57 protein-coding genes and 1 pseudogene (1 of these 58 running past the window's edge) are annotated in these 55,622 nt (G+C 56.4%); 29 read left to right on the top strand and 29 right to left on the bottom strand.

What is annotated here, in order from left to right:
* Positions 1 to 1,077, bottom strand: partial view of a hypothetical protein gene (locus ABJF76_RS15265; RefSeq protein WP_413821616.1) — the 5' portion only. The gene continues 471 nt to the left of window position 1, outside the view; the window shows 1,077 of its 1,548 coding nt (coding positions 1–1,077); its start codon is at positions 1,075 to 1,077; its stop codon lies beyond the left edge, outside the window.
* Between the two features lie 232 nt (positions 1,078 to 1,309).
* Here ABJF76_RS15265 and ABJF76_RS15260 point away from each other — a divergent pair, with 232 nt between their 5' ends.
* Entirely contained in the window at positions 1,310 to 1,897 is a 588-nt protein-coding gene (locus tag ABJF76_RS15260) for a shikimate kinase (protein WP_413821617.1), read from the top strand.
* Positions 1,890 to 3,002 carry a 3-dehydroquinate synthase gene (gene aroB / locus ABJF76_RS15255; protein WP_413821618.1) on the top strand — a complete coding sequence of 371 codons (1,113 nt, stop codon included), beginning with the start codon at positions 1,890 to 1,892 and terminating at the stop codon, positions 3,000 to 3,002. The genes ABJF76_RS15260 and aroB overlap by 8 nt, the downstream gene beginning before the upstream one ends.
* Here aroB and ABJF76_RS15250 read toward each other — a convergent pair.
* Both ABJF76_RS15250 and ABJF76_RS15245 read right to left on the bottom strand, forming a co-directional pair.
* Complete coding sequence (locus tag ABJF76_RS15250; RefSeq protein WP_413821619.1) at positions 2,999 to 3,397, bottom strand: MAPEG family protein; 399 nt, start codon at positions 3,395 to 3,397, stop codon at positions 2,999 to 3,001. The two genes, aroB and ABJF76_RS15250, sit on opposite strands and share 4 nt — an antisense overlap.
* A gap of 30 nt (positions 3,398 to 3,427) precedes the next feature.
* Positions 3,428 to 3,931: a single-stranded DNA-binding protein gene (locus ABJF76_RS15245; RefSeq protein WP_413821620.1), complete on the bottom strand. Its 504-nt coding sequence runs from the start codon at positions 3,929 to 3,931 to the stop codon at positions 3,428 to 3,430.
* Between the two features lie 183 nt (positions 3,932 to 4,114).
* Between ABJF76_RS15245 and ABJF76_RS15240 the strand changes: the two genes are divergently transcribed.
* Complete coding sequence (locus tag ABJF76_RS15240) at positions 4,115 to 4,711, top strand: lytic transglycosylase domain-containing protein (RefSeq protein WP_413821621.1); 597 nt, start codon at positions 4,115 to 4,117, stop codon at positions 4,709 to 4,711.
* Positions 4,712 to 4,844: 133 nt separating this feature from the next.
* Positions 4,845 to 5,360 carry a hypothetical protein gene (locus tag ABJF76_RS15235; protein WP_413821622.1) on the top strand — a complete coding sequence of 172 codons (516 nt, stop codon included), beginning with the start codon at positions 4,845 to 4,847 and terminating at the stop codon, positions 5,358 to 5,360.
* Here ABJF76_RS15235 and ABJF76_RS15230 read toward each other — a convergent pair.
* From ABJF76_RS15230 to miaA, 5 genes are all read right to left on the bottom strand, one after another.
* Positions 5,341 to 7,431 (bottom strand): dipeptide ABC transporter ATP-binding protein, encoded by a 2,091-nt coding sequence (locus tag ABJF76_RS15230; protein ID WP_413821623.1) that lies wholly within the window; start codon positions 7,429 to 7,431, stop codon positions 5,341 to 5,343. The two genes, ABJF76_RS15235 and ABJF76_RS15230, sit on opposite strands and share 20 nt — an antisense overlap.
* Positions 7,432 to 7,533: 102 nt before the next feature.
* Entirely contained in the window at positions 7,534 to 9,006 is a 1,473-nt protein-coding gene (locus ABJF76_RS15225) for an ABC transporter permease (RefSeq protein WP_413821624.1), read from the bottom strand.
* A 14-nt stretch (positions 9,007 to 9,020) separates the two neighbouring features.
* A complete protein-coding gene (locus tag ABJF76_RS15220) occupies positions 9,021 to 10,106 on the bottom strand; it encodes an ABC transporter permease (RefSeq protein ID WP_413821625.1) in 1,086 nt (361 codons plus the stop codon).
* A 369-nt stretch (positions 10,107 to 10,475) separates the two neighbouring features.
* Complete coding sequence (locus ABJF76_RS15215; protein WP_413821626.1) at positions 10,476 to 11,138, bottom strand: helix-turn-helix transcriptional regulator; 663 nt, start codon at positions 11,136 to 11,138, stop codon at positions 10,476 to 10,478.
* 204 nt (positions 11,139 to 11,342) lie between these two features.
* Positions 11,343 to 12,239: a tRNA (adenosine(37)-N6)-dimethylallyltransferase MiaA gene (gene miaA / locus ABJF76_RS15210; protein ID WP_413821627.1), complete on the bottom strand. Its 897-nt coding sequence runs from the start codon at positions 12,237 to 12,239 to the stop codon at positions 11,343 to 11,345.
* Positions 12,240 to 12,297: 58 nt separating this feature from the next.
* Between miaA and pyrH the strand changes: the two genes are divergently transcribed.
* The 13 genes from pyrH to lpxB all read left to right on the top strand — a co-directional run bounded on the left by pyrH (position 12,298) and on the right by lpxB (position 24,445).
* Positions 12,298 to 13,029: a UMP kinase gene (gene pyrH / locus ABJF76_RS15205; RefSeq protein ID WP_413821628.1), complete on the top strand. Its 732-nt coding sequence runs from the start codon at positions 12,298 to 12,300 to the stop codon at positions 13,027 to 13,029.
* Positions 13,030 to 13,122: 93 nt separating this feature from the next.
* The gene (gene frr / locus ABJF76_RS15200; RefSeq protein WP_413821629.1) at positions 13,123 to 13,689 is read left to right on the top strand and encodes a ribosome recycling factor; all 567 of its coding nucleotides are present in this window, start codon (positions 13,123 to 13,125) and stop codon (positions 13,687 to 13,689) included.
* Between the two features lie 96 nt (positions 13,690 to 13,785).
* On the top strand, positions 13,786 to 14,511 hold the full coding sequence (uppS, locus tag ABJF76_RS15195) for a polyprenyl diphosphate synthase (protein ID WP_413821711.1): 726 nt from the start codon (positions 13,786 to 13,788) through the stop codon (positions 14,509 to 14,511).
* Entirely contained in the window at positions 14,508 to 15,293 is a 786-nt protein-coding gene (locus tag ABJF76_RS15190) for a phosphatidate cytidylyltransferase (protein ID WP_413821630.1), read from the top strand. Before uppS ends, ABJF76_RS15190 begins: the two co-directional genes overlap by 4 nt.
* Complete coding sequence (gene dxr / locus ABJF76_RS15185; protein WP_413821631.1) at positions 15,290 to 16,456, top strand: 1-deoxy-D-xylulose-5-phosphate reductoisomerase; 1,167 nt, start codon at positions 15,290 to 15,292, stop codon at positions 16,454 to 16,456. The genes ABJF76_RS15190 and dxr overlap by 4 nt, the downstream gene beginning before the upstream one ends.
* 4 nt (positions 16,457 to 16,460) lie before the next feature.
* Complete coding sequence (rseP, locus tag ABJF76_RS15180; protein ID WP_413821632.1) at positions 16,461 to 17,810, top strand: RIP metalloprotease RseP; 1,350 nt, start codon at positions 16,461 to 16,463, stop codon at positions 17,808 to 17,810.
* 96 nt (positions 17,811 to 17,906) lie between these two features.
* On the top strand, positions 17,907 to 18,032 hold the full coding sequence (locus ABJF76_RS15175; protein ID WP_413821633.1) for a hypothetical protein: 126 nt from the start codon (positions 17,907 to 17,909) through the stop codon (positions 18,030 to 18,032).
* Positions 18,033 to 18,159: 127 nt separating this feature from the next.
* Positions 18,160 to 20,514 carry an outer membrane protein assembly factor BamA gene (bamA, locus tag ABJF76_RS15170; RefSeq protein ID WP_413821634.1) on the top strand — a complete coding sequence of 785 codons (2,355 nt, stop codon included), beginning with the start codon at positions 18,160 to 18,162 and terminating at the stop codon, positions 20,512 to 20,514.
* Between the two features lie 3 nt (positions 20,515 to 20,517).
* Complete coding sequence (locus ABJF76_RS15165) at positions 20,518 to 21,060, top strand: OmpH family outer membrane protein (protein ID WP_413821635.1); 543 nt, start codon at positions 20,518 to 20,520, stop codon at positions 21,058 to 21,060.
* 88 nt (positions 21,061 to 21,148) lie between these two features.
* On the top strand, positions 21,149 to 21,613 hold the full coding sequence (fabZ, locus tag ABJF76_RS15160; protein WP_413821636.1) for a 3-hydroxyacyl-ACP dehydratase FabZ: 465 nt from the start codon (positions 21,149 to 21,151) through the stop codon (positions 21,611 to 21,613).
* Complete coding sequence (lpxA, locus tag ABJF76_RS15155; protein WP_413821637.1) at positions 21,610 to 22,398, top strand: acyl-ACP--UDP-N-acetylglucosamine O-acyltransferase; 789 nt, start codon at positions 21,610 to 21,612, stop codon at positions 22,396 to 22,398. The genes fabZ and lpxA overlap by 4 nt, the downstream gene beginning before the upstream one ends.
* Complete coding sequence (locus ABJF76_RS15150; protein WP_413821638.1) at positions 22,398 to 23,294, top strand: LpxI family protein; 897 nt, start codon at positions 22,398 to 22,400, stop codon at positions 23,292 to 23,294. Before lpxA ends, ABJF76_RS15150 begins: the two co-directional genes overlap by 1 nt.
* Positions 23,282 to 24,445 carry a lipid-A-disaccharide synthase gene (lpxB, locus tag ABJF76_RS15145; protein WP_413822605.1) on the top strand — a complete coding sequence of 388 codons (1,164 nt, stop codon included), beginning with the start codon at positions 23,282 to 23,284 and terminating at the stop codon, positions 24,443 to 24,445. The genes ABJF76_RS15150 and lpxB overlap by 13 nt, the downstream gene beginning before the upstream one ends.
* Before the next feature lie 73 nt (positions 24,446 to 24,518).
* On the opposite strand, the gene tyrS is transcribed toward lpxB, so the two are convergent.
* Positions 24,519 to 25,763: a tyrosine--tRNA ligase gene (gene tyrS / locus ABJF76_RS15140; RefSeq protein ID WP_413821640.1), complete on the bottom strand. Its 1,245-nt coding sequence runs from the start codon at positions 25,761 to 25,763 to the stop codon at positions 24,519 to 24,521.
* Between the two features lie 65 nt (positions 25,764 to 25,828).
* On the opposite strand from tyrS, the gene ABJF76_RS15135 reads away from it, so the two are divergent.
* Entirely contained in the window at positions 25,829 to 26,935 is a 1,107-nt protein-coding gene (locus ABJF76_RS15135; RefSeq protein ID WP_413821641.1) for an anhydro-N-acetylmuramic acid kinase, read from the top strand.
* Here the strand turns inward: ABJF76_RS15135 and ABJF76_RS15130 are convergent.
* Positions 26,932 to 27,348 (bottom strand): cupin domain-containing protein, encoded by a 417-nt coding sequence (locus ABJF76_RS15130; RefSeq protein WP_413821712.1) that lies wholly within the window; start codon positions 27,346 to 27,348, stop codon positions 26,932 to 26,934. The two genes, ABJF76_RS15135 and ABJF76_RS15130, sit on opposite strands and share 4 nt — an antisense overlap.
* 40 nt (positions 27,349 to 27,388) lie before the next feature.
* Here ABJF76_RS15130 and ABJF76_RS15125 point away from each other — a divergent pair, with 40 nt between their 5' ends.
* Positions 27,389 to 28,432 carry an NAD(P)/FAD-dependent oxidoreductase gene (locus tag ABJF76_RS15125; RefSeq protein ID WP_413821642.1) on the top strand — a complete coding sequence of 348 codons (1,044 nt, stop codon included), beginning with the start codon at positions 27,389 to 27,391 and terminating at the stop codon, positions 28,430 to 28,432.
* On the opposite strand, the gene ABJF76_RS15120 is transcribed toward ABJF76_RS15125, so the two are convergent.
* The 5 genes from ABJF76_RS15120 to ABJF76_RS15100 form a co-directional block, all read right to left on the bottom strand.
* The gene (locus tag ABJF76_RS15120) at positions 28,420 to 28,929 is read right to left on the bottom strand and encodes an N-acetyltransferase family protein (RefSeq protein ID WP_413821643.1); all 510 of its coding nucleotides are present in this window, start codon (positions 28,927 to 28,929) and stop codon (positions 28,420 to 28,422) included. The two genes, ABJF76_RS15125 and ABJF76_RS15120, sit on opposite strands and share 13 nt — an antisense overlap.
* Positions 28,926 to 29,237, bottom strand: a complete 312-nt coding sequence (locus tag ABJF76_RS15115; protein WP_413821644.1) for a hypothetical protein — start codon at positions 29,235 to 29,237, stop codon at positions 28,926 to 28,928. The genes ABJF76_RS15120 and ABJF76_RS15115 overlap by 4 nt, the downstream gene beginning before the upstream one ends.
* Positions 29,237 to 30,511 carry a phosphopyruvate hydratase gene (eno, locus tag ABJF76_RS15110; protein WP_413821645.1) on the bottom strand — a complete coding sequence of 425 codons (1,275 nt, stop codon included), beginning with the start codon at positions 30,509 to 30,511 and terminating at the stop codon, positions 29,237 to 29,239. The genes ABJF76_RS15115 and eno overlap by 1 nt, the downstream gene beginning before the upstream one ends.
* Positions 30,512 to 30,582: 71 nt before the next feature.
* Complete coding sequence (locus ABJF76_RS15105) at positions 30,583 to 31,458, bottom strand: DMT family transporter (protein ID WP_413821646.1); 876 nt, start codon at positions 31,456 to 31,458, stop codon at positions 30,583 to 30,585.
* 148 nt (positions 31,459 to 31,606) lie between these two features.
* Positions 31,607 to 31,972 (bottom strand): Fur family transcriptional regulator, encoded by a 366-nt coding sequence (locus ABJF76_RS15100; protein ID WP_413821647.1) that lies wholly within the window; start codon positions 31,970 to 31,972, stop codon positions 31,607 to 31,609.
* 145 nt (positions 31,973 to 32,117) lie between these two features.
* Here ABJF76_RS15100 and ABJF76_RS15095 point away from each other — a divergent pair, with 145 nt between their 5' ends.
* Positions 32,118 to 33,413, top strand: coding sequence for a DEAD/DEAH box helicase (locus ABJF76_RS15095; RefSeq protein ID WP_413821648.1), 1,296 nt, complete (start codon positions 32,118 to 32,120; stop codon positions 33,411 to 33,413).
* Between the two features lie 275 nt (positions 33,414 to 33,688).
* Here the strand turns inward: ABJF76_RS15095 and ABJF76_RS15090 are convergent, their stop codons facing one another.
* From ABJF76_RS15090 to ABJF76_RS15065, 6 genes are all read right to left on the bottom strand, one after another.
* On the bottom strand, positions 33,689 to 34,210 hold the full coding sequence (locus ABJF76_RS15090; RefSeq protein WP_413821649.1) for a hypothetical protein: 522 nt from the start codon (positions 34,208 to 34,210) through the stop codon (positions 33,689 to 33,691).
* Between the two features lie 257 nt (positions 34,211 to 34,467).
* Positions 34,468 to 35,334, bottom strand: a complete 867-nt coding sequence (locus tag ABJF76_RS15085; RefSeq protein ID WP_413821650.1) for a tellurite resistance TerB family protein — start codon at positions 35,332 to 35,334, stop codon at positions 34,468 to 34,470.
* A 678-nt stretch (positions 35,335 to 36,012) separates the two neighbouring features.
* The gene (locus tag ABJF76_RS15080) at positions 36,013 to 37,395 is read right to left on the bottom strand and encodes a protein adenylyltransferase SelO (protein ID WP_413821651.1); all 1,383 of its coding nucleotides are present in this window, start codon (positions 37,393 to 37,395) and stop codon (positions 36,013 to 36,015) included.
* Between the two features lie 17 nt (positions 37,396 to 37,412).
* Positions 37,413 to 37,862 carry a GNAT family N-acetyltransferase gene (locus ABJF76_RS15075; RefSeq protein WP_413821652.1) on the bottom strand — a complete coding sequence of 150 codons (450 nt, stop codon included), beginning with the start codon at positions 37,860 to 37,862 and terminating at the stop codon, positions 37,413 to 37,415.
* Entirely contained in the window at positions 37,859 to 38,368 is a 510-nt protein-coding gene (locus ABJF76_RS15070) for a GrpB family protein (RefSeq protein ID WP_413821653.1), read from the bottom strand. Before ABJF76_RS15070 ends, ABJF76_RS15075 begins: the two co-directional genes overlap by 4 nt.
* The gene (locus tag ABJF76_RS15065) at positions 38,365 to 39,306 is read right to left on the bottom strand and encodes a nucleoside hydrolase (protein ID WP_413821654.1); all 942 of its coding nucleotides are present in this window, start codon (positions 39,304 to 39,306) and stop codon (positions 38,365 to 38,367) included. Before ABJF76_RS15065 ends, ABJF76_RS15070 begins: the two co-directional genes overlap by 4 nt.
* Before the next feature lie 118 nt (positions 39,307 to 39,424).
* Here ABJF76_RS15065 and ABJF76_RS15060 point away from each other — a divergent pair, with 118 nt between their 5' ends.
* Positions 39,425 to 40,297, top strand: a complete 873-nt coding sequence (locus ABJF76_RS15060; protein ID WP_413821655.1) for a hypothetical protein — start codon at positions 39,425 to 39,427, stop codon at positions 40,295 to 40,297.
* Here ABJF76_RS15060 and mazG read toward each other — a convergent pair.
* The gene (gene mazG / locus ABJF76_RS15055; RefSeq protein ID WP_413821656.1) at positions 40,284 to 41,105 is read right to left on the bottom strand and encodes a nucleoside triphosphate pyrophosphohydrolase; all 822 of its coding nucleotides are present in this window, start codon (positions 41,103 to 41,105) and stop codon (positions 40,284 to 40,286) included. The genes ABJF76_RS15060 and mazG overlap by 14 nt on opposite strands.
* 62 nt (positions 41,106 to 41,167) lie before the next feature.
* Here mazG and ABJF76_RS15050 point away from each other — a divergent pair, with 62 nt between their 5' ends.
* The 4 genes from ABJF76_RS15050 to ABJF76_RS15035 all read left to right on the top strand — a co-directional run bounded on the left by ABJF76_RS15050 (position 41,168) and on the right by ABJF76_RS15035 (position 44,828).
* Entirely contained in the window at positions 41,168 to 42,331 is a 1,164-nt protein-coding gene (locus ABJF76_RS15050) for a M20 aminoacylase family protein (protein ID WP_413821657.1), read from the top strand.
* 114 nt (positions 42,332 to 42,445) lie between these two features.
* Complete coding sequence (gene speB, locus ABJF76_RS15045) at positions 42,446 to 43,414, top strand: agmatinase (protein WP_413821658.1); 969 nt, start codon at positions 42,446 to 42,448, stop codon at positions 43,412 to 43,414.
* Positions 43,404 to 44,351 carry an agmatinase gene (gene speB, locus ABJF76_RS15040; RefSeq protein ID WP_413821659.1) on the top strand — a complete coding sequence of 316 codons (948 nt, stop codon included), beginning with the start codon at positions 43,404 to 43,406 and terminating at the stop codon, positions 44,349 to 44,351. Before speB (ABJF76_RS15045) ends, speB (ABJF76_RS15040) begins: the two co-directional genes overlap by 11 nt.
* A 42-nt stretch (positions 44,352 to 44,393) precedes the next feature.
* Positions 44,394 to 44,828, top strand: a complete 435-nt coding sequence (locus ABJF76_RS15035) for a DUF1499 domain-containing protein (protein ID WP_413821660.1) — start codon at positions 44,394 to 44,396, stop codon at positions 44,826 to 44,828.
* Here ABJF76_RS15035 and ABJF76_RS15030 read toward each other — a convergent pair.
* Positions 44,766 to 45,065, bottom strand: a complete 300-nt coding sequence (locus tag ABJF76_RS15030; RefSeq protein ID WP_413821661.1) for a hypothetical protein — start codon at positions 45,063 to 45,065, stop codon at positions 44,766 to 44,768. The genes ABJF76_RS15035 and ABJF76_RS15030 overlap by 63 nt on opposite strands.
* A 50-nt stretch (positions 45,066 to 45,115) precedes the next feature.
* Between ABJF76_RS15030 and prfA the strand changes: the two genes are divergently transcribed.
* From prfA to ABJF76_RS15015, 3 genes are all read left to right on the top strand, one after another.
* Positions 45,116 to 46,165: a peptide chain release factor 1 gene (gene prfA, locus ABJF76_RS15025; RefSeq protein ID WP_413821713.1), complete on the top strand. Its 1,050-nt coding sequence runs from the start codon at positions 45,116 to 45,118 to the stop codon at positions 46,163 to 46,165.
* Between the two features lie 14 nt (positions 46,166 to 46,179).
* Complete coding sequence (gene prmC, locus ABJF76_RS15020; RefSeq protein ID WP_413821714.1) at positions 46,180 to 46,995, top strand: peptide chain release factor N(5)-glutamine methyltransferase; 816 nt, start codon at positions 46,180 to 46,182, stop codon at positions 46,993 to 46,995.
* A 201-nt stretch (positions 46,996 to 47,196) separates the two neighbouring features.
* A complete protein-coding gene (locus tag ABJF76_RS15015; RefSeq protein WP_413821662.1) occupies positions 47,197 to 47,775 on the top strand; it encodes a DUF4167 domain-containing protein in 579 nt (192 codons plus the stop codon).
* Between the two features lie 16 nt (positions 47,776 to 47,791).
* Here the strand turns inward: ABJF76_RS15015 and rsmA are convergent, their stop codons facing one another.
* From rsmA to lptF, 6 genes are read right to left on the bottom strand one after another with little or no spacing between them, the layout of a single operon-like run.
* Complete coding sequence (gene rsmA / locus ABJF76_RS15010; RefSeq protein WP_413821663.1) at positions 47,792 to 48,634, bottom strand: 16S rRNA (adenine(1518)-N(6)/adenine(1519)-N(6))-dimethyltransferase RsmA; 843 nt, start codon at positions 48,632 to 48,634, stop codon at positions 47,792 to 47,794.
* Positions 48,635 to 48,670: 36 nt separating this feature from the next.
* Positions 48,671 to 49,636: a 4-hydroxythreonine-4-phosphate dehydrogenase PdxA gene (gene pdxA / locus ABJF76_RS15005; RefSeq protein ID WP_413821664.1), complete on the bottom strand. Its 966-nt coding sequence runs from the start codon at positions 49,634 to 49,636 to the stop codon at positions 48,671 to 48,673.
* Positions 49,633 to 50,877 carry a peptidylprolyl isomerase gene (locus ABJF76_RS15000; RefSeq protein WP_413821665.1) on the bottom strand — a complete coding sequence of 415 codons (1,245 nt, stop codon included), beginning with the start codon at positions 50,875 to 50,877 and terminating at the stop codon, positions 49,633 to 49,635. The genes pdxA and ABJF76_RS15000 overlap by 4 nt, the downstream gene beginning before the upstream one ends.
* Positions 50,874 to 52,985 (bottom strand): LPS-assembly protein LptD, encoded by a 2,112-nt coding sequence (locus ABJF76_RS14995; RefSeq protein WP_413821666.1) that lies wholly within the window; start codon positions 52,983 to 52,985, stop codon positions 50,874 to 50,876. Before ABJF76_RS14995 ends, ABJF76_RS15000 begins: the two co-directional genes overlap by 4 nt.
* A gap of 58 nt (positions 52,986 to 53,043) precedes the next feature.
* Positions 53,044 to 54,141 carry an LPS export ABC transporter permease LptG gene (lptG, locus tag ABJF76_RS14990; protein ID WP_413821667.1) on the bottom strand — a complete coding sequence of 366 codons (1,098 nt, stop codon included), beginning with the start codon at positions 54,139 to 54,141 and terminating at the stop codon, positions 53,044 to 53,046.
* Entirely contained in the window at positions 54,138 to 55,262 is a 1,125-nt protein-coding gene (gene lptF, locus ABJF76_RS14985; protein ID WP_413821668.1) for an LPS export ABC transporter permease LptF, read from the bottom strand. The genes lptG and lptF overlap by 4 nt, the downstream gene beginning before the upstream one ends.
* A 166-nt stretch (positions 55,263 to 55,428) precedes the next feature.
* Between lptF and ABJF76_RS14980 the strand changes: the two are divergent.
* A pseudogene (locus ABJF76_RS14980) lies at positions 55,429 to 55,622 on the top strand (leucyl aminopeptidase); the annotation flags it as partial.

Raw genomic sequence — 55,622 nt, 5'->3', positions numbered from 1 at the left:
CGCCGTTGGCAACGTTTTGGACACCGCCGAGGCACTACCGGTGCGCAACGCCGTTTCAAAACGTTGAAGTGCCGCCACCCGGTCCCAAACCCCGCCAGAGGCCGCAGGACGACGTTGCGAATATAGACCCAGCAGGCGGTTGTCTGACACAGCGCCTGTGCGCGCAAGCCGTTCAGCGGCCTCAATCTGCGCTTTCCATCCGGCGGTATCTGACAGGTCAGCATTGGCATAGGCCACAGGCCAACTGCGGGTCGGAATCGGCGTACCAATCGCTTCGAAAAGGCGGAACGTCAGTGGGTTACGTGCGCGCGGTGCGGGCAGGGCAGGGTCTTCTTCATAAAGGTCGGGATCAAGGAAACGTTCCAAAGCCAAAGTCGTGGGTTCGTCGATCAAGCCCAAAACACGCCCGGTGCCCAGTTGCAAAGCAGCAGTGGTCCAGTCGCCCGCGCGTGCGGCACAAAAGACCTCGTGCGCTTTTTCGGGCGACAGCTTTGGCCGGGCCCGCAAAATAGAACAAGCACTGGCTTCGGTCCCCGCCAACAGGGACATATCCAGAAATCGCGAAAAATGGGCCGGGGAGGCGTCGGAACCAGCTTGTTCCAACAGGGCCAACGCAGGGTCCAGAGCGCCAAGGTCAAAAAGCGCGTCAACGCGGGCCAGATCAAATGCGTCACCGCCCGCTGCAGGCGAAAGGGCCTCCGCCAGTAGAACCGTGTAATATAGCGATTGCAACGCAGGCAGGCGCAGTTCAGGCATTGTTGCAAACTTCCGCGCCAAAACCTGTCCATTGTCCGCCGACCAAAGCGTGTCAGGCAGGCCCGTGACATTGGCCGGGGCCAGCCCGACGCGTTTGGCCGCGTTCTGCGTTAACGGTTGCACCGTCACTTGTGGAACGCTTGCTGATTCTGCCACGCTGGGTTCTTTAAACGTGACAACTGGTTTTGGCGCGGGTTGTTGTTCTTGCGTATCCAGCCAGTCGATCACATTGAGCGGCGCGCTGACGGCATCTTGGGCTGCGCCCTGCGTGGCAAGCAAACTGCTCAAAAGGCAAAGAAAATATGCAGTTTTATTCCACATCAAGGGTCACTGGTATGCGCATCTCATCTTGAGGCGGCGAAAAATTTGCGCCAAAATACTCGCCAACGTAGGCATAGCCTATCAGTGCGATTAGTCCGAAGATCGCTAGAAAGATCAACAACTTGAAAAGTTTACCCATGAATTTGACTGCCCCGGTGATATGCCATTGGTTTCTTGTTTTGATGCAAAGCATATATGGCCTTTTCCGGAAAATCACGTCATTGACAGCACAATGAGCGAAAATCAGCAAAATCATTTCGACGAGGGACGTTACCTTGTCAAAAAGACCATCGTGATGGTGGGGATGATGGGGGCTGGGAAAACGGCCGTCGGGCGCGCTTTGGCGGCACGCCTTGGCGTCGCGTTTTTAGACAGCGACGCCGAAATCGAGGCCGCAGCCACCCGCACAGTGCCCGAAATATTTGCCCGTGACGGCGAACCGTTTTTCCGCAGAAAAGAAACCCAAGTGATTTCACGCCTTCTGGATTCAGAACGGGTGGTTTTATCGACGGGAGGCGGGGCGTTCCTTGCCGTCGAAAACCGTGAAAACATCAGCAACAGCGGCGTGTCCGTATGGTTGAATGCTGATCTGGATTTGCTGTGGCAACGGGTCCGTCACAAAGAAACCCGGCCATTGTTGCGCACCGCAAACCCACGCGCGACGTTGGCGGAAATCTATACCGCTCGGGTGCCGCTTTATGCGTTGGCGGATGTTGCCGTGACCTCTTTGCCGGAATTGTCGATTGAAGAAATGGTAGACCGGGTCATTGCCACTTTGCTGGCAGACCGTCCCGATGTTTTGGAGCAAGTTGATGCGTGAAACTGTTCATGTCCCTTTGGGAGCGCGTGCTTATGATGTGGTGATTGGCCCGGGCCTGCTTGCGCAAGCGGGTGCGTTGATTTCGCCGATGCTGCCGCGTCCGCGCGTGGCGATTGTGACGGAAACCCACGTGGCTGCACTGCATTTGGATGCTTTGCGTGCTGGATTGGCCGCGGCGGGCATCCAATCAGAAGCCCTTGAATTGCCGCCGGGCGAAACCACCAAAAGCTGGGCGCATCTTGAACAAGTCAGCGAATGGTTGTTGGATCAAAAGATCGAACGACGCGATGTGGTGATCGCCCTTGGTGGTGGTGTGATTGGCGATCTGGTTGGATTTGCCTGCGCGATCTTGCGCCGCGGTGTGCGTTTTGTTCAGGTGCCGACGTCATTGCTGGCGCAGGTCGACAGTTCGGTCGGGGGCAAAACCGCGATCAACGCGTCGCAGGGCAAAAACCTGATCGGGGCATTTCATCAACCAAGTCTTGTCCTGGCCGACACAGACACGCTGAACACCTTAACGCCGCGCGATTTCTTGTCGGGTTACGGCGAGGTGATGAAATACGGTCTGTTGGGCGATGCGGATTTCTTTGAATGGCTTGAACAGAATGCGCCTGGCATGGCGGGTGGCGACATGGGCCTACGGGTGCGTGCCGTAAAACGGTCGGTTGAAATGAAGGCGGCGATTGTGACCCGCGACGAAACCGAACAGGGCGAACGCGCGTTGCTTAATCTGGGCCATACGTTCTGCCACGCGCTTGAGGCCGCGACGGGATACGGCGATCGGTTGCTGCACGGCGAAGGGGTGGCGATTGGCTGCGGCCTAGCCTTTGAAGTGTCTTCGCGTCTTGGATTGTGCAGTCAAGAAGACCCAAGCCGTGTGCGCGCGCACCTAAAGGCGATGGGAATGAAGACCGACCTATCCGACATTCCCGGCGATTTACCCAGTGCAGAGGCGCTTTTGGAGCTGATGGGGCAGGACAAGAAAGTCGTGGCTGGTACGCTGAATTTTGTGATGGCGGGCGGGATCGGCGATGCATTTGTGACATCCGATGTGTCGGGCGACGTGGTGCTTGATGTGTTAAACGACGCGTTGTCGCTGCGTTAAAACACCAAACCCAACAGATTATAGACAGCGGCCAGCGCTAGGGCCGCAAATGTGCACATCATACCGCCAACGCGTGCGCGCACATTGCGTCTGCTGAACGCGATCGCAAAGCCATGGGCGAAACGCCCCCCCACAAACACAATCGACACCAAGCCAAGGAATAGGGCGTTGCCGCCTTGCGCTTCGGCTACTGCAATCATGATCACAAATAGGGGCGCGTATTCCGTCAGGTTGGCCTGCGCGCGCGTGCGGCGGTTTAACAATTCAACACCGCCATCTCCAAGCGATACAGAATGTGCACGCCGCAGACGGATCACTGCGACGCTAAGAACCAACAGCCATATGGACAATACACTGGCTAAAGCGGTGGTGATGGGAAGAGAAAGTTCAGTCATGTTACACCACCGCTTTTGACGTTTCGTATTTTAGAACGGGATTTCGTCGTCCAAGTCACGGCTTGGGGCCGGGCTTGGTTGAGCACCACCGCCGCCGCCGTAGTTGCCGCCACGATCATCATACCCAGATTGACCGCCGCCACCACCACCACCGTAGTTGCCGCCACCGCCGCCGCCGCCATCGCGCCCGTCCAGCATGGTCAATGTTCCGCCAAAGCCCTGTAAGACAACTTCGGTGCTGTATTTGTCCTGACCAGATTGGTCTTGCCATTTGCGGGTCTGCAATTGGCCTTCAATGTAAACCTTAGACCCTTTCTTGAGGTACTGTTCCGCGATGCGCACCAGACCTTCTTGAAAGATGGCGACCGAATGCCATTCTGTGCGTTCTTTACGTTCGCCGGTGTTGCGATCTTTCCAAGTCTCAGATGTCGCAATGCGCAAGTTGCACACTTTACCACCATTTTGGAACGTACGCACCTCGGGGTCGCGCCCCAAGTTGCCAATCAAAATGACCTTATTCACGGATCCTGCCATGATGTTCCCCTTTGTCTTGCGTGCGCTGATTCCACGCCCGCTTTGATGTTGTCGCTCGCCTATACACGGTTAATTCAACGTAGTTAATGGCGCGTGAAAGGACAGAGGCTAGATCATTGGATAAAAAACCTTATATAGTGTGTGCAATGGCCTAAAGGGCCGTAACTGGGGATATGGGACAGGATGCGAGCAGTCCTTGCAGGGGCCATGATTTTAGCATTGGTGGCTGACGCCAGTGTTGCGCAGACGTTGTCGTCGCGTAATCGAACTAAGTTGTTCAGTTCTCAGAAAAAAGTTTTGGATACCCGTGCGGCCAAGCAATACAGCAGCTCTGTGCGGCTTCAACCGCCCAAGGTGATCACGCCGACCAAATGGGATGTTGAGAAAGAAAAAACGCCCAAATTTCGTGGTCGGTATTCTGGTCCATATCTGATCGTCGCCCAAGAGGCCGCGCGACGTCATGGTGTGCCGGCCGATCTGTTTTTGCGCCTTGTGCAGCAAGAATCTGGTTGGAACGCCACGGCAGAATCCCACAAGGGGGCCTACGGCCTTGCCCAACTTTTGCCATCCACCGCGCGCGAACTGGGCGTAAACCACCGTGATCCTGCGCAAAACCTTGATGGCGGGGCGAAATACCTTAAGCAGCAATATCTGACATTTGGCAGCTGGCGCCTTGCGTTGGCGGCCTACAATGCGGGGCCGGGGGCTGTAAGAAAGCACAAAGGTGTGCCGCCGTTCCGGGAAACGCGCAATTATGTGCGGATCATCTGGGGCAGCTAACGCGCGCTGGCGTACGTGCCGCTCGTTCATAAACGATTCATCTGGGTGAACCTAAAAAGCGCTAATCTCGCCACAGTATCGCCACGCGTGTTGTCTAGGCGTTGCTCGACTGTGAACAATGTACGAGCACCTGATGAAGCCTGCACAATCTTCCTTCGATGAGCGTTTGATACGTATCAATGCTGGAACCACCCAAAATGTTGCCGATGTGGTTGTTGCAAGCAAAGGGTTGATCAACACGTCGGGCAAAAAGAAATTTATTTACTTCGATATGCTGGTTGCCGGCCTCGTCGGAGGCGGCATTGCAGGAACGTTATTTGCCCAAAACCTTGGCCTGTTGTTCATCATGTCATTGGATTGGATCACGTTTTACGGCCTGATTTTGTCAGATTACACGCTTGCGGCCTATATCCTTGCCTGTGCCCTCGCGCCGATCGGGTTTATCTTCACACTCATCTTTAACAGAACGGCGCGACGCGGATTTCAGTTTTGGATGTTCTATAGCGCTGGCGTTTTGGCGGCGAACCACGTTGAACTGCGATACCTGATCGAGTTCGTCATCGTCCCAGGGTTCTGGGATTATGTTGGCGCTTACACATCCGCGGCTGGTGTGGTGAATGACGCGGCCGCTACTCAGCCGCAACTTTGATCACGGGTTCCATCCGGTCCAAAATATCATCCGAAAGGTGGCATTTCACCTGATGGCCGGTTGCCAGATGACGGACAGGCGGCACTTCGCGGTCGCATAGCCCATCCGCCACTTCCGATTTCCAACGACACCGTGTCTGGAACGGGCAGCCGGATGGCGGGTTCATAGCCGACGGAATGTCGCCCTCCAGCACGATGTGGGTCTTTTCCACCTTGGTGTCGGCGATGGGAACGGCAGACAAAAGCGCCTCGGTATAAGGGTGGTAGGGCGGCGAAAACACCTGATCAGTGGTGCCCAACTCGACCACATGGCCCAGATACATCACCATCACGCGGTCACTCAGATAACGCACGATAGACAGGTCGTGGCTGATGAACAGCAACGTGGTTTTGTGCTCGCGTTGAATTTCCATCAACAGGTCAGTCACAGCCGCCTGAACTGACACATCCAATGCAGACACAGGTTCATCTGCCACCACAATCTTGGCATCCCCCGCAAAGGCGCGCGCAATCCCGACGCGCTGCTTTTGACCGCCGGACAGTTGGCGCGGCATGCGGGTGGCAAATTCGCGGGGCAGTTTGACCAGATCAAGCAATTCCAACATGCGCTGCCAACGCTCGCCTTCGTTGCTGCCGATTTTGAAGATCTCAAGGGCGCGCACAATCTGGCGACCTACGGTCATCGATGGGTTCAACGTATCGAATGGGTTCTGAAACACCATTTGCACGTCAGCAACAGTTTGCGTGTCGCGTTCTTCAATGGGGGTGTCTTGAATTTGGCTGTTGCCAAGGGTGATTGTGCCCTCGGTAGCCGTTTCCAAACCCATCAGGACCTTTGCAAAGGTGGATTTGCCGCACCCGGATTCACCCACAATGGCAAGGGTTTCGGACTCGCGGGCCTCAAAGCTTAGGGTTTCATTGGCTTTGACGACCTTCGTTTCGCCAGATGAAAACAAAGCCGAGGCCGCGACTTCGTAATATTTCTTGAGGTTGTCCATCTTGATGACAACATCGCCAATTTCGCCCTTCTGTTTGACCTCGGCCAGCTCTAACGGCGCGTGCCAATCGATTTCGTTGAACTTAAGGCAACGGGTTTCATGGCTGGCATCAGCGTTTGCCGCAGCCATCGGAATCGTCGCATCCGCATCACACCGCCCGGCCTCAAAATAGTCGCAGCGCGGGCCAAAATTACAACCGGGGGGGCGTTCATGGGGTAGGGGGAAGTTGCCGGGGATCGCCACCAAAGGGCGTGCGTTCTTGTCTGCTCCGGGCAGAGGGATCGAACGAAACAGCGCTTGGGTGTAGGGGTGCTGCATGTCGTCAAACACCTGTTCGATGCTGCCGCGCTCAACCGCTTCGCCGGAATACATCACGCAAATGCGGTCACAGGTTTCAAGCACAAGCCCAAGGTTGTGGCTGATAAACAGCATCGACGTGCCATACTTCTTGCCCAAGTCTTTGACCAGTTCGACCACAGCCGCCTCGACCGTCACGTCAAGCGCGGTGGTGGGTTCGTCCAAAATCAGCAAAGACGGTTCAGACATCAACGCCATGGCGATGACGATACGTTGTTGCTGCCCGCCCGAAAGCTGATGGGGAAAACTGTTCAAGATGCGCTTGGGGTCGGGCAGCTTGACGTCTGTCACAACCTGCAAGGCCCGGTCATAGGCGTCCTTTTCGTTCATGCCGCTGTGGATCATCGGCACTTCCATCAGCTGCTTACCGATCTTCATTGCCGGGTTTAGCGATGCCATAGGCTCTTGATAAATCATGGCGATTTCACTGCCACGTATGTCGCGTAACTCTTCGGCGCTCATCTCTTGCAGATCGCGCCCCTTAAACTTGATCGACCCACCGACGATGCGGCCGTTCTTGCCCAAATCCTGCATGACCCCAAGGGCGACCGTAGATTTACCACAGCCAGATTCGCCTACCAATCCAACGGCTTCACCGGGTTTTACAGTGACCGAAAAATCCATGACGGCAGGAATTTCGCGCAACCGCGTAAAGAACGAAATCGAAAGTTTGTCGATCTCAAGGATCGGCCCGTCGTAATCAGCTTTCGCCATCATCATTTCTCCCGCTTGGCTACAAAGAGGTGGATCCCTCTTCATCTTGCCAAAAAAACTCCGGGGGGTCTCGGGGGGCTGGCCCCCCGGTCCCGCCGTCAAAACTTAGTCCTTCAGACTTTCTTCGCGCAAACCGTCTGCCAACAGGTTCAAACCCAACACCAACGTCATCAACGACAGGGCAGGTGGCAAAAGCGGGTGGACATAGGCGCGGATCAATTGGCGACCTGTATTGATCGTCGTGCCCCAATCCGGGCTTTCACTTTCCAGGCCCAAGCCAAAAAAGCCTAATGTTCCCAACAGGATCGTAGTATAGCCGATGCGCAAACAGAAATCGACGATCAGTGGGCCGCGCGCATTGGGCAGGATTTCCCACAGCATAATATACCACGGACCCTCGCCGCGTGTTTGGGCTGCTGCCACATAGTCGCGCGTTTTGATATCCAGCGCGAGGCCCCGCACGATGCGAAATACGGTCGGGGCGTTGACGAACACAACGGCCACAAAGACGATCAGAATGCCGCCCTCAAGATCGAACAGATCAAGTGCTGCGGGCAATCCCGGAATTGTATAGCTCGGAGTTGATACAATCGCGCCGTCTGAGGAAATCAACGACAGATAAATCCAGCCCATCACGCCCAGCACTACAACCAGCAATGGCGTGCGAAAACTAGGCTGCGTGTGATACCGCGCGTTCAGCAACACGGCCAGAAATATCAATGGAAAGATGAACAAGACCGTCGCCATGTAGTTCGGAATGCCGGTCGCTGCGATTTCAGGCGTCACCAGCAAATAGAACAACAAGATCACTGGAAAGGCGAGGATCAGGTTCGCGACAAACGACAAAACCGTGTCCAAACGTCCGCTGTAATACCCGGCTGGCAATCCCAGCGTGATACCAACCATAAAGGCAAATAGCGTGGCCAGTGGCGCAATCTGCACCACAACCCAAGCGCCTTTAAACAACCGGCTAAACACATCGCGGGCCAAATTGTCGCCACCCAACAAGTACCAAGCAAATTCGCCATCCTCGACTGTGCGCAAGGGCGTGCCCGGCAATTTGTTCTTTAGGCCGGATACTTGGCTTAGGCTGTCGTGCGTCACGATCAGATCAAACACACCCGCCATAACACCGGCAAAAATCCAGAACATCACAAGCGCAAAGCCGATCATGCCGACGGTGCTGTCAAACAGTTTGCCATACAGGCCCAGCTTGCGTTTGAACTTGATCGACACAACAAATGTCGCGATCAACGCCACCCAAACAGGCAACAGCTGATGGCTCATGCCACCAATGATGCCGCCAACGGATGTGCCGCCAATTGCCCCGACGCCCACGTAAATTAGGATCACGGCTAACAACGCCGCACCCAGCCAATAGGTGACCTTTGAAGATGTGCCATAAAGGCCGCCTGACGAACTTAAGGTGCCATCAGGGTTGGTGACCACGCGCTCACCCGATGCCACAACGCTCAGAACGATTTGCACCGCAACCGCTATGGCAAAGACCCCGGCCAATCCTATTAAGATTGGGTCAAGAAAGCTGCCAAGTGCACCAGTCCACGTTAAAGGTTCCATGTTCTGGCCCTCCCTTAAGAAATGCGGATGCGTGGGTTCAGAAACACATAGCCGATGTCAGAAATCAGCTGCGTGATCAGAACCACGATCACAGAGACGACCGAAACGGCCAGAAGAAGTTCGATGTCATTGGTCGATGCAGCCTGCACCAGAAGCCAGCCAAAGCCTTTGTAATTAAACAAGGTTTCGACAATCACCACGCCGTTCAGCAACCACGGAATCTGCAACATGATCACCGTAAAGGGTGCGATCAGCGCGTTGCGCAATGCATGTTTGATGACAATATTGCCAAAGCTCACGCCTTTCAGTCGGGCCGTGCGGATGTATTGCGCCGTCATGACTTCGGTCATCGATGCCCGCGTCATCCGCGCAATATAGCCCATGCCATAAAGCGCGATGGTCAGCACCGGCAAAGTAAAGTTTGCAAAGGTGGCATCATCGACAGCCTGTGTGGCGGATCCTTTGAACAATGTCTTGCCTTCGATCCAGCCCCATTCGGCCAGCAAGGGTGATACGCCAAACTTAGAAGACGCCAATAGCGCAATAAAGATGACCCCAGACACATATTCCGGCGTCGCCGTGGTTGAGATCGAAAAGGTCGACAATGACCTATCCAATCCAGATCCTTCGCGCATGCCTGCAAGCACGCCCACCATCAACGACATGGGCACCATGATCAGCAAGACAAAGCCCATCAACTTGCCTGTCGCCCCCAGACGGGTCGCAATCAGTGAACTTACCTCGTCCTTGAATGTCAGCGACGTGCCCCAATCTCCTTGCACAACGCCGCAGAACGTGTCGCGCTCGTCTTCGGGCGTGTCGGGCGCAAAACATTGGCCCGTAACGATCCCGTCTTCGTTTTCGTTCACCCAACCGGGGGCGACCCCCAACCAACGACCATATTTGACAAATGTATTGTCCGTAAATCCGCGATCGCCCAACCAACTGGCAACGGCTTCGTCAGACATGCGAAAGTTGCCTTGGTTTTTGGCCAGCTTTTCCAAGTTCGGATAAAGGTTGGTCAAAAAGAAAACGATGAACGTCAGGCAAAGCGCTGTCAGCAGCATCACGCCAAGTCGCCTTAGGATGAATAGTCCCATGTGTGCCCCTGTTGGTGGCTAAGGGCAGTCTTGCGCTGCCGGTGATATGGAGCGGGCGGCATTGGCTGCGCCTCGCGTGCTGTGACCCCAAAGGATCGACTGTGTGAAAGTGCCGGCGTGCGCCCCGGTTTGCGTCGTCCCCCCCTCGCGCTGTTATGGTACCCTGCATGTCGTTTGGCCCAATCATGGGTCCTGCACGTCAGCGGGCAATTTGGCGCGTTTTTCTTTTCCCTAATCCTATGAGGCAACAGATCACCCCGTACGTCAACGGTTGTCCGAGACTATTCGCAAAGGTTTTACGACACAAAATCGTTCCCGAAGCGACGTCAACGCACTTTGGGTTCAAAAAAACACTGTGTTGGTGATGTGTTATGCCTGAGCCGCCGCGCGCAGTGCCGAGGGCGTTTGGGCCGTATGCTGCTGTATGAAACGGGTGAAATACGCTGCTGAGCCAAAACCAAGGTGGCGCGCAACATCCTGCATAGGCGCATCCGTTTCGACAAGGGCAACCCGTGCGGCATAAAGAACACGTTCCGTCAAAAGATCAGCAGCCGTGCGCCCAGTGGCAGCTTTGCAAGCGCGCGTTAGGTGCGTGGGCGTCACGTTAAGTGCGCTGGCATGATCCGCCATGCTTTGCCCGGTGTGGTGAAATTCGGTGATCCGCTGACCAAAGGCCGCACTTAGGCGGGCGGCTGCGTTCATCTTTAAGGGTAAATGTTCAGGCAACGTGATTTGACGGCGCAACCACACCGACATCAATGCGATATGCGCGTCAAGCGCGTCCTGAGCCAAAGGTAGAGCCGAGGTGGATTCGCGGCCCGCTGCATCAAACAACGCGTTAAGTTCAGAAATGGCTGACCCATCGCGGATGCGCAATTGGCGTGGATCGTTTGGCAACCGCACTTGGGTGCCATCTGGAATAACTGCAACCAACCCCATGCTTTGCCGCCCAAGTTCCATCGAAAACAGAGTCTTTGGAGGGATGAAAATGGCGTTGTGCGTGCCCACGCCACGCCGCGTTCCGTTCAGCAATATGCGTCCCTGACCACGCGTTATCCAAATTACCAGATGGGCCGCGCAGTCATGAGCTAGCGCAAGCCGCCATTCTTGTGATCCGCTTAATTGGGCAAGGGTCGTGACGTTAATAGAGGGTAGGGACATGTGCGCAATTATGTTCGAAACTGTAAACTTTGGGCCTGAGTAACACACAAAACAGGGCCGCAAAAGCGCTTTTTGTCAATCTTCGCACAGCGCCTGCGCGTCTATATGTCGCCAATGACCCATCCGCGCACGCGCCCAAGTGCGTTGGCGTTTGGCATATTGGCGAGTGGCGATAGTGGCAGATTCTACGGCCTGTTTGTGAGTGATATCGCCATTGACAACACCAATCGCCTCCGCGGCGCCAATGGCACGGCACGAGGGCAGGTTGGCATCGAAGCGGTCAAGCATGGCACGTGCTTCGGACAACGCACCGCCGCTTAACATTGCGTCAAAACGGGTCTCAATGCGCGGGGTCAGCCAATCCTTAGGGCTGTCCAAAACGATGCCATGATAGCGCCCTTCGGCCAAGATCGGCGGTGCTGTGTCATCCTGCCAAGCGGCCAGCCCACGGCCCGTGCTGCGCTGTACTTCCCATGCGCGCTGAATACGGGGGCGGTTGTCTATCGCAATCCGTGCACGTGTGTCAGGGTCGAGGGCAGCGATCATGGCGTCCAACGTTTGCGCGTCGCCTTCAGTCCGGATCTCGGGGGGTGTTTTGGGAATGTCAGCCAAGCCTTCGGTGAGGGCGGCAAAGTAAAGCCCGGTGCCGCCAACAATAATGGGGCGCGGACCTGCCAACAATGGTCGAACCTCACGCAACCAGTGCCCGACAGAGTAAGGCGCATCAAATGGCAGATGCCCATAAAGGGAATGCGGCGCACGGGCTTCTTCCTGCTCTGACGGGCGGGCGCTGATGATGCGCCAGCAGTCATAAACTTGACTGGCGTCGGCGTTCACAATTACGCCACCACAGGCCTCGGCGATGGCCAATGCCAGCCCCGATTTGCCCGATGCAGTGGGCCCTGCGATCAATACAGGCAAGTCTGTGCGCAAATCATTGATTAAGTCGCGGATCATCGGCGTTTGTTCCATTGAAAACCCCCCGCTTTTAGGACAAGTTGCGAGGCAATTGAAAGAGCAGGGGCATGCCATGACCGAGAGCGACAATCGAGCAACCTTTAAACGGGTAATGTTGAAAATCTCGGGCGAAGCGCTGATGGGCGATCAGGGCTATGGTTTGCATCCGCCAACGGTCGAACGCATCGCAGGCGAAGTCAAAGCCGTGCACGACATGGGCGTTGAAATCTGCATGGTCATCGGTGGTGGCAATGTGTTTCGCGGCCTGCAAGGGTCGGCCCAAGGGATGGAACGCACCACGGCTGATTATATGGGCATGCTTGCCACTGTGATGAACGCGCTGGCGATGCAGTCTTCGCTTGAGGCCCACGGCGTCTTCACCCGCGTGATTTCTGCGATCACCATGAATGAAGTGGCCGAACCCTATATTCGCCGCCGCGCGGTGCGCCACTTGGAAAAGAAACGGGTTTGCATCTTTGCCGCCGGCACGGGCAATCCGTATTTCACCACGGATACCGCCGCGACCCTGCGCGCCAATGAAATGTCCTGCGAGGCGATCTTTATGGGCAAAAACGGGGTGGACGGGGTCTATGACAAAGATCCGGCCAAACATGATGACGCTGTGCGCTATGACAGCGTGACCTATGATGAGGTGCTGCAAAAACGGCTTGGGGTCATGGATGCCAGCGCCATCGCACTTGCGCGCGATAACAATTTGCCGCTGATTGTGTTTCCTCTGGATACATCGGGTGGGTTCAAATCGATCCTTGATGGCAAAGGCACGTTCACGCGGGTTCAAGGCTAGTCTGCACAAGTCCTGCTGGCATTTTGCACAACGCTTGATCTATACCCGACATCAAACCGGGCCAAGTGGCCGCGCGACAACACGGGGAAAACGATGTCAGACGACTTCATGCTTGATACAGACGACCTAGAACGCCGCATGGATGGCGCGATGGCCAATCTGAAAACTGAATTTGCATCACTGCGCACGGGCCGTGGGTCGGCGTCGATGCTGGAACCGGTGATGGTGGATGCCTATGGGTCGATGACGCCCGTCAATCAAGTCGGCACCGTCAATGTGCCCGAACCGCGTATGGTCACCATTAACGTGTGGGACAAAGCGCTGGTTGGCAAAGTTGAAAAGGCGATCCGCGAAAGCGGGCTGGGGATAAACCCGCAGCTGAATGGCACGATCATTATGCTGCCCATTCCCGAACTGAACGAAGAACGCCGCCGCGAGTTGACCAAAGTTGCCGGCACCTATGCCGAAAACGCCCGCGTGTCGGTGCGCAATGTGCGTCGCGACGGCATGGATCAGATCAAAAAAGCCAAGAACAACGGCGATATGTCCGAGGACGATCAGAAAATCTGGGAAGACGAAGTGCAGGACATGACCAACGCGTCGATCAAGGCAGTCGATGCGGCACTTGAAAGCAAACAAGCCGAGATCATGCAGGTTTAACGGGCCACTTTGTAAAAAGGTCCGGGGGACCTTTTCGGCCCGTTAAAGGGCGGAGCCCGGTCTTAAAGGGACACACCGCCAAACAGTAAAAGGTACATCACAATTTCACACCCCGAACATACCGGCCCGCGCCACGTCGCTATCATCATGGATGGCAATGGTCGTTGGGCCACGCAACGGGGCCGGCCGCGCTTGTTTGGCCACCACGCAGGCGCGCGCCGGGTGCGTGAAGTGGTGCAAACCTGTCCTGACATCGGTGTGGAATATCTGACGATCTTTGCCTTTTCGACAGAAAACTGGAAGCGCACACAAGTCGAGGTCGCAGGTTTAATGAGCCTGTTTCGTCGTTACATCACCAAAGAGGCACGCACGCTGCACGACTTTGGCGCGCGGGTGCGCTTTATCGGGGACCGGGTCAGGTTGGACAAAAAGCTGATCGACCTCATGGACGAATTGGAAGTGTTGACGGCCAAAAACACCACTGTGAATTTGACCATCGCGCTAAACTATGGCGGTCGCGATGAAGTGGCGCGCGCCACAAAACGGCTTGCTCAGGATGTGGCAGAGGGGCGCCTTGATCCCGCAAATGTTGATGAAGAAACCTTGCCTAAGTATCTGGATACATACGTTTTACCTGATCCAGATCTTGTTATTCGCACCAGCGGAGAAGCCCGTATCTCGAACTTTTTGCTTTGGCAATCGGCCTATGCGGAATACGAATTTATCGACACTCTGTGGCCTGATTTTGGGCGCGAAGAATTTACAGCGCTTTGCGCAAACTACGGTGTGCGCGATCGCCGCTTTGGAGGAGTGAAAAAATGAACGAACGCTGGGCAGATTTGGCGGCGCGTCTGGGCTCGGCCCTGGTTATGGTCGCGGTGGGCGTTTGGGCGATCTGGATGGGGGGCCATGTGTTTCACATCGTCGTTGGCCTGATCTGTGGGTTGATGGTCTGGGAACTGGTGCGCATGCTGTTGCCTGAAGACGGTCGCTTAGCCATCCAATTGGGCGGTGTGGCCGCACTTGCCGTCTTGCTGGCGATTTACTTGCCGCTTTTATTTGTCGCGCCTTTGTTGATTGCGCCAGCCATCGTTGGGTACACGCAACTGCCGCGTCACAAGTTACTTTATGCCGGGTTTACCGTGCTGGTGTTGGCGGCAAGTTACGGCATGATGCATGTGCGCGATGACTTGGGTTTTGGCTGGTTGGTGTGGTTGGTGATGATCGTCGTGGTCACAGACGTGGCCGGCTACTTTGCCGGGCGCATATTTGGTGGACCAAAATTCTGGCCCTCAATCAGCCCCAAGAAAACATGGTCCGGCACGACCGCAGGATGGGTCGGTGCCGCGCTGGTTGGTGTGTTTTTTGCCGTAAACTCAGGCATGTGGGGTGCGGTTTTGCTGGCATCGATCGTGTTGTCGTTTTCCAGTCAAATGGGTGACATCGCTGAAAGCGCGATCAAACGCAAAATGGCGGTCAAGGACTCCTCGAACCTGATCCCCGGCCATGGCGGTGTGTTGGACCGCTTTGACGGTATGCTTGGGGCGTCGGTGGCGTTTTTGGTGATTGAGCTGCTATTTGGCTTTCCGTGGGCGGCACTGTGAAAAAGATATCGATTTTCGGCGCGACCGGATCGATTGGGCAGAACACGATTGATCTGATCTCGCGCGACCCCGACGCCTATGACGTTGTGGCGCTGACCGGTTCCTCCAATATCGCCCAGCTTGCCGCCGATGCGCGCCGTTTGAATGCCGATGTGGCCGTAACGGCCGACGAGTCGCGACTTGATGATTTGCGCGATGCATTGAAGGGGTCACAGGTCGAAGCCGCAGCCGGGCAGGGTGCTTTGATTGATGCGGCCTGTCGTCCTGCCGATTGGGTGATGTCGGCGATTGTGGGCGCGGCCGGGTTGCGGCCCGGCATTTGTGCGCTGGAACAAGGGGCGACATTGGCGCTGGCCAACAAGGAATCGCTGGTCTGTGCGGGGGCGCTGATTTTGGACACAGCAGCACAGCACAACGCACGTTTGTTGCCTGTCGACAGCGAACATTCCGCAGTATTTCAAGCGCTGGTGGGCGAAGATCTAAAAGCGGTTGAACGCATCGTTATCACTGCAAGTGGCGGCGCGTTTCGCGACTGGCCTATGGACAAGTTGGCCAATGCAACACTGGCCGAGGCGTCAAACCATCCCAACTGGAATATGGGACAGCGGATCACGATTGATTCCGCCTCGATGTTCAACAAAGCGCTGGAAGTGATTGAAACACGTGAATACTTTGGCGTTTCTCCGGATCAAATCGAAGTCCTTGTGCACCCGGAATCCATGATCCATGCGCTTGTCGGATTTCATGACGGTGCGTTAATGGCGCATGTTGGCCGGCCCGATATGCGCCATGCCATTGGTTATGCGCTGCATTGGCCTCAGCGGCGAAACTTGCCTGTTGAGCGGTTGGATCTGGCCGCCATTGGCGCGTTGACCTTTCGCGCACCAGACGAAAAACGCTGGCCCGCCTTGCGCCTTGCGCGCGAGGTGATGGCGCGCCGTGGGCTGGCTGGTGCTGTGTTTAATGCAGCCAAAGAAACCGCCCTAAGCGGCTTTATCGACGGTCATTTGCGCTTTACCCAGATGGCTGAAGTGGTGGACGCGGTGTTGAACCAAATCGACCCCAGCCATATTGATGCCCTAATGACCCTTGATACCGTGATGGTGGCAGACCACATTGCAAGACAGACCGCACAGACGATCATAGAGCAGACAGCAGGATAAAACCTTGGATATTTCGGCACTTATCTCAGCCTTTGGTGGCACCGCATGGACCATCTTCTTTTTTGTGCTGGCGCTTAGCGTCATCGTCGCGATCCATGAATATGGTCACTATATCGTCGGGCGCTGGTCCGGCATTCAGGCGGATGTGTTTTCGATCGGGTTTGGCCCGGTGCTTTGGAGCCGCATGGATAAGCGTGGCACGCGCTGGCAGATCGCGGCACTGCCTTTTGGCGGCTATGTCAAATTTGCAGGGGATGCCAACGCAGCCTCTGGCAAGGACGAGGAAGCAATGGCGGAGGTCGAAGCCGATCCTGTCGCCTTGCGCGCCACGATGCACGGCGCACCATTGTGGGCACGCGCCGCGACCGTTGCGGCAGGCCCGGTGTTCAACTTTGCGCTGTCGATTATGGTGTTTGCAGTTGTCGGATATTCCAATGGTGTCGTCAGCGACCCATTGACGGTGGGCGATTTGCGTCCATTGCCGGGTGAGATGCAGGAATTGCAATCAGGTGATGTTGTGCTGGAAATCGAAGGCACACCCGTGCCCAGCATTCATGATGCGGCTTACGGTGTGTTCATGAATGCGCTGCCGCAAAACCCTGTGCTGGCCTATACTGTTGAACGTGATGGTGCGCGCCAAGTGGTGCAAGCGCCATATCTACGCCCCGCCTTGGTCAGCGGCGTTAGTCCGCAAAGTGCAGCCGTTGCGGCGGATTTGGAACGTGGCGATGTGATCACCGCAGTGGACGGTGCGCCGATTTTTTCCTTTAACCAGATCAAAGACGCGGTCGAGGGGTCTGACGGACGCAGCCTGAATTTGACAGTTTGGCGCGATGGCGACATTAGCGAAAAGGTGCTGACCCCCAAGCGCATCGACGAACCGCAACCCGAAGGCGGATTTGCGACGCAATGGCGTATCGGTATCTCCAGCGGCAACGCGTTTGAACCCGCGACCCAAGCGCCCGGCATCGGCGCGGCCATCACCGGTGGCGTATCGCAAACTTGGAACATCATTTCGGGGTCGATTTCTGGCCTTGGCTATATGATCACAGGCGCAATTAGCACCTGTAACTTATCTGGCCCTATTGGCATCGCGCAGGTGTCCGGCACGATGGCAAGCCAAGGGGTGCAAAGCTTCATCTGGTTTATTGCAGTACTATCAACCGCCGTAGGGCTGTTGAACTTGTTCCCAATTCCAGCATTGGATGGGGGGCATTTGGTATTTTACGCCTATGAGGCCGTCCGCGGTAAACCGCCCAGCGATAACGCACTGCGTATCCTGATGGGCATTGGTTTGGCGATGGTTTTGTCACTGATGGTGTTCGCTTTAGGCAATGACATTTTCTGCCCCTAAGGCGGGATTTGTGTCGCTTGCCTAGAATTTGCCACAATCCCCCCCATTTCGCGCCTTAATCATTGGGTAACCATCCTCCTAGAAAAGGATGAACCCATGCAGACAATTCAAAGCGGATACCGTGGCCTAAGCTTGCTTATGTTGCTGAATTCAGACCGCGTGCTTTATGTTGCCACACTGGCCGCCGCTCTGGCTGCGGGCGCTTGGCTTGGAAGTCTCTGAAAAGTCAAAGTTATCCACAGATGTAGTGGTGAGACCCGGCCAACTGGCTGGGTTTTGTGCTTTTGACAAGGCCACGCAATGCCGTTACTCACGTTCATAATGGATATTTGAACGCGTGGGGAACACCATGGAACTGGGGATAAAAGGCGCATGCTCGCTGGCTTTACTATGCCAACGCGGCGCGCTTCGAGCACTACAAATTATTGCACTGGTTTCAGTGGCTTGGACTGCGTTGGCAGCCAGTGTTGAAGCGCAAAATTTCACCTTCAATCGCATTTTGATCGAAGGAAACGAACGTATCGGCGACAGCGCCATTCTGAATCAAGCAGGAATCGCTGCGGGGCAAACGTTAACTGCAGGGCAGGTAAACGATGTTTCGCGCAGGTTGCAAAACAGCGGTTTATACGAGTCCGTAAGCGTAAATCCGCAAGGCTCGACGCTGGTGATTGCGGTTGTAGAATTGCCGACCATTAATCGCATCTCTTTTGAGGGCAACCGCCGTGTTGACGATGACGCGCTTGCGCAAATCGTCCAAAGCCAAGAACGACAGGCCTTTGATCCGGCACAAGTCGAACGTGATGTTAGCAACCTTGCAGACGCTTACGTTGAACAGGGGCGCATTGCAGCGCGGGTTACGCCGCGTGTCATCCGACGCGAAGACAACCGCGTCGACCTGGTGTTCGAAATTTTCGAAGGCAATGTGGTCGAGATTGAGCGACTAAGCTTTGTTGGCAACCGCGCGTTTTCTGATCGCCGTCTTCGTCGTGTTTTGCAGACAAAACAGGCAGGTTTGTTCCGCCTTTTGGTTCGTTCTGATACACTTGTTGAGGATCGCATCGAATTCGACAAGCAGGTTCTACAGGACTTTTATTTCTCGCGCGGCTACGTTGATTTTCGCACGCTCACCGCCAACGCGGAACTCGCGGAAGAACGGGACGGCTTTTTCCTGTTGTTCAATGTGCAAGAAGGACAACAGTTTAAATTTGGCGAAATCACTGTCAGCAGTGATCTGCCTGAAGTGGACGTCGAGGGTTATCAGGATGCGATTAAGGTGCGTCCCGGCGTGGTGTATTCGCCGACGCTGGTCGACAATGAAATTTCGCGCCTTGAGCGTCTAGGCCAACGCGACGCCGTAGACTTTTTGCGCGTCGAACCACGCGTCACCCGCAATGATCGTGATCTGACGCTTGATGTTGAATTGGTCCTAAGTCGTGGGCCACGCGTCTTCGTTGAACGTATCGATATTGAGGGCAACACAACCACGCTGGACCGCGTTGTGCGCCAACAGTTTAGAATTGCGGAAGGCGACCCCTTTAATCCGCGTGAAATTCGCGATTCTGCGGAACGAATTCGTGCGTTGAACTTTTTTGGCAATGCGGATGTGAACGCTCGTGAAGGGTCACGCCCTGATCAAGTCGTAATCGACGTTGATGTCGAAGAAGCGCCCACAGGTTCGTTGAGCTTTGGTGGTGCGTTTTCAGCGAATGACGGTTTCGGGCTTGTTGTCAGCTTTACCGAACGCAACTTTTTGGGGCGCGGGCAAACTTTGGGCTTCAATTTCTCGACTGCGGAAGAAGCGCGTCGGCTGGGTGTGAATTTCATCGAACCTGCCTTCTTGGGGCGTAATGTCGCTTTGGGGTTGAACCTTCAGTACAGCGAAAGTGATTCCACTTTCGCTAACTACGACACCGAGTCGTTGGTCTTTAGCCCAAGCCTGACGTTCCCTGTCAGTGAACGTGGACGTTTGAGCGTGCGGTACTCTTATTCTGATATCGAAATGTTGCAGCGTGATCCGGTGGCAAACGGTACTGTGGTGCAACGCGAGATTGACGTCGGCAATCAGGCTGCATCTTCGATTGGGTACACCTACACCTACGATTCTCGCACGGGCGGGCTGGATCCCGACGCTGGATACTTGTTCGAGTTCGGTCAGGACTTTGCAGGTCTTGGCGGCGATGCGACCTATATCCGCACGACTGGACGTGTGGTGGGTCAACGCCTTGCCTTTAACAATGATGTAACTCTCCGTGCGACCCTAGAAGGCGGCATCTTGTCGTCCTTCAATAGCGGCACCAATCGTACCGTGGATCGTTTTTCAGTCGGGCCGAACATTCTGCGCGGATTTGAACCCGGCGGTATTGGGCCGCGTGACCTGGATACGTCGGGTGACAGTGATCCGCTGGGCGGCAACCTGTATTTGGCAGCCCGCTTTGAGGCCGAATTCCCTCTGGGATTACCCGAGGAACTGGGTGTCCGTGGTGGTCTGTTTTATGACGTTGGCAACTTGTGGGACCTTGACGGTGTAGACCTGTCCGGGGGTAACGTCGTGGGCGAGGGCGGATCGTTCCGCCATGTCATCGGCTTTTCCATCTTTTGGGACACGGCCGTTGGACCGCTGCGTCTTAACTTCACAAACGCGCTGGTCAAAGAAGACTTCGATGAAGAGCAGACCTTTGATCTGACCATCTCGACGACGTTCTAAGTGATGTTTGGCTGGCTTCAGTCAGTCTGTGTGGCGCTGGCCCTGTTGGGGGCCAGCGCCACATTTGCGCAAGACATACGCAGCCCCATCCTGACAATCGACAGTGACGCCTTGTATCGCAACAGTGCCTTTGGTCAGCGTGTGTTGCGGGACATCGAAAACCAGACCACGGCATTGGCCGAAGAAAATCGGTCTTTGGAAGTTGAACTAGAAAAAGAAGAGCGGGCACTAACTGAGCAGCGCCAAACGCTGCCTGCCGAGGAGTTTCGGGCGTTGGCCGATGCGTTTGATGCGCGCGTGCAAGCGATCAGAACGGAACGCGATGCACGAAACAGGGACATTGCTGCCCAACTCGAAGAAAACCGCGAGCATTTTCTATCTGTAGCGTTTCCCGTGCTTCAAATCATTATGCAGGACGCCGGTGCGGCCGTTGTTTTGGAACGGCGTAGTGTTTTTATCAGCGCCAATGCTATCGATATTACCGAGATCGCGATCCAGCAGATCGACACGATTTTAGGGGCCGAGCCAAAGGCGGCATCTGATTGAACTGTTGTGCCTGCGCTTGCAGCACCGCGCGCAGCTTGCTAGGCAAGAGACGAACAAAACGCCGAAAAAATGAAGGGCCTGAGAGTATATGTCGAGTGACCTCAAAGCTGCCGATATCGCGCTGATCCAGCGTATCATTCCGCACCGTTATCCCTTCTTGTTGATTGATAAAGTCATCGACATTGACGGCTATCAAACCGCGACGGGCATCAAGAACGTCACGATGAACGAACCTCATTTCCAGGGCCACTTTCCGGGCAAGCCCATCATGCCGGGCGTGACGATCGTAGAAGCCATGGCGCAAACGGCGGCAGTCATGGTTGGGACTGCGCTGGATATGGCAGACAAAAATATGCTGGTCTATTTTATGGCCATCGACAAATGCAAATTCCGCCGCATGGTTGTTCCGGGCGACGTGTTGCACCTGCACCTGCAAACGGCCCGCGGTAAACCCGGCGGGAAAGTATGGAAGTTCACCGGCAAGGCCGAAGTGGACGGAGAAATGGCCTGCGAAGCGGAATTCACCGCCATGATGGAATTGCCCGCCCCATGAGCACGCCCAACATTCACCCCTCTGCTGTGATCGAGGATGGCGCACAGATTGATCCGTCAGCCATTGTCGGCCCTTTCTGCGTGATCGGGGCCCATGTCGTGTTGGGTGCGGATGTTGTGTTGAAAAGCCATGTGGTGATCACAGGCCATACCGAGATCGGCGAAGGCACTGTTGTTTTCTCGTTCGCCGTGATCGGCGAGGTGCCCCAAGACTTGAAATTCAAAGGCGAGGCCAGCCATCTGGTCATTGGTAAACGCAATCGCATCCGTGAACACGTGACGATGAACGGCGGGACCGAAGGTGGCGGCGGTGTCACACGTATTGGCGATGACGGCTTGTTCATGGCTGGATGCCACATCGCCCATGATGCCCATGTGGGTGACCGGGTGATTGTGGTAAATTCGGCAGCCGTGGCAGGGCATTGTGTGCTTGAGGACGACGTCATCATTGGCGGCTTGTCGGGGATCCACCAATTCGTGCGCATTGGGCAAGGGGCTATTATTGGTGCAGTGACCATGGTCACCAATGACGTCATCCCACACGGTCTTGTGCAAGCGCCTCGGGGTGAATTGGACGGGTTGAACCTTGTTGGCCTAAAGCGGCGCGGTGTTGCGCGTGCGGATATCACTGCGTTGCGCGCCGCGTTTCAGATGCTGGCGCAAGGGGACGGGACGTTCCATGATCGCGCCGAACGGCTGGGCCGCGAAACCGAGAGCGACTATGTCCGTGAAATCGTAGCATTTGTGATGGGCGACAGTGACCGATCGTTCCTGACGCCGCGCTGATGTTGGCGCTGATTGCAGGGCGCGGCAGCTTGTCGGCCACTGTGGCTGCCGAGCAAGACGTGCCCCCACTGGTGACGAGCCTGTTGGGTAACGCGCCGGATCGGTTGGTCGTTGACATTACCTTTCGGATCGAACAACTGGGCAGCTTTCTGGATAAACTGACCAATCGTGGCGTGCGAGAGGTATGCTTTTGCGGCACGATCACGCGCCCTGCGATTGACCCATCAATGATTGATGCGCGCACGATGCCCTTGGTGCCGGTCTTGGCAGGGGCCGTCGCAAGCGGCGAAGACAGCGCACTGCGCGCAGTTCTATCGATCTTTGAGGATGCGGGATTTGCAGTGCGCGGTGCGGACGAATTGGCGCCGTCCTTGCTGCCAGCGGCGGGTGTACTGACAAAAACACCTGTTCCAAAAGGTGTCGCGGATCAACTGGCATTGGCAGCACCGGTTCTGGCTCTTCAGGGCAAAAAAGATGTGGGCCAAGCCTGCGTGATCCGTGGCAATGAGGTCATCGCGCAAGAGGACACGCGCGGGACTGATGCGATGCTGGCAGACATGAGCGAAGCTTACACCCGCCCTGAAATGGGCGGTGGTGATCCGCTGAATTTCGCAGTTGATTTGATGGGCGAGGCCTTGGACGGCATGACTGATTGGCTTTCGGGGCCGATCACCAAAGCGCGCGCCACAGCAAAGGGCGGTGTGTTGTTCAAAGCGCCCAAACCCGATCAAGACCGCCGCGTTGATCTACCTACCATTGGCCTGGGAACCGCGATGCGCGCGGCCGAAGCTGGGTTGGACGGCATCGTTATTGCGGCCGGGGGAGTCATGGTTCTGGACCGGGCGCAGGTCGTCGCTATCTTGGATGAAATGGGCATGTATCTGTGGGTGCACTAAAGGTCTTTGTGATTGCAGGCGAACCTTCGGGGGATGCGTTGGGCGCGGCGCTTATGGCTGGGCTAAAACAGCTGACACCCAATGTTCAGTTTCAGGGCGTGGGCGGCTTGTTGATGCAGGGGCAGGGGCTGGAAAGCCAGTTTGACATGTCCGAACTTAGCCTGATGGGCATTGCGGAAGTCTTGCCAAAGTACTTGCACCTCAAACGACGTATTGCCGAAACGGCGCGCGCCGTGATCGATGTCAAACCTGATGTTCTAATCACCATCGACAGCCCGGACTTTTCCCTTCGGGTGGCCAAATTGGTAAAGGCCGAAAGCAACATCCGAACGGTGCATTATGTTGCGCCAACAGTTTGGGCGTGGCGACCGGGACGCGCGGCCAAAATGGCCAAGATGATTGACCATGTCCTTGCGTTGTTCCCGTTTGAACCGCCTTATATGGAGGCGGTTGGCATGGATTGCGATTTTGTCGGCCACCCGGCAGCCAATGCGCCGCGTGCCACTGTTGAGGAACAAGCGGCCTTTCGCGCAGCGCACTGGCTGACGGGGGCTGATCCTTTGATGTTGGTCTTGCCCGGTTCGCGGCGCGGCGAAGTGGCGCGTTTGGGTCCGGTGTTCGGTGAGGCCTTGGGTGCGCTGGTACGACAACATCCTGATATGCAAGTGATCGTCCCTGCGGCACCTTCGGTCGCAGATGCGGTCGAAGCGTTGATGGCGACATGGCCGGTACCGGCTAAAATGATCGATGTGCGCGGATTGGAGATTGAGGCTGGGCTGAAACTAAAACGCACAGCCTTTGCAGCGGCCGATGTGGCATTGGCGACGTCTGGTACTGTGGCGTTGGAACTGGCGGCGGCGGGGACGCCGATGGTCAGTGCCTTTGATCTGCATTGGCTGAGCCGTGCTATCATCAGCCGCATGATCACCACCGACACAGGCAGCCTGATCAACCATGTGACAAACACCCGTGTTGTGCCCGAAGTGATTGGTGATGCTTTCAACACCAAGAACGTGTTGGCGGCGATGGAAGGGTTGTTGGCAGACACTGCGACCCAAACGGACGCGATGGAACAAACGATGGACCTGCTTGGGCGCGGCGGCGAAGACCCCGGCGTCAGAGCCGCAAGGGCGGTTCTAGACCGACTCTGACCCAAAGGCGCGCCTTTCAGGCGCATTACATTTTGATTTTGGTCGAACGCTTTGGTCCTGCCAGGGTGACCCCTTAACCCAATTGCACCAATGCGTGACGTTTTTTACCGGCTGACAGTTTGATTGGGCTGGCCAATGCCGTGGCATCCACCATCATCCCTGCATTCGTCAGCGGTTCGTCGTTCATGCGTGCACCGCCCTCGGAAATCAGGCGTTTGGCTTCTTTGCCAGATCCCGCGAGGCCGGATTTCACAATGAGCTGCACAATTGAGACACCATCATCCCCAATGTCGGCCGCGCTGAGTGTGAGGGTCGGTAGATCGTCACCAACACCGCCTTTTTCAAACACCTCGCGCGATGTGTCCGCCGCCGCTGCCGCCGCATCAGCGCCGTGCAATAGGGTGGTCACTTCGCTCGCAAGCCGCGCTTTGGCTTCGTTGATTTCGGACCCTTCAAGCGCCCCAAGGCGTTCGCATTCATCCAAAGGCAGTTCGGTATACAGCTTAAGGAACCGACCCACATCCGCATCTGTCGTGTTACGCCAGAATTGCCAGAACTCATAAGGCGACAGCATTTCAGGGTTCAACCAGACGGCGCCGGATTGCGATTTGCCCATCTTTTTGCCGTCAGATGTGGTCAGCAAAGGCGAGGTCAGGCCGTACACTTCGCCCTCAATCACGCGTCGTGTCAGGTCGATACCATTGACGATATTGCCCCATTGATCCGATCCACCCATTTGCAGGATGCAGCCGTAACGCCGATGAAGCTCCATGAAATCATAGGCTTGCAGGATCATGTAGTTAAATTCAAGGAACGACAAAGACTGTTCGCGATCAAGCCGGGACTTGACCGATTCAAACGAAAGCATCCGGTTGATCGAAAAATGCCGCCCAATGTCGCGCAGGAAATCAAGATAGTTCAGGCCATCCAGCCATTCGGCGTTGTTGAGCATCTGCGCGCCGCCGTCGTAATCAAGGTAAGCGGAAAACACCTTTTTGATGCCCGCAATATTGGCCTCAATTGCCGCGCCATCCAAAAGCGGGCGTTCGTCAGCGCGAAAGGACGGATCGCCCACTTTGGTTGTCCCGCCACCCATCAATGTGATCGGCTTGTGCCCGGTCTTTTGGAACCAGCGCAGCATCATGATTTGGATCAGTGACCCCACATGCAGCGACTTGGCCGTTGCATCAAAACCAATATAGGCCGCTTGGCCGGGGACCAGCAGTGTTTCGTCCAGCGATTGCATGTCTGTGCAGTCGGCCAGAAACCCACGAGATTGCATCACATGTAAAAAATCGGATCGGGGCGTGTAGGTCATTGGGCTTGTCCTTCCGAAAGCTTTGCGCGCAGTCTATAAGGGGCTGAGCGGCAAAGGAAAAGGCCATGGATAAGGTCAAAGACAAAGGTGCGGTGATCACAGCACTTGGGGCGATGTCGGGAACGTCTTTGGACGGGGTCGATGCGGCGGTGATTTCGACGGACGGTGTGACGATTTCGGCTTTTGGCGCGCATGATTATGTGACGTTCTCAAATGCCGACCAACAAGTGTTACGCGCCGCTTTGGGGCAGTGGGATGGGCCAACGCTTGCTCCTGCGTCCGAAGTCGTGATGCAGGCACATACTGCTCTTTTGGCGAAGTTTCAGAACGTTGATCTTGTGGGCTTTCACGGCCAAACAATCGCCCATGCACCCCGCACGCGCGGAACGTTGCAGATTGGGGATGGTGCGGCACTCGCGGATGCATTGGGTGCGCCTGTGGTTTGGGATTTCCGCACAGCCGATGTGGAATTGGGCGGCGAGGGGGCACCGCTTGCGCCGTTCTTTCACTTTGCGTGCGCCAAGTGGATCAAGGCAACGGGTCCCGTCGCGTTCCTGAACCTTGGCGGCGTTGGAAACATCACTTGGATTGATCCAAACTTTGAACACCCCGAAGACGATGGTGCACTGTTGGCCTTTGATACCGGCCCGGCCAATGCGCCACTCAACGATTTGATGCAAGAGCGCCTTGGTTTGCCTTTTGACAAGGACGGCGCCCTTGCGTCGCAGGGCTCAGTGGAAACTGGCGCGCTTGAACTGTTCTTGGCAGAACCGTTCTTTGCTCGAATGCCGCCCAAGTCATTGGACCGTAACGATTTTGCAGAGATGGTGCAGTTGGTACATGAACTCAGCGATGCAGATGCTGCCGCCACTTTGACTGCGATGTGCGCCGCCGGGGTGGCCGAGGCGATGCAACATTGCCCGCGCCCACCAAGCGCTGTTTACGTCACAGGTGGTGGGCGGCGTAACCCTGTGTTGATGAAGATGTTAGAAGTATCGCTCGATTGCCCTGTGCGCCGGGTCGAAGATGTTGGGTTAAACGGTGACATGCTCGAAGCGCAGGCTTTTGCCTATCTCGCGGTGCGCGTGGCACGCGGTTTGCCCACGTCGTGCCCTGGCACCACGGGTGTGCGTGCGGCGGTGGGGGGCGGGGCGCTCAGCCGACCTCGTTAACGTGGAATGTCGAAACCGGGCGGCGCGAGGGTGAACCCTTCGAACTGGAAGCCGGGCGAGACGGTGCAACTGACCAACGTATAATCCCCGGTGCTGCGCGCCGCCTGCCAGTGCTGTTCAGGCACGATGATCTGCGGAGCGGCAGAGTTCAAATCCGGACCTAAAACATGATCGATGGCGGGGCCGTCATCTGTCGCGCTGAGCGACAAGATCAACGGAGCGCCGGCGTGATACAGCCAGATCTCGGTCGCATCAACTTTGTGCCAATGCGATGATTCACCCTGCGCCAGTAAAAAATAGATGCACGTGCCACTTGGACGTCCCGCGTTCTGTGCCACCCAAGTCTGGCGATAATGGCCACCCTCGGGATGGGGCGACAGGTTTAGGGTGTCGATGATCTCTTGTGCGGTCATGTGGTCAGGGTAGGGTGAGGCGGCAAAGGGGGCAAGAGCTATGAAAATTGTGATCGTCGGGGGCGGAATCATCGGGGCGGCGCTTGCTCAAACACTGCAATCGTCGGGCGCGCAAGTCACCGTGTTTGAGGGCGCGCCGGGGGCAACGCACGCATCCTTTGGTTGGGTCAATGCAAGCTTTTACCTCAATAACGATCACTTTGCCCTGCGCGCGGCAGGGATCGCGGCATGGCGGCGTTTGGGCGCACACGTGGATTGGATCGGGTGTTTGTGTTGGGAAGAACAAGGTGCAGCGCTTGAAGCGCAACGGGATCAGTTATCAAGCCTTGGATATGCGTCAGAAGAAGTCTCGCCCGCGCAATTCGCCTTGTTAGAGCCACATGTTGCGCCGCAACACGCGCTGCGTTTCAAGCAAGAAGGGATCGCAGAGCCTGTTCAAACCACCGAACGTTTGATGCGCGGCATCAAGCGCGTCAGTGGTGTGCAGGTTTTGGGCTTAAGCGCGCGTGCGGGTGTCATCACCGGCATAGATACGGCGCAAGGGCATGTGTCGGCCGACCGGGTGATCGTGGCGGCGGGCATTGGCAGCACGGCGTTGTTGAACAGTGTCGGAGTGTCCTTACCGATGCTCAAACGTCCCGGATTGATGATGCGCACCGCACCTGTGCCGCCGATTTTGCGCCACGTGTTGGTCGCGCCGGGGCAGGAACTTAGGCAGGACGCGCACGGTCACATTTGGGCGCCAACAGTTGCCAATCATCAAAGCGATGAAACGACCAAGGTCACAACTCGCCCTGATCTGCTTGCGGATGCTGCGTTGGCTCGGATCCAGACCTTGTTTCCGGATCATCCGCTCACGTGGGATCGTGTAACGTTGACGCAAAGGCCCGTGCCGCAAGATGGTTTGCCGGTCATTGGCGCGTGCGGGCCTGCGGGACTGCACGTGGCGGTGATGCATTCGGGGGTGACCCTTGCGGCTATCGCCGCGGAATCATTGGCCCCGCAAGTGTTGGATCAACCACTAAGCAACGCGCAAGCGGCCTTGGTTACACCCTTTGGGCCGGATCGATTTCAAAGTGGATGATCGAAGAAACGCAAGTAGGGCATGAAATCCGGGTTGGTTTCATAATAGGGCGCACAAGGTTGAAACCCAACGCGCCCATAAAGCGCAATTGCCTCGGTGAGTGTCGTCATTGTATCAAGCACAACGCGCGTGTAGCCATCTGTTTGCGCCGCCTGCATCGTCGCACGCAAAAGTGCGCTGCCAGCACCCGTTCCACGGGCTGTTTGGTCAACAAACACGCGCTTGATTTCTGTCACGCCTTTAATTTCAAACGGGTAGTACATGGCGCAACCGATGACTTTGCTATCAACAGTTGCCAATAAAATGTCGCCCTTGGGGCGGGCATGGATGCGAGGCAGGTCGTTGATAAGGGCTGCATAGCTGTCAGTCCCATAGAAGAATTCTACCATCTCAGGAAATTCTGAAGACCGCGTTAGCAAAAGATCACGATAAGCCCAACAAAGGCGGGCGACATCGGGGGCATCCTCAGCCGTGGCTGACCGGATGCGCACTGTCATGAACAGTGCTTTTTCAGTTCTTTTTGCAGCCGCGAGAATTGCCGACGCACACGAGACGCAGGTTTCAGCGCTTCGACTTTGGCCATATTGTTGGCCCCCGTGTACCACGCGTCAAAAAGCAGGGTGCGGATGTCGGCGTCTAGCACCTGATCAGCGACGCTATAATTGCAATGGCATTGCGCGACGGTAAGCGGGCCAAGACGGTCCTCGCGATCCATCTTGGCACAGGTTTGAACAGCGTCTTGTGCCAACGCGGGTCCGGACAAAAAAGCCAGATCCAACGCCGCTATGGCACAAGCGCGCGGCATCACTTTAGGATGCTGCGGCCAGCATATTCGGCAGTTTCACCCAACATTTCTTCGATGCGGATCAGTTGGTTGTACTTGGCAAGGCGATCGGAACGCGACAAAGACCCGGTTTTGATCTGACCGCAGTTGGTTGCAACGGCGAGGTCGGCAATGGTTGAATCTTCGGTTTCGCCCGAACGGTGGCTCATCACGTTGGTAAAACGCGCACGGTGCGCCATGTCGACCGCTTTAAGTGTTTCCGTCAACGTACCGATTTGGTTTACTTTTACCAACATCGAGTTGGCGGACCCCTTTTCGATACCCATGGTTAGACGCGCCGGGTTGGTCACAAACAGATCGTCGCCAACCAGTTGCACTTTGTCACCGATGGCGTCGGTCAGGGCCTTCCAACCGTCCCAATCGTCTTCGTCCATGCCGTCTTCGATCGAGATAATCGGGTAGTCAGCGACCAGAGCGGCTAAATAGTCCGCGTTTTCTTGCGATGTCAGGGATTTTCCTTCACCTGCAAGGACATATTTGCCGTCCTTAAAGTATTCTGACGCAGCGCAATCCAGCGCAAGGCAGATTTCTTCGCCCGGCGTGTAACCTGCTTTTTCGATGGATTTCATAATGAAATCGAGCGCGTCGCGGGTGGAATTGATCGCGGGCGCAAAGCCACCTTCGTCGCCGATACCTGTCGAAAACCCAGCGGCCGAAAGTTCTTTTTTCAGAGTGTGGAACACTTCGGCACCCATGCGGATCGCTTCGCGGATGTTGTCCGCCGCCACCGGCATGATCATGAATTCTTGAATATCGATTGGGTTATCAGCATGTTCGCCGCCATTGATGATGTTCATCATCGGCACAGGCAGCACGCGCGCAGAGGTGCCACCGACATAACGGAACAAAGGTTGTTGCGTATATTCAGCAGCGGCTTTGGCAACGGCCAGCGACACACCAAGGATTGCGTTCGCACCAAGGCGCGCCTTGTTCGGTGTGCCATCCAGTTCGATCATGGCCATGTCGATTTCGACCTGTTCGGTCGCGTCGATGCCCACAAGCGCTTCGGCGATTTCACCGTTGACGGCAGTGACGGCCTCAAGAACACCTTTGCCCATATAGCGCGTTTTGTCGCCATCGCGCTTTTCGACGGCTTCGTGTGCGCCTGTGGATGCGCCCGATGGCACAGCAGCACGCCCCATGGTGCCATCTTCGAGCGTCACGTCGACTTCGACCGTTGGGTTGCCCCGGCTGTCCAGGATTTCGCGGGCGTGGATGTCGATGATCGTGCTCATAGGGGAGAGTCCTTTGTTTTAGCATGAATTCAAGAGGCGTTTAACGCGATGTGCGCGCTAACAAAAGGGGGTTAAGGCGAAGGTGTGCTTTTCACCACCCGTTCGCGCCACAAGGTATAAAGGCCTGAACCGACGATAATCGCCGCGCCAAGCAGCGTCAGCGCATCCGGATTTTCGTTAAATACTGCCATCCCAATGACCAAGGCAAAGACCATTCGCGAATAGCGAAACGGAACAACAAAGCTGATTTCACCGATGCGCGAAGCATAAGTGATCCCGAAATAGGCCAGTGCCCCAATCCCAACGATACCGGCAAGCAGGCCCCACTGTCCAAGGCTCGGGCTGACCAACGTGTCACCGTTTGTCATCAAAAGGATGCCTGCGGCGGGGATCAGCGATAAAAAAGCCAACATGCTTAACTGCATCGAGCTGATCTGTGCCGGGATACGCCGAATGGCCAGATCGCGGATCGCCAGCCCGATCACTCCAATCACTGCATAGATCGAATTCCAGTCAAAATTTTCAGTGCCGGGGCGGATGATTAACAAAACGCCACCAAAACCGACGACAATGGCCGCCCAGCGCCGCCAGCCGACGGGTTCGCCCAAAAACAAAGCCGCGCCCAATGTCACCAAAAGCGGACCGGTTTGTAAGATGGCAGACGCACTTGATAAGGGCATCAATGCGATGGCCGTGACAAAGCCCAATGCGCCAACGGCCTCGGCCACATTGCGCAAGATCACGGCAGGGGTCAGAAAGTCTCGGGACCACAATGCTTTGCCTTGTGCCCGGCAAATACCCGCAAAAAGAACGGCGCTGGCGATGCCCAACGTGCCGATGATTTGGCTCACGGGCAACGCGCCTGCCAGCAGTTTGATCACTGCGTCTTCGATGGCAAAGCCCAGCATGGCCAGCACCATCACAAAGGCGCCGCGCAAATTATCCATGTGTGTTTACCGTTTCAGCCTGATCGTTGATGAATTGCGTTGCGTGAGGGGCGGAAAACCCTTGAAAGGCCATTCCAAACCCCTGTTTGGAAAGCACAAAACAGTCATGCGCGTGCATGTGACGTTCCTTTTGGGTTGGCGGTACAGGTCAGTCTTTGCGCGGCACGCCATAAAGCTCAAGGCGGTGACCACGCAGTTCATACCCTAATTTTTGGGCGATCTTTTCTTGTAGTGCTTCAATCTCGGGATCAACAAATTCGATGACTTCGCCGGAATTCATATCGATCAGGTGGTCGTGGTGCTCGCGCTCTGCATCTTCGTAACGTGCGCGCCCGTCGCCGAATTCCAGCTTGTCCAGAATGCCGGCCTCTTCGAACAGTTTAACGGTGCGATAGACCGTGGCGATGGAAATCCGCGAATCCACGGCACTGGCACGATTATAGAGTTCCTCAACATCCGGGTGGTCGACGCTGTCTTGTAACACTTCGGCAATGACCCGGCGTGGTTGGGTCATGCGCAACCCCTTGGCTTCGCTACGTTCGGTGATGGAAGGGCGTTTGCTGCTCATAAGGTTCGGTTTAGCGAAGGATTGCCACTTGCACAATTCGCTAACCTCAATTGCGGTTGACGCCATGCTGCTATGGGTCCAATGGGGTGAAATGAGCGATTTTGACATGATGAGCCTGCCCGACGCGTTGCGTCGCCGCGTGGCCGAGATGGGTTTAACCAACCCAACACCAATTCAAGCCCAAGCGATTCCCCAAGCGATGAACGGGCGGGATGTGATGGGCCTTGCCCAGACCGGCACCGGAAAAACCGGCGCATTCGGCATTCCGCTGATTGCGCGGCTAATGGAAGAAGGCACACGCGCCGAGGCCAAGACCGCTCGCGGTTTGGTGCTTGCTCCCACACGCGAACTGGCCGGACAGATCGCGGCTGTGCTGCGTGCGCTGACGGATATGAAAGTGCAAATCGTCGTGGGCGGTGTGTCGATCAACCCTCAAATCCAGCGCCTGTCCAAGGGCGTTGATATTTTGGTCGCGACACCGGGTCGTTTGCTGGATCTTGTGGACCGTCGCGCTGTGCGGTTGGACCAGACCAATTTTCTGGTGCTGGATGAGGCCGATCAGATGCTTGATATGGGGTTCATCCACGATCTGCGCAAAATCGCGTCGATGGTGGGCGATGATCGCCAGACCATGCTGTTTTCGGCCACCATGCCCAAACAGATGGCCGAAATCGCAAACAGCTATCTGCGCAGCCCGATCCGCATCGAAGTCTCGCCTCCGGGCAAGGCCGCCGACAAGGTGACCCAAGCCATCCACTTTATCGCCAAGGCGGAAAAGACGGCGCTTTTGATCGAATTGATGGGCGCACACAAAGAAGAACGCGCTTTGGTCTTTACGCGCACCAAACACGGCGCCGACCGTCTGGCAAAGGCGTTGGACAAAAAGGGCTTTACCGTTGCGGCCATCCACGGTGACAAACGCCAAGGCCAGCGCGACCGCGCATTGGCAGCGTTTAAAGCCAGCGAAGTCAAGGTGTTGGTGGCCACAGATGTCGCCGCCCGTGGTCTTGATATTCCGGATGTGAAACACGTCTATAACTTTGATCTGCCCAACGTGCCCGAAGCCTATGTGCACCGCATCGGGCGCACAGCGCGCGCGGGCAAAGACGGTGCGGCAATTGCATTCTGCGCACCTGACGAGATGGATCAGCTTAAAGACATCCAAAAGGTGCTAAAAACCGCAATCCCAGTGGCGTCAGGCCGCCCATGGGAACCGATTGACGACCCAACGGCCAAGAAAAAACCCGGCGGAGGCGGTCGGGGCAGGGGACGCGGTCGTGGTCGCCCCGGTGGCGGTGGCGAAGGTCGTCCCGGTGGCGCCCCCGGTGGTGGGAAGCCGTCCGGACAGCGGCGCCGCAAACCAAAACCTAAAGGACCGCAGGCGTAATCTGAACCGATCTGGTGTGGTGGCCAAGAACATGTACGGTTGCTTTGAACCGATTGTGTTCGATGGTCCGCATCGTACGGATGTTCTCTATCATGAAAGCTACCCAAAACCTTCAACAACTGGTTGGTTTTTGAATGGGGCTTGTGGTGGCGGAAAACAGGGGTTTTCTTGACCGCGCCAAAAACGAGCGTTTTTGGAACCGGCCTAAGGTTCAGTGTGCGGGACATTGCGGCCGACCGCAATATTTCGTTTTTAAAAACCGAATGCAGACGAACTTACCGAAGATAGGAAAGCGCAAATTCTGCGCGTCGTCTCATTTGAGGGTCCTTTGACTTTGCACGACTACGAAGTTCATTGCGGAATTGGTCGTCTTCAATTCTAGGGATCAATCGACATAAATGGCGGAAGTTCCTTAGGGCTCGCGTCTCAACCCGCTTCAAAATTGTTTGCCTGATCGATTCTTTCTCAAGTTCTGTCAGAGTTAGCTTTTTTACGCGCTGCAAAAGGCTTTCTAGTATGTAACCAGACCTAAAGAAATATGGGTCGTTGTCTATGTAGGCAAAGGCAAAATGCCTTAGATCATTGTCATGTTCTAGACCGAATTCCAGGCATTGATCGATCAGATCATCTATCGGCGATTGGTGGTTCCGGAAAGCATCTGCAGCACGATGCCATTGTTCACGTTGATTTGGTGACTTGTCTCTGTACTCAGCTGTTTCCCAAAGCGTTGCATGCAGTCGGTTAACCTCACGTTCGCAGTCAGAAATCATTTCGCGGTAGTTCTTCATATTGAACATTAGGCATAGGGCCCAGCAAATGTGAACGCTGTTTATTGGGACAAAGGTAAGGTCAAATTAGGCTGCTTCGGGCTCGGAGCCAACATTCGCAGTCTCCCAAAAACGACCGTTTCTGGAACGGTTAACCAAGCCGGACATTGGTACGCTTGCGGCGAACTTCTATTGTGTCCTGCACTGCATACAGATGTCATCACACCAGAAAAGAGGCCACGCACCGCGCAGCCCCTTCATTGTTCTTCAAATATGCAAATCTACCCTCAGGTATAAAGCGAAGGCACCCCAAGTTGGGCGTGCACATCGTTGACCGCAGCGGCTTCCATGCCCAAACCCTGCGCCAGCGAATGCAAGTATTTCGCCTCGGCCTGACTATCGAGGTCAATAGCAAGCAATGACATCGCATAGACTTGTGGCCCCAAACCTTGCGGCACTTCAGCGACCAAAGCGTTAACATCCACAAGGCGCTGCATCTCGGCGCGTACAAATGCGGCCTCTTCGGCGTCTACGTCGCCGCCCAACTGACCCATCAGTTTTTCCTGTTCGGCGTCATCGAAATTACCGTCTGATTTGGCTGCTTGGATCATCGCGCGCAGCATCAACGCCGCTGCGGCTTCTTGATCGGCGCTTGGTTCGATCTTTTCTTGCGGAGTTTGATCGAACGACGAATTGAGCACTTCGCCGAAGCTTGCGTTGTTAGACGCTGGTCGTTGCGCCACTTGGCCGCCCAGCGCGCCCAAAAGGCCGGCCGCGCCAGCACCACCAGCCAGACCGCCAAGCATGCTTTGCAAACCGCCACCCTGCGCGCTGCTACCGCCGCCGCCAAGGCTTTCAAGGATGCCGCCCAATCCGCCTGCGCCGCCACCTTGTGCACCGCCCATGAGGCTACCCAACATATCCTGCATACCGCCACCGGATTGACTACCTTGCGCGCCGCCCATCAGACCGCCAAGCATGCCCTGAAGGCCACCCGCGCTTTGTGCACCACCGGTCAGACCACCAAGCATTCCACCAAGTCCACCTCCGGCGGAGGCCTGCGCGCCGCCGCTGCTTTTTTTCATCATTGCGCCTGCGCCTTTGGCGACAGCGACGCCGATAGCCACTTTGGCCAAGGTTCCCATCAAACTCATTCGTATGCTCCCACGTTCCGTTAGATTCGTTGCGCCCATCTTGGCACAAAATGACGGGGACGCAGCGGGGAATATTTGAGAACGATCGACATGGTTCTCGTGACGCGTGCCAAATGCCGTGATGATGCGGAAACCTAATGATGATCGGGCCGGTTCCGTGGCCCTGACGGGTTTTTGCCCTCAAACTGGTGTTGAACCCGTGGTGGTGAAGGTATCTGGCCATCGGTTTCAGCCCGTATGCGTTTTATGGCCAGACTGCGGTCTGTTGGGGCGGCGATGTTGTTGATGGTTTAGGTGTGGGCGCGTGGCTATACGCGGTGACGACCTCGTGCCCCTGTATTGAGGGCATAATTGCGGGAGCGCTGTACGCCGTAGAATTCCTTTTTGTTTCAAACGTTGGATTTGACCGCGGCGTCGCGCCCCTCGATCTTGTTTTATGGAATGCCGATCTGATTGGCGTTGGCGTCACACGTTTTGTAGCCGGGCGCACGTTTACCCGTGCCGTGCTTGTTTGATCTGGCGCTGGCAACCGGGGGGTATTGTGTTGACCGCTGACAGGCGAACTGGTTGGATCGAGTATTCGGCTTGCATTGGTGCTGATCGCGATTGGGTTGGTCTTGTTCAATCGGCGGTGAAGGCAGCGCCGTTAAATTTGAGTATTTTGAGAACCATGAAAGGTTAAGTGCCGCAGAATGTTGCGGGCACGATTTCTTGGTCTGTTGGTGGGCGATGCAAGTTGGGATCGGTTTTGGTGAAAGGTTGGGCAAGTGCCGTGTTGAGCCGTTCGAACGGGGCCATGTCGCCTGTTACGGCGGCTTCGATCATCGCTTCGATTCTGTGGTTGCGAGGAATGATTAGTGGGTTCGATCGGGCCATCAGGTCTGAGTCGGGTTTGCGCGCCTGCCAGGTGTCGCGCCACGTATCAAAGGCTTGGCGGTCGCTGAATTGGTCGCGCGCTTGATCCGTCGCGAGTGCGGCGAATGTGTTGGTAAAGTCTGCGCCTTGGCTTTGCATCATCGCAAGCAGGTCTTCGATCAGTGGCTGATCTTCGGGCGTTGCGTTTAGCCCCAGCTTGGTTCCAAATCGGCGCAGCCACGCAGTTTGAAGCAGGTCGGGCATGGCGTGCACGATTTTGGTGGCGTCTTGGATGACCTGGTCTTTGTCGTCAAACAGTTGGATGAGTGCTGTCGCCAGTTGCGCCATGTTCCACACTGCGATGCGCGGTTGGTTGCCGTAGGCATAGCGCGCCGTTCGATCGATGGAAGAAAACACACGCGCTTCGGAATAGGCATCCATAAACGCGCACGGGCCGTAGTCGATTGTTTCGCCTGAGATCGTGCAATTGTCCGTGTTCATCACGCCGTGGATAAAGCCCACTGACATCCAAGCGGTGATTAACTCGGCTTGTGCTGCGCAGACGGCGGCAAGCAGCCCCATTGGGCCATCGGCCTGCGGCCAGTGGCGTGCGATGGCATAGTCGGTGAGCGTGCGCAAATCGTCTATTTGGCCACGATGCGCAAAGACTTGAAACGTGCCGACCCGCAAATGGCTGGAGGCAATGCGCGTCAACACAGCGCCGGGCAACGGACCTTGTTCGCGCAACACCGGATCACCCGTGGTGACAGCGGCCAGCGCACGCGTGGTCGGGATGCCAAGGGCGTGCATCGCCTCGCTGACCACATATTCGCGCAAAACCGGGCCAAGCCACGCGCGCCCGTCGCCCATGCGCGAGTAGGGTGTGGGGCCTGACCCTTTGAGTTGGATGTCGCGCCGTGTGCCTGCGCTGTCGATCACTTCGCCCAGCAAGATTGCGCGCCCGTCGCCCAGCTGTGGGTTGTATTGGCCAAATTGATGACCTGCATACAGTTGCGCAAGTGGCGCAGCCCCTTCAGGGACAATGTTGCCGGAAAACACCTGCGCATCTGGTTCGGCTATCCCTAAATTACCTGCCAGCGCGTCATTCCAAGCCAGCATTTGCGGGGCAGAAACGGGTGTCGGATCAAGCCGTGTGAAAAAGCCATCGGGCAGCTTGGTATAGGAATTATCGAAGGGGATTTGCATATCTGTGCCTTGGGTTTTCAAAACGTGCGCGTCATCAGGTGATACCCATCGCGCAACGCAAAGCCTGCGCGTTTATACAGCCTGCGGGCGTCGGCATTGTCGGTGCGCACCTCAAGATGCAGCGCCTTAAGGCCCGCGTCAGCCAGTGCGCGTGGCAACGTAAGCAACACTTCGCTGGCGACACCGCGCCCGCGTACACCGGGGCGCACGTAAAGCTCGTCCACAAACCCATCCATGCCGCCAAATTCAATCGACCACCCGAAAGACATCACAATATAACCGATGGGCGCGCGGGCTGGGCCAATCAAATAGGCCACGCCATGTGGGCTGCCTTCAAGCAAGGGTACAATGCCAGCGGCGCGTTGTTCGTCGCTCATGGCGATGCTTGCTTCGGCGTGGAACGACGCGACAAGAGATAGCAAACGATCCACGTGCTCAACCGTGGCGAGGGTCAGGGCTGCACTCATTTTAACGTCTCCAATGCTCGGGCTTCAGTCTTGGCGATCCATGCAGATTTACAATCTTGATAGCCGACACCGCCATCCGGGTGACGGCCTGCACAGGCGGCTTTGACAGAGGCATAGGCGACCCGCAAGGGCGCGTTGCCCAAGAGCGCATCCCGAAAGGCCAAATGACGGAGGATACCCGCGTGACCTTGTACATAGGCGTGGGCATGGACGCGGCGTTGGCCTGTGTCGGGATCGAAATTGCGACAATACCGCCGCCCCTCAAGGCCGAATGGGCCCATCCATTCATAACCCATCGTCTCAACCGCACTTTGGGCGGCATCCGCGGCAGCTGCGTCTGCAAAAACGGGCAGCAGGTCGATGACAGACTTAGCAGGCATGCCCGGAATAGCGGTCGAACCGATGTGGTGGACCGTGACAAGGCCCATCACGTTTTCACGCCAGCGCGCTGCCTCTGCCTGCGCCATGGCAGGCCAACTTGCGTCATAGGCGACAAGCAGGCTCATAACCGGCCTAAACGTTCGGTGAGCAGGGCAAAAAACCCATCGCCGTCCAGATCACCAATAAAGGTGGCGTTGGGTGCGCGATCTGTCACGCCCCACCAATCAGCGACGGTCATTCCAAGGGTAAGTTCGGATTCGGTTTCGATCTCGACGTTGATGTGGCGGCCCGTGAACAGGTCAGGGCGGATTAGATAGGCGGTCACGCAAGGATCGTGCAGCGGCGCACCGGTGGATCCATATTTTTCTTTGTCAAAACGTTCAAAAAAGTCGGTCATCTGAGCCACCGCAACACCTACGGGTGTACCAAGGGCGCGAAAGGCGTCGTTGCGCGATTTGGTAACCAGTGCTTTGTGGGTGACGTCTAAGGGCATAACCACAATATCTATTCCGCTTTTAAACACAATATCAGCAGCTTGTGGGTCAACGTAGATGTTGAATTCGGCGGTGGGGGTGATGTTGCCCACTTCGAAATATGCGCCTCCCATCAACACGATTTGCTGTACGCGTTCTGCGATATCTGGCGCGCGGGTCAAGGCCGTGGCGATGTTGGTGAGCGGACCCAAGGGGCACAGCGTGACGGTGCCGGGGGCCTCTTTGCGAAGGGTATCGATGATAAAATCCACAGCGTGCCCATCTTGCAGCTGCAGTGTGGGGTCCGGCAGGTCAGGGCCATCAAGGCCCGTCTTGCCGTGCACATGTTCGGCCGTAACCAGATCACGGCCCAAAGGGCGATCGCAACCGGCATAGATAGGTATATCAACTTTACCTGATAACTCGCAGATAATGCGTGCGTTTTTCGACGTAAGATCCAGCGGTACATTGCCTGCGACAGTCGTGATGCCCAACACGTCAACGTCCTCTGGACTGGCAAGCGCCAGCAGAATGGCGACGGCGTCGTCTTGTCCGGGATCGGTATCGATAATGATTTTTCGTGGTGCCATGTGCCGGGCCTTTCAGTTTTGACGCACCGTGGCCGCTTTGGCACCCCTTGTCCAGAATGGGACCCTTGGTGCGCGCAAAACCTTGCGTATGGTATCGGCCAGCGATTAGTTGGCGGGCATGACCAGTTTACCTCTTTATGTTCATGCCGGTGCACACCGCACAGGCACGTCTTCGTTTCAAATGTGTTTGCATGAAAACCGTGCAGCATTGGGCAATGTGGGGCTATCACTGGCCTATCCGGGGCGGGATGGTATCCCGTCGGGTGATTTGGCGCTGCGGTTGCCCGGCACCATCGGTATGGAAGTTGCGGACAAAATGTACGTCCGCGCGCAGGCGACATTGAAAGACCACAGCGCAGAGCGCCCATTGATCCTGTCCGAAGAAAACATTCTTGGGCGCATGTTTCATTTCATGAAGGGGCAGTTTTATCCTATGGCTGGGCCGCGCTGCGAAGTTCTGCGTGCGGCGTGGGCTGGCCCCATTGCGCATGTTTTATTGGTGATCCGCCCCTATGACGGGTTGTTCGTGTCAGGGTTTCGCAAACGGGCCGAAGACAACCCGGTGCCGCCATTTAACGATCTGCGACCCCACTATATGGCGATGGATCGCGGATGGCCCGAGATTGTAAAGATTTTGCGCGACACATTGCGTCCTGAGAAGCTGACGGTTTTGCCTTACGAAGATCGCGGCACCAGCGTGTCGTTGCTTGAGCGGCTTGTTCCGGATTTGGCGACAGGGGCGATGGTTGAACCTGCGCGCATCGTCAATCTAAGTGCAACGGACGCTGCACTTGAAGCTTTGCAAAAGGTCTATGTCGGGGGGCAAAAACTGCGCCGACGTAAGTGGAAAACACTGATTGATCTGCATGGTGAAGATAAAGAACCACGCGGGTTCGCTGCATTTTCACCCCAAGAAGTAACTGAACTTTCAAAGCGTTACACGATGGACTTAAAAAAGATATCGCAAATGGACGGCGTTAACTTCGGCTAGATTTTTCGGCGTCTTTGGCCGCGTCCCACAGCGCGTCCATTTCTTGCAAATCGCTGTCCTCGGGGCGTTTGCCGCGCGCGGCCAATGCCGTTTCAATGGCGCCAAAGCGGCGTGTGAACTTGGCATTGGTGCGGCGCAGGGCCTCTTCGGGATCGATATCAAGATGGCGGGCAAGATTGGCCATCACAAACAGCAGATCACCCATTTCATCGACCATCTCTTCGTGGCCAAGGGTGTCGCGGGCCTCAACCAATTCGGCAGCTTCTTCTTGGATTTTATCGATGACTTGGCTGACGTCAGGCCAATCAAACCCCACACGGGCGGCGCGCTTTTGCAGCTTTAAGGCGCGCAGCAAGGCGGGCAGGTTCATGGCCACGCCATCCAGAGTGCCGCGTTGCGCCTTGCCGGCGCGTTCCGTTGCTTTGATCGCTTCCCAATCGCGGGTTTGTTGCGCGGCGGATTTATCGCGGTTTTCGTCGCCAAACACATGGGGATGGCGGGCCACCATCTTGTTGGAAATATTTGTGACAACCGACTGAAACGAAAAATGCCCGGCTTCTTGCCCGATGGCGGTGTGATAGACCGATTGCAGCAGCAAATCACCCAATTCACCCTCAAGTTCGGGCCAGTCTTGGCGTTCGATTGCGTCCGCAACTTCATAGGCTTCTTCGATGGTATAGGGTGCGATGGTCTGAAAGGTTTGTTCAATATCCCACGGACAGCCCGTTTCGGGATCACGCAGGCGGCGCATGATCTCTAAAAGGCGCTCAATCCCTGCGCTTTGGTCGTTTATCAGATCGTCAGCCATTGCAGTGCCCTTGGGTTTGCGGTTTGCTGCATCTGACGCATCCCCACCCAAGGAGTCCACCCATGGCTATCATCAACCGTATCGGCGACCTTGGTCCAGACATGACCGCATGGCGCCAACATCTGCACACAATTCCGGAACTGTCGTTCGATTGCCCCAAGACGTCTGCCTTTATCAAGGAACGGTTGGCCGAGATTGGCGTAGACGAAGTGCATGGTGACATTGCGCAAACTGGGGTTGTGGCGATCATCAACGGGCAGGGCGATGGACCTACTATGGGCCTGCGCGCGGATTTTGATGCGCTGCCAATCACCGAGGAAACCGGGGTTGCATATGCATCGACCCATCCGGGGCAAATGCATGCCTGCGGCCATGATGGTCACACGGCGATGCTTTTGGGGGCTGCAAAGTACCTGACCGAGACGCGGAATTTTTCGGGCCGTGTGGCGTTAATCTTTCAACCGGCAGAAGAGGGCGGCGGCGGCGGCGAGGTCATGGTGCAAGAAGGCATCATGGATACATTCAACATCAAAGACGTCTATGCGATCCATAACGCCCCCGGAAAAGATTTTGGCAAGTTTCACACCCGTGCAGGCCCCATTATGGCAGCAGCAGACACGTTTCACATCACCATCACGGGCAAGGGCGGGCACGCTGCGCGCCCACATGACACTGTTGATCCGGTGGTTGCGGCCTGCGCTGTTGTTACAGCACTGCAAACCATCGTCAGTCGCAATCACAAGCCATTGGATCAATTGGTGATTTCAACGACGCAAATCCACACAGGCACGACCGACAATGTGATTCCGGAAACGGCTTATATCAACGGAACGGTGCGCACCTTCGACAAAGAGGTACAGGCCATGGTCGTGCGCCGCATGGAAGAAATCGCGGCAGGCACTGCGGCGGCCTATGGTTGTGCGGCGCAGCTGGATTTCGAATTTGGGTATCCGCCCACGGTGAATGACGCCTCAAAAGCAGCGTTTGCCGCCAAGGTGGCGGCGGACGTTGCCGGCGATGCGGGCGTGGACAGTGATGTTGAACCTGTCATGGGAGCGGAGGATTTTTCCTACATGCTCGAGGCGCGCCCCGGTGCTTATTTGATGTTGGGGCAGGGCGAAGGTGCTGGGGTGCATCATCCTAAGTACAACTTTAATGATGAAATCGCGCCGATTGGTGCGTCGTTTTTTGCGCGCTTGGTCGAAACGGCGCAACCGGTGGGGTAAGAGCGTGGTCACGGGGTAGAGGGCTTGGCAAAAGGGATGCGGCCCCTGCTAGGGGCGCTGCCCCTCGGCCTTTGGCCTCACCCCGGAGTTTATTTGGCAAGATGAAGGACTGATATGGCGCTGGAAGATGCAAAAACGCAGATGGATCATGCGTTCACACGAAAGGACCCGCGCGGGCCGTCGTTTGAGCTGACTTTTGGCGGCGCGACGTCGTTTATGCGGCGGCGCTATACCAAGGATTTGACTGGCGTCGACATTGCTGTGACGGGCGTGCCGTTTGATCAGGCGGTCACGAACCGGCCCGGCACGCGCCTAGGGCCGCGCGCCATCCGCGAGGCATCAAGTCTGCAAGCGCCAGACGCGCCCTATGGCTGGCCCTTTGATGTGATGAGCGAGCGGGTGATCGTGGACTACGGCGATTTGGCTTTTGATTATGCCAATGTGCCTGCGTTTCCGGGCGCTGTGACGGAGCATATTCGCGGGATTTTGCAGGCGGGTGCTGCAAGTGTGGTGCTTGGTGGGGATCATTACATCTCGTTTCCGATCCTTAAGGCGTATGCTGAAAAATTTGGCCCGATTTCATTGGTTCAAATCGATGCACATACCGACACTTGGGCGGATGACGATATGGACCGCGTCGATCATGGCACGATGTTTTACAAGGCAGTAAAGATGGGTTTGGTTGACCCTGCCACGAGCGTTCAGATTGGCATTCGCACCACCAACGAGGACACGCTTGGGGTCAATATTATCGACGCCCCCGAATTTCACCGCATTGGGCCAGAGGCTGCGGCTGCGCGCGCGCGTGAAATTGTTGGGGACCGCCCGTGTTATTTGAGCTTTGATATCGATGGGCTTGACCCGGCCTTTGCACCGGGGACAGGTACGCCGGTTTGGGGTGGTCTGAGTTCAGCGCAGGCGTCGGCCTTGCTGCGCGGCCTTGCCGGTATCAACATTCAAGGCGGCGATGTGGTCGAAGTGTCGCCGCCCTTTGACACCACCGGCGCCACCGCAATTGCAGGTGCTCATGTCGCAGTCGAGATCTGTCAACTGTTGGGATGGAGAATGCGCAATGACACCTAAAAACCAGCCAATCAGCGGCAATGATTTGGCGCGCTTTTCGGGGCCGGGGACGTTTATGCGTTTGCCGACAAGCAACGAGCTGCAAAAACTGGATGTTGCCGTGTTGGGCGTGCCGATGGATATTGGTACATCGTGGCGGTCGGGCACGCGATTTGGGCCCAAAGAAGTGCGCAGCCAATCTGCGATGATCCGGCCCTACAATTTGGCCACGGGGGCGGCACCTTTTGACAGTATGCAGGTCGCTGACATTGGAGATTTGGCGATCAATACGTTTTCGTTGTCAGACAGTTTACGCATTATTGCAGAGAGTTACGAGGCGATCTTGAACTATGATGCCGTGCCGATGGCCATTGGGGGGGATCATTCGATTACCTTGCCGATTCTGCGCGCGATGGCCAAACGCCATGGGCCTGTGGCGCTGATCCATGTGGATGCGCACGGCGATGTGAATGACGAGATGTTTGGAGAACGCGAAACCCACGGCACCGTTTTTCGCCGCGCCTATGAAGAGGGTTTGATACAAGCCGACAAGACCTATCAGGTGGGCCTGCGTGGCACCGGCTATGGCGCCGAAGATTTTTCTGAAGCTGCTGCTTGGGGATTTCAACAGTTTCCGGCGCAAGAGTTGTGGGGCCGTGATTTAAGCGCGCTTGGCGCTGAAATTCGGCGTGATATTGGCGATCTACCCACATACATCAGCTATGATATCGACAGTTTGGACCCGGCCTTTGCACCCGGTACAGGCACACCTGAGATTGGCGGTTTGACCACGCCACAGGCACTGCAGTTGATCCGTGCTTTGCGCGGGGTGAATGTGGTGGGGTGTGATCTGGTCGAAGTGTCGCCGCCCTATGATACCACGGGAAATACGGCGCTGACTGGGGCAAACCTGCTTTACGAGATGTTGTGTATCTTGCCCGGCGTTGCGTATCGCTGAACGCGGGCGTTTGCATATTTTGGGAACAATGAAAGGGTTGGGATGCGCCTTGTGATCTATGGGGTGGTCTTTTTGGTGGCCGTGTCGGTTTTTGTTTCAGCCTATGTGCGTTTGGCCCCAAGCGACCCAAAGTTGTGGAATACGCCAATTACCGCGTCTGAAGATGTGGATTCTGTGGGCGGTGCGATCCGCGTTTTGCAGGCTGATTTGGAGTTATTCAGACGCGTGCGTCATGAAATGGGCGCGCTGCCACGCACGCAGGTGGTAATGCGCGCGCGAAAGATCGTGGGGTCTCAGGAAGAAAGGCGCATCACTTTCGTCACGCGATCTTTGATTTGGGGATTTCCTGATTACACCACTGTGCAATTCAGTGACGGCGTGTTGAAGCTGTATGGCCGGCTGCGATTTGGCCGCTCAGATCTGGGCGTCAACGGCAAACGATTGCAAGGGGTTCTGGGGCGCGCTCAGGGAGGATGACAAGCATCCTTCTTGCATTTCGCGCCACATCGGCACGTTCAGTGACATCTGACATTGCGCCATGAACATCCGCCCGTCGACTTGCAAGCAGACGGTTTGGCCCAATTCAACGCGATTGCGTTGTTTGTCTGTGCAAAAGCACTCGATCGTTCTGCCCGATGGGTAAGTCGCATCGGCCAAAGCGGGGCTGCTGATCAGCAATGATATTAATATCGCGCGTTTCATAACATACACCATAGCATAGTAGCCCTCTTGACCAAAGCCCCCCCTTGGATCAAACCCTCGTTATGATCCCACAAGACCGCCTTTTTCAGATCACCCAGCGCTTTCAATATCTTGAGGCGGCCATGTCCGATGGCAGCAGTGATATTGCAGCACTCGCCAAAGAATACTCAGACCTTAAGCCCGTGGTTGAGCAAATCGACAGCTATATGGCCTTGGTTGATGGGTTGGCCGAGGCGCAAGCGATGCTTGATGATCCGGACATGGCCGAATTGGCCCGCGAAGAAGTGCAAAGCCTCAAAGAGGCGCTGCCTGGGGCTGAGGCTGCTTTGCAAGTCACGTTGCTGCCCAAGGATGCGGCGGATGCGCGCCCTGCGATGCTGGAAATTCGCCCCGGTACCGGTGGTGACGAGGCCGCCTTGTTCGCGGCTGATCTGTTTCGCATGTATGTGCGTTACGCAGAAGGGCGCGGCTGGAAGGTCGAAGTGATCGAGGAACAAGCGACGGAACTTGGCGGCATCAAGGAAGTGGTGGCGCACATCACCGGGCAGAATGTTTTTGCCCGAATGAAATACGAATCTGGCGTTCACCGGGTGCAGCGCGTTCCAAGCACAGAAAGCGGCGGGCGTATCCACACGTCGGCGGCCACCGTGGCCGTACTGCCAGAGGCCGAAGAGGTCGATATCGAGATCAAAACCAATGACATTCGCATCGACACCATGCGGTCTTCGGGGGCAGGCGGGCAGCACGTCAACACCACCGATTCAGCTGTACGCATCACGCACTTGCCAACCGGTCTTGTTGTGACCAGCAGTGAAAAATCCCAACACCGCAACCGCGAGATCGCGATGCAAGTTCTACGCGCCCGGCTTTACGACCTGGAACGCAACCGGGTGGACAGTGAACGCAGTGCGGATCGTGCAGCCCAAGTGGGGTCGGGTGACCGCTCGGAACGTATCCGGACCTATAATTTCCCCCAAGGTCGCATGACCGATCACCGTATTAACCTTACGCTTTATAAGCTTGATCAGGTGATGCAGGGCGATTTGGACGAAGTGGTGGACGCGCTGACGGCAGATGCCCAAGCCCGTATGATGGCCGAGATGAACACGTGACTGCGGCGCAAGCGATGGCTGCGGCAACCGCCCGTTTGAGGGCGGCAGGTGTGCCTGACCCTGCGCGAGATGCGCGGGTTTTGCTGGCCCATGCGGCACAAGTCGATGCAGCCCGCGTGACATTGATTGCCCCCGAAGATATCGCGCCCGACATCGCTGAACGGTATGAGCAGCTGATTTCATTGCGTGCTGTGCGCGTGCCCGTCAGCCACTTGATCGGGCAGCGCGCGTTTTATGGCCGCGACTTTAAAGTTAGCTGCGATGTATTGGACCCACGCCCCGAATCCGAAACCTTGATCGAAGCTGCCTTGGCCGAAGATTTCGCACAAGTGCTTGATCTTGGCACAGGGTCGGGGTGTTTGTTGGTCACGCTTTTGGCGGAACGTGTCACGGCACGGGGGCTTGGCGTGGACCTGAGCGAAGCGGCCTGCCTTCAGGCCAGTGCCAATGCGGTGATGCATGGTGTGGCTGATCGTAGCGACATTGCGCAAGGAGACTGGTTTGCCCCGGTTGAGGGGCGGTTTCAGCTTATCGTGGCCAATCCCCCTTACCTTGCCCAAAGCGAAATGGACGATGTGGCGCCGGAGTTGCGCGACTATGAACCTCGTATGGCGCTTACGGACGAAGGCGACGGGTTGTCGGCGTACCGCGTGATTGCGGAAACAGCGGGCAGTTACCTTACCCCCAACGGGCGCGTCATGTGCGAGTTTGGCTGGACGCAAGCCGATGCTGTCGAAACCATTTTTCGGGATCATGGATGGGGCGATGTGCGCATCTTACCTGACCTTGACGGGCGCAAGCGCGTCGTTGTTGCACGGAATCCTGCTTAGTCAGTGCAAAAGTGATGAAAATTGGCCTTTTTCTCTTGTCGTGACGGTCTCGGCATGTTTATTCATTCTTCAGACGCCAAGGCTAACGGCCCCGCATTATGCAGGTGTCACATCCATACGATCGCCGAGAAAGTTCAACAGTTGTTGGCAACGCATCGCGGCAGATCACAAAGCACACGCCAATGAGCGGAACATATCTTCATGAAATCTTCGAGATCACGGTCACGGTCAAAGGGCAGTCGCAATCGCGGCTCAAACAACAATTCTGGCGGCAACGTCATCAACCGCGTGTTTGACAGTTCTGGCCCCGAAGGAAAAGTGCGTGGCACGCCACAGCAGATCATCGACAAGTACAATCAGCTGGCGCGCGATTCCCAACTTTCCGGCGACCGGGTCGCCACTGAAAACTTTCAGCAGCACGCCGAACATTACCTGCGTCTTCTAAGCGAAGCACAGCGTGAAATCGATGCGCGCCGCGAAGAACAAGAACGCCAAAACCGCGACCGCCAAGCCGAACGCGACCGTCAGGCAGAACGTGATCGCGAACGCAACCAACAGCGCGCCGAACAACAACAAGAAGCAAGCGTTGCAGACCCCGCGGCGGCCCCGCAGCCTGATGTTGTCGAAGCGCCTGCTGACAGTGGCTTGGTGGAAACACCAGAAAGCCAACCAAAGCCAAAGCCAAAAACGACGCGCTCTCGCAAGCCACGGGCAAAACCAAAACCCGAAGCCACTGAGCCGCAGGCTGACAGCGGTTCCGCTCCGGAAGCGGCCGAATAAACACGCATGGCTGTGCTTAGGGCGCAGCCACCGCGCGGGCCAGCGCACAAAACTCTTCCAGTGATACTTGTTCGGCGCGTTCCGTCGGTTTGATACCGGCGGCGTTCAGACGGTCTTCGATGTCCGCGCCCATTCCCTTCAATGCAGAGCGCAGCATTTTGCGCCGTTGATTGAAGGCCATGGCGACCACGCGGTTTAACACCTCAGCATCCGCCTCGAATTTCGGCGCGGGCAGGGCGGTCAGATGGACCACAGCGCTAGATACTTTGGGGGCAGGCGTGAATGCCTCGGGGGGCAGGCCCATGACAATGCGCGCTTCACAGCGCCACTGCGCCAGCAGCGCCAACCGACCATAGGCCTTTGACCCCGGTACCGCGACGATCCGTTCCGCCACTTCACGCTGAAACATAAGCGTCAAAGATTGCCAAAATGGCGGCCATTTAGGTGGGGTCAGCCAGCGTACCAGCAATTCCGTGCCCACATTATAGGGCAGGTTTGCTGCCACGCGAATGGGAGGCGTCAAATGGGCCAGCGGATCAATATCTAACGCATCGCCTTCAATCACTTGCAACTGCCCGGGATAGCGGGTGGCGATCTCGGCCAGTGCAGGTAAACAGCGGCCATCCTTTTCGATGGCCAACACCCGGCGGGCGCCTTCAGACAGCAAACCACGGGTCAACCCGCCGGGGCCGGGGCCGATCTCAAGCACATCACACCCTGTCAAATCCCCTGCTTGTCGCGCGATTTTGGCCGTCAGGTTCAGATCCAGTAAAAAGTTCTGACCCAAAGATTTACGCGCTCTTAGCCCATGGTCTTCAATCACGGTGCTCAAAGGCGGCAGGTCATCAATTGTGCTCATGGCTTCATTGTTCCTTAAATATGCCCGCCGGAGGCATCAACGGTCAGCCATTGCAGCGGCCAATTTGATGGCTTCGATCATGCTTGTGGGATTGGCGATCCCTTGGCCTGCGATGTCAAAAGCGGTGCCATGATCTGGCGAAGTCCGAATGATAGGCAAACCCAAAGTGACATTCACACCGCGATCAAAATCCAACGTCTTGATGGGGATCAATGCTTGGTCGTGATACATGCAAACCGCGGCATCATATGTCGCGCGCGCTGCGGCATGAAACAACGTGTCCGCAGGCCAAGGGCCGCTCACCTCGATGCCCTCAGCGCGTATTTCGGCAATCAAAGGCGCAATCCAAGCCAGCTCTTCTTGTCCCATCGCGCCACCTTCACCCGCATGCGGGTTCAATCCAGCGACTGCGATCCGTGGCGCCGCTATGCCAAATTGATTGCGCAGCCCTTGGGCGGTGATTTCGATCGTGTGGCGCAGCAAATCAGGTGTTAGGACACGCGGCACGTCTGCAAGCGCGATATGGATGGTCGTGGGTACAACGCGCAATGCGTCGCTCGCTAACATCATCACGGCGCGCGGCGCGTCGGTGAGCGCCTCAAGATATTCGGTGTGCCCAGGGTACGCAAAACCTGCCCCATCGATCAGCACCTTTTTGTGGATTGGCGCGGTGCAAATCGCTGAAACCGCACCGTTGTGCGCCAACTCTACGGCGCGCGCGATTACGTCGACGACGCCTTGCGCATTGCTCAAGGTGGCTGTGCCAAGCGTGGCGAGTGCTGCAAAATCGTGACGTAGGACGGGCAGGGCGTCGGGGCAGACAGACGCGGCCTGCGCCGGATCATCGATACCGACCTGAGGCGTGCCATCTGGCAAATGACGCGGATCACCGATCCACAACATCGTTATATCATGGCGCAAATTGGCCCATGCTTTGGCCGCAACTTCTGGCCCGACGCCCGCCGGTTCGCCACAGCAAATAGCGACGGGTGCCTTGGTCATGGCAGAATGCGGATGTTCGCCTCTGCCGCCAACTGCTCAAGCAGGTTTTCCGAAAAGGCGTTTAAACGCTGGTTGCGCAACCCAGCTGAGATACCATCGCGGTTGACGTCTTGTTCGGTGTCAAGCGCGGGCGTACGTCCACACAGCATAAGCAATACCAGAGTTTGGCCGTTCGCACGGGTCAATGCAGTCGAGGTTTCGCCGGGGTCCAACTTGGACAATTCCAACGCGATGTCCGTCGGAATTTCCGAAGGGGGCAAGCTGCCGCGGTCCAGTGCGGATTCAGGTTGGCCTTGCGCGATTCCATAAAGATCGTCGCAGCGGTCAATCCGCGCCGCGATGCCGCGTGCGCGCCCCAATGCCTCGGGCGAGCGCCCGCCAGCGATGTAATAGGCCGCGTATTCGATGGCCGAAAAGGTGGGTTCCGGTGTCGACGTCTCGCGCACGGCGCGTAATTGGAACAAAGCAACTGCGTTGGGAATTGGCAAAGGCGCGGTCACTTCTCCGGGCCCAAGCGCCAGCAAAAGTGGGCGCAGGACCGGGGGCAGATCGCTAATAGGTGTCCAAGGCAAGCGCCCGCCATTGCCCCGTGATGCGGTGGCGGAAAAACGGCGTGCAAAGCTGGAAAACTCGGCCTCTGAGGAGGATTGCGCAATTTCTTCGGCTTGCGCCTGCACCTGTGCGGCGCGTGGCGGAGGGGCCGGAATGATGATTTCCGAAATCAGAACTTCAAGCCCGCTGGAACCAGTTGCGCCGGAAATTGCCCGGTCGACGTCAGTGTCTGTGATCTGCACACGGGATCCGAACCGCGCGCGGATATAGTCGCGCCAAGTGATTTGGACGCCGACAAAGTCGCGAAACGTTTCGCGCGATACGCCTTCTTGTTCCAAAGCGGTTATAAATTCATCAAGCGGCAGGTTGGCCCGACCTGCAAATTCACTCATCCCGTCTTGCACGGCAGATTCGCTTGCGATCGCGCCGACTTGGCGTGCTTCTTGTGTGCGCAAACGGTCTTGGATCAGCTCTTCGATCACTTCTTGACGAGAACCGCCGGGCGCACCAAGTACTTGGAGGAACCGGACACGTTGCTGTACTTCGTATTCGGTGACGATCGCCTGGTCGACATGCGCGACGGGATCAAACAATCCTTGTGCCTGCGCCTGTCCAAAGTGCGCGGCAATCGCCATTGCGCTGCCGGCCAGTGCCAAAGTGATCCGTTTCAGAGTTGTTTTACCGCTCATTTCGCCTGCTTTCCGCATGATCGTGCCACGACGCTTTGCCCTGTATCGGCCGAGAAGCCTCGCAAGGACACTGATACCCCCAGACTGGTGGAAGGCTCAATAGTTGTTGAGTCCGCAAAACTGCGGTTAAGGTTGACGCCGACGCGCACACATTCGTTTTCATAGGTCAATCCGGCCCCAGCTGTGGCGGCGCGCCCTTCCTCGATATCGTAACGCATATCAAGGCTCGCGGTCCAAAATCGGTCGATCCGGTAAGCGCCATCAAAAGCCACTTCGCCGATGGGTTCGTTTTGATCGATGGCTGGGTCTTCGTCGATCCAGATATAGCTGCCGCTCAGATCAAGGCGACTGTTGCTCCAGTCGCCGCGCAATTCAGCCTTTGTGACGTCAAAGGTGTCGTCAAACAACGTGCGCCCCGATACAGCCAATCCACCAACAAAACGGATTTGCCCGGCCAAAAGAAAGTCGGAATCCGTACCCGTCAGACCAGAGCTTACGGTAAAGTCTTGTTGCGCGTCTTGCCGGATGATCTGCGCGGCGGAGACGCTGGCCGACCACCCTTCGGGGTCATAACGGGCCCATGTCCCACCATATGCTGTTGTCCAACCTCGTTCACGTCTGTCGGGTGCGGGAAAGCGTGACAGGCTAAGTAAATTGCCTTCGTCGAATTCAACACGCGTGCTTTCGTCGTCGGGAACGTCCAGATTGTCGCCGCCAACATAGGCCAGTTGCAAAATGGGTTCGATCACATGGCGCGCGCGCCCGCGGCCCTGTTTGGCCAACGGATAGCGCAAAGTTAGCGCAGCCATGGGCGTAAATTCACTGTCACTGCTGGCCGAGGTTGCATCATCACTGATGTTAAAGGCATCACCTGCAAAGCCAAGCCTTGTTTGCGCCTGCAGACCGCCCAGTTGATAGGTGCGCAACCATTCACCCTCTAGGCTAAAGCGTACAACATCGCGTCCATCGACGATCCCGTCGCCATTGGCATCCGTGTCGACGCTGGATTCGCGCCGATGCCCATGAGCGATCGCGGCCAAACGAATTTCGCCGCCAATGCTTTTGGGGAAAAAGCGCCGCTCGTACAGCGCCTCAAGCACATCCGAAGGGGACACGTCGTCATCTTCGTCATCACGCAGGGATTTGTAGTTAATAAAGCCCAGGCGGAGGAAAGCGTCGCGCTTTGTGCGTGTGATTTGGATTTGGCTGTCCAGTCGATCTTTTGACGAAAAGTCATAGTCACTGAGGTAAGAATCGTCGGACACCAGTTCGATATCAAATTCCAGACGGTACCCTTTGTTAAGTTCAAAGCGACCGGCGCCAAAAAGGTAACCACGTTTTTCACCCGGCTCCAGGTCATCATCCGACGTGGCGCCCTCAAACAAGATGCGCCCACGTTTAAAAGCTTGGCGATAGCGGAATTCAAGCGTGCGTGTCCGGTTGGACAAATAGGGCGTCAACGTCAGGTCGCGGTGATCGCCCAATTTGATGAAATAGGGCAGCTTTAACCCAGTGCCCAACTGCGAATCCGACCGAATTTCGGGAAACAAAAAGCCCGACGCGCGGTCTTGGGATGGGTCTGGAAGACGCAGGCGCGGAAGGTATAAAATAGGCACATTACGGATCAAAAGTTGCGCGTCATCGAAGTACAGTTGGCGTTCTTCTTTGTCGTGGATCACCCGCCGGGCACGAATTTGCCAAAGTGGCGGGCGCGGATCATTGGCGCACACCCGACAGGACGTGACGGCGGTTTTATAAAGCTGGGTATAGCGCCCGTCGACCACATCCAATTGAACGGCGGCCAATTGCAGCTGGTCATTTAACACCAGACGCGCGCCCGTTAGCAGGCCATTTTGTAGATCGCTGCTGAGTTCGGCTTGACTGGCAAGGATACGCACGCCGTTTCCGTCATCCAGTGTGATTGGCCCGGTAATCGTCAACTGGCCGTTGTCAGGATTGTACGCGATGGCCTGTGCCGTTAGGCGCGTGGTGCCTTGGAAGGCTTCGACATTGCCACTGGCAATCAGGCGGCGGTCTTGGCTGATCTGGATGTCATCGGCAACCAAAATGGCGGGCGGTGCGCTTTGTGTCCCTTGTGCATGAGCCATGACGCCCCAAAGCGCCAGAAATACGCAAAGAAAAGCGCGTTTTATCCAGTTGCGCGCATCAACCATCTTCGGCTCTGAGCAACAAACCCAGCCCTAACCAGATCGCAGCAATCGGGGCCGCCCAAGCGGACAGCAACACGGGAATCTGCCCGTTTTCACCCAAAATCTGCGCAAAACTGCGAATGAAGTACAAACTGAACCCCAGCAACACTGCGGACAGCACGGCAGTGCCTGTCCCCCCAAACCGGGTATGGCGCATCGTGAAGGCTGCGGCAACCAGAACCATCGCGATCAAGAACAATGGGCGTGCCAATTGCGCCTGCAACCACACTTGATGTTTGCGCGCCGAAAAGCCGGCCTGTTCAAGTTGCGCGATGAAATCGGGCATCTCCCAGATCGACACACCGGTGGGGGTTCCAAGGCTTTCGCGAATCCGATCAAGGGTCAGGGTCGATGGCAGTTTTAGTGTCTCATGTTCAACCGCGTTAGCTTCCGGGTTTATCCCCGCGGCCAAAGGCCAGACTTTGGCAAGGCGCAAAGACCACGCGCCGTTGCCAAGTGCTGCACTTGCGGCCTCGATGCGGCGTGCCGGGCCACCATCCGGGGAATAGGCCACAAACGTCACATCAAAAAGCACAGAGGCATCGGCATTGCTGCGCCCTGCGCGGATCACGGTTTGTCCGGTTTCGCCGCCTTGACGCAACCACAGCCCGTCCTCGGACACGGACAATGCAGAAATTCCACCTGCGCGGTAATCGCTGGACAATGCGGCATAACGTTTGGCCGTGGCGGCAACAATTGGCCCCAGCATCGTTGTGGCAAAGACGCCGATCAGTGCGGCGACCATCACGGGTGCAATCAACGCCCGCATCGCAGACCGCCCAGAGGCCCGCGTGACCACCATTTCAGAAGACCGTGCAAGACTGATAAACAGGCTGACGGTTCCAAGTATCATGATCAGGGGCAAAATCTGGTTCAGGGTTTCGGGCAAGTTTAACAAGCTTAGCCCCAAACGGGCCATCAAGTTTACACCATATTCAGCAAACCTGCGCGTCTCGTCGATCAAATTGACCAGCATAACCAAAGCACCCAAGACGGCTGTGATGACGGTCAGGCTTAATGCAAAGCGGCGCGCGAAATAGAGGTGCAAAATCATGCGACACTCCGCTTTCGAAAGAGCCGTCTAAAGCGGCCGGATGCGGTCCAAAGCATGGCGCACACGATGGTTCCACCCAGTGCCGAGGGTAGGTATAAAATGGGCCACATCCGTACATCTTCAAACACCGGCTCAGACAGACTGCCGCGCATGCCATCCAAAGCAATCAACATCAAGAATGCGATCAAGATCTCGCGCCACACGCCAAAGCGCGAATAGCCACCAACCAGCAAAGTGGCAAAACCGATCATCGCCGCTACAAAGGTAAACGTAGCGCGCGCCACGCGACTGTGCAGTTCTTCGGCCACTGACCCAAGATCGGTTTTGGTGTCGCGCGCCACGCCGGGCCAATCTACAAGCAATCGATCACTGGTCATGAAGGGAAGCCTTGGAATGACGTCACCTTCGGGCTTCACAAGGGGCGAGATATCAAAGGAAAAGTCTTGAAACTTGGCCGTCGACAAACGCGCATTCGACGATCGCAATCGTTGGGCCAAACCGTCGACCATGATCAGCGATGTGCCTTCACCATTGCGCACCAGATAGGCCGTGGCCGCCGTATAAATGACCCGTTCCGCCGGATCGCGTCGGTCTGACAAGAACACGTCGTGCAACACGCCGTCGGCATCCACAAGGCGGGTGTAAAACGTGACGCCCGCGCCGGGGCTTAGAAATTCGCCTTCAGTTAACAGCCGGGATGTGACGTTTTGCGAAATCTCGGATTCGCGTTCGGCCAATTGCTGGTTCGCGCTTGGCACCAGCACATGCGACAAAAGCGACATCATCAGGGCCGACACCAGCCCAAACACAGCCACCGGGCGCGCAATGCGCCAAGGTGATGCCCCCGTGGACATCATCACCGTCAATTCGCTTTCGGTATTCAGCCGGTTGGTTACGTATACGGCGGCTGCAAAGGTCGCGATTGGCAACACTGTTGTGATCAATCTCGGCAGCCCAAGGGCCGAAAACTCAAGAAAAACCAGTGCTGTCTGTCCGTCGCCAATCAGCCGATCAAACAGCTGTACGGCGCGGTTGATCCAGAACACAGCCACCAGCACCAATGAAAAAAAGCCAAACAGCCACATCAGTTGCGCCAGCATATAGCGGTCGAATCTGAGCAAACTGCGCGTCCCTTCCTGTCGTGCGCCGCTTTCGTGCGCTTAAGCCTCAGGGTCAGGCTACATTATGACGGGCGTCGGGAAAACTCCTAAACGTGCCTTGATTTGCTGGTCATGGGCGGATTGGCGCGTTACCTCTGTCACAAATATTAAAAATTCGGAGCCCCAAATGACTGACCTGACGCGCCCAAGCTTTGTTGCAACTGATATCGAGGCACTTGCCGCACACACTGGCCGCTTGGCCGTGATCGTCGCGCCGGATGGCAAGATGGGGCCGGCGGCACGTCGCGCCAACCGTCTGACCAAAGGCGCCGTGCAGCGTTTTATCGACAGCGCAGGGTTTGAAAAGGTCAAGATGGGGCA

This window comes from Tateyamaria sp., from assembly GCF_039940735.1.
Lineage (GTDB): Bacteria > Pseudomonadota > Alphaproteobacteria > Rhodobacterales > Rhodobacteraceae > Tateyamaria.
This window is presented reverse-complemented; position numbering and strand designations above follow the sequence as displayed.

What these genes read in the sequence shown, in the direction of transcription:
- ABJF76_RS15165 (WP_413821635.1), top strand. Translation starts at nt 20,518, where the DNA reads ATGTTTGGCTGGCTTCAGTCAGTCTGTGTGGCGCTGGCCCTGTTGGGG.
- ABJF76_RS15100 (WP_413821647.1), bottom strand. Translation starts at nt 31,972, where the DNA reads ATGACCCAACCACGCCGGGTCATTGCCGAAGTGTTACAAGACAGCGTC.
- prmC (WP_413821714.1), top strand. Translation starts at nt 46,180, where the DNA reads ATGGCTGCGGCAACCGCCCGTTTGAGGGCGGCAGGTGTGCCTGACCCT.
- ABJF76_RS15035 (WP_413821660.1), top strand. Translation starts at nt 44,394, where the DNA reads ATGCGCCTTGTGATCTATGGGGTGGTCTTTTTGGTGGCCGTGTCGGTT.
- ABJF76_RS15235 (WP_413821622.1), top strand. Translation starts at nt 4,845, where the DNA reads ATGAAGCCTGCACAATCTTCCTTCGATGAGCGTTTGATACGTATCAAT.
- frr (WP_413821629.1), top strand. Translation starts at nt 13,123, where the DNA reads ATGTCAGACGACTTCATGCTTGATACAGACGACCTAGAACGCCGCATG.
- ABJF76_RS15065 (WP_413821654.1), bottom strand. Translation starts at nt 39,306, where the DNA reads ATGGCACCACGAAAAATCATTATCGATACCGATCCCGGACAAGACGAC.
- ABJF76_RS15060 (WP_413821655.1), top strand. Translation starts at nt 39,425, where the DNA reads ATGACCAGTTTACCTCTTTATGTTCATGCCGGTGCACACCGCACAGGC.
- ABJF76_RS15070 (WP_413821653.1), bottom strand. Translation starts at nt 38,368, where the DNA reads ATGAGCCTGCTTGTCGCCTATGACGCAAGTTGGCCTGCCATGGCGCAG.
- ABJF76_RS15135 (WP_413821641.1), top strand. Translation starts at nt 25,829, where the DNA reads ATGGATAAGGTCAAAGACAAAGGTGCGGTGATCACAGCACTTGGGGCG.
- pyrH (WP_413821628.1), top strand. Translation starts at nt 12,298, where the DNA reads ATGACCGAGAGCGACAATCGAGCAACCTTTAAACGGGTAATGTTGAAA.
- aroB (WP_413821618.1), top strand. Translation starts at nt 1,890, where the DNA reads ATGCGTGAAACTGTTCATGTCCCTTTGGGAGCGCGTGCTTATGATGTG.
- ABJF76_RS15250 (WP_413821619.1), bottom strand. Translation starts at nt 3,397, where the DNA reads ATGACTGAACTTTCTCTTCCCATCACCACCGCTTTAGCCAGTGTATTG.
- ABJF76_RS15115 (WP_413821644.1), bottom strand. Translation starts at nt 29,237, where the DNA reads ATGCCGCGCGCTTGTGCCATAGCGGCGTTGGATCTGGCTTTTTTGTCC.
- speB (WP_413821658.1), top strand. Translation starts at nt 42,446, where the DNA reads ATGGCGCTGGAAGATGCAAAAACGCAGATGGATCATGCGTTCACACGA.
- ABJF76_RS15000 (WP_413821665.1), bottom strand. Translation starts at nt 50,877, where the DNA reads ATGAGCGGTAAAACAACTCTGAAACGGATCACTTTGGCACTGGCCGGC.
- ABJF76_RS15080 (WP_413821651.1), bottom strand. Translation starts at nt 37,395, where the DNA reads ATGCAAATCCCCTTCGATAATTCCTATACCAAGCTGCCCGATGGCTTT.
- ABJF76_RS15120 (WP_413821643.1), bottom strand. Translation starts at nt 28,929, where the DNA reads ATGACAGTGCGCATCCGGTCAGCCACGGCTGAGGATGCCCCCGATGTC.
- lptG (WP_413821667.1), bottom strand. Translation starts at nt 54,141, where the DNA reads ATGATTTTGCACCTCTATTTCGCGCGCCGCTTTGCATTAAGCCTGACC.
- ABJF76_RS15015 (WP_413821662.1), top strand. Translation starts at nt 47,197, where the DNA reads ATGAAATCTTCGAGATCACGGTCACGGTCAAAGGGCAGTCGCAATCGC.
- ABJF76_RS14995 (WP_413821666.1), bottom strand. Translation starts at nt 52,985, where the DNA reads ATGGCTCATGCACAAGGGACACAAAGCGCACCGCCCGCCATTTTGGTT.
- ABJF76_RS15225 (WP_413821624.1), bottom strand. Translation starts at nt 9,006, where the DNA reads ATGGAACCTTTAACGTGGACTGGTGCACTTGGCAGCTTTCTTGACCCA.
- ABJF76_RS15220 (WP_413821625.1), bottom strand. Translation starts at nt 10,106, where the DNA reads ATGGGACTATTCATCCTAAGGCGACTTGGCGTGATGCTGCTGACAGCG.
- ABJF76_RS15230 (WP_413821623.1), bottom strand. Translation starts at nt 7,431, where the DNA reads ATGATGGCGAAAGCTGATTACGACGGGCCGATCCTTGAGATCGACAAA.
- ABJF76_RS15090 (WP_413821649.1), bottom strand. Translation starts at nt 34,210, where the DNA reads ATGTTCAATATGAAGAACTACCGCGAAATGATTTCTGACTGCGAACGT.
- ABJF76_RS15095 (WP_413821648.1), top strand. Translation starts at nt 32,118, where the DNA reads ATGAGCGATTTTGACATGATGAGCCTGCCCGACGCGTTGCGTCGCCGC.
- speB (WP_413821659.1), top strand. Translation starts at nt 43,404, where the DNA reads ATGACACCTAAAAACCAGCCAATCAGCGGCAATGATTTGGCGCGCTTT.
- ABJF76_RS15050 (WP_413821657.1), top strand. Translation starts at nt 41,168, where the DNA reads ATGGCTATCATCAACCGTATCGGCGACCTTGGTCCAGACATGACCGCA.
- pdxA (WP_413821664.1), bottom strand. Translation starts at nt 49,636, where the DNA reads ATGACCAAGGCACCCGTCGCTATTTGCTGTGGCGAACCGGCGGGCGTC.
- ABJF76_RS15130 (WP_413821712.1), bottom strand. Translation starts at nt 27,348, where the DNA reads ATGACCGCACAAGAGATCATCGACACCCTAAACCTGTCGCCCCATCCC.
- ABJF76_RS15085 (WP_413821650.1), bottom strand. Translation starts at nt 35,334, where the DNA reads ATGAGTTTGATGGGAACCTTGGCCAAAGTGGCTATCGGCGTCGCTGTC.
- ABJF76_RS15125 (WP_413821642.1), top strand. Translation starts at nt 27,389, where the DNA reads ATGAAAATTGTGATCGTCGGGGGCGGAATCATCGGGGCGGCGCTTGCT.
- ABJF76_RS15030 (WP_413821661.1), bottom strand. Translation starts at nt 45,065, where the DNA reads ATGGTGTATGTTATGAAACGCGCGATATTAATATCATTGCTGATCAGC.
- rsmA (WP_413821663.1), bottom strand. Translation starts at nt 48,634, where the DNA reads ATGAGCACAATTGATGACCTGCCGCCTTTGAGCACCGTGATTGAAGAC.
- miaA (WP_413821627.1), bottom strand. Translation starts at nt 12,239, where the DNA reads ATGGAACAAACGCCGATGATCCGCGACTTAATCAATGATTTGCGCACA.
- prfA (WP_413821713.1), top strand. Translation starts at nt 45,116, where the DNA reads ATGATCCCACAAGACCGCCTTTTTCAGATCACCCAGCGCTTTCAATAT.
- ABJF76_RS15175 (WP_413821633.1), top strand. Translation starts at nt 17,907, where the DNA reads ATGCAGACAATTCAAAGCGGATACCGTGGCCTAAGCTTGCTTATGTTG.
- ABJF76_RS15105 (WP_413821646.1), bottom strand. Translation starts at nt 31,458, where the DNA reads ATGGATAATTTGCGCGGCGCCTTTGTGATGGTGCTGGCCATGCTGGGC.
- ABJF76_RS15260 (WP_413821617.1), top strand. Translation starts at nt 1,310, where the DNA reads ATGAGCGAAAATCAGCAAAATCATTTCGACGAGGGACGTTACCTTGTC.
- eno (WP_413821645.1), bottom strand. Translation starts at nt 30,511, where the DNA reads ATGAGCACGATCATCGACATCCACGCCCGCGAAATCCTGGACAGCCGG.
- ABJF76_RS15240 (WP_413821621.1), top strand. Translation starts at nt 4,115, where the DNA reads ATGCGAGCAGTCCTTGCAGGGGCCATGATTTTAGCATTGGTGGCTGAC.
- ABJF76_RS15245 (WP_413821620.1), bottom strand. Translation starts at nt 3,931, where the DNA reads ATGGCAGGATCCGTGAATAAGGTCATTTTGATTGGCAACTTGGGGCGC.
- ABJF76_RS15075 (WP_413821652.1), bottom strand. Translation starts at nt 37,862, where the DNA reads ATGAGTGCAGCCCTGACCCTCGCCACGGTTGAGCACGTGGATCGTTTG.
- ABJF76_RS15150 (WP_413821638.1), top strand. Translation starts at nt 22,398, where the DNA reads ATGTTGGCGCTGATTGCAGGGCGCGGCAGCTTGTCGGCCACTGTGGCT.
- fabZ (WP_413821636.1), top strand. Translation starts at nt 21,149, where the DNA reads ATGTCGAGTGACCTCAAAGCTGCCGATATCGCGCTGATCCAGCGTATC.
- mazG (WP_413821656.1), bottom strand. Translation starts at nt 41,105, where the DNA reads ATGGCTGACGATCTGATAAACGACCAAAGCGCAGGGATTGAGCGCCTT.
- ABJF76_RS15190 (WP_413821630.1), top strand. Translation starts at nt 14,508, where the DNA reads ATGAACGAACGCTGGGCAGATTTGGCGGCGCGTCTGGGCTCGGCCCTG.
- tyrS (WP_413821640.1), bottom strand. Translation starts at nt 25,763, where the DNA reads ATGACCTACACGCCCCGATCCGATTTTTTACATGTGATGCAATCTCGT.
- lpxA (WP_413821637.1), top strand. Translation starts at nt 21,610, where the DNA reads ATGAGCACGCCCAACATTCACCCCTCTGCTGTGATCGAGGATGGCGCA.
- bamA (WP_413821634.1), top strand. Translation starts at nt 18,160, where the DNA reads ATGGAACTGGGGATAAAAGGCGCATGCTCGCTGGCTTTACTATGCCAA.